This is a genomic window from Rhodococcus sp. C-2, assembly GCF_027854095.1.
In the GTDB taxonomy this organism is placed as follows: domain Bacteria; phylum Actinomycetota; class Actinomycetes; order Mycobacteriales; family Mycobacteriaceae; genus Rhodococcus_F; species Rhodococcus_F qingshengii.
On sequence record NZ_JAQGFI010000012.1, the window covers coordinates 113,540 to 169,361 of the forward strand.

57 protein-coding genes and 2 pseudogenes (1 of these 59 only partly in view) are annotated in these 55,822 nt (G+C 62.1%); 33 read left to right on the plus strand and 26 right to left on the minus strand.

The window, feature by feature from the left end; translation table 11 throughout:
* The 3 genes from PCS43_RS24530 to PCS43_RS24540 all read left to right on the plus strand — a co-directional run.
* Positions 1–330, plus strand: the final stretch of a protein-coding gene (locus PCS43_RS24530; protein WP_007731461.1) for a DUF389 domain-containing protein. Its footprint begins 633 nt before the window's first position; the window shows 330 of its 963 coding nt (coding positions 634–963); its start codon lies off the left edge, out of view; it ends in the stop codon at positions 328–330.
* Positions 331–873: 543 nt separating this feature from the next.
* Complete coding sequence (locus tag PCS43_RS24535; protein WP_209909776.1) at positions 874–1,722, plus strand: alpha/beta fold hydrolase; 849 nt, start codon at positions 874–876, stop codon at positions 1,720–1,722.
* A gap of 190 nt (positions 1,723–1,912) precedes the next feature.
* Complete coding sequence (locus tag PCS43_RS24540) at positions 1,913–2,116, plus strand: PspC domain-containing protein (RefSeq protein ID WP_003939828.1); 204 nt, start codon at positions 1,913–1,915, stop codon at positions 2,114–2,116.
* 9 nt (positions 2,117–2,125) lie between these two features.
* On the opposite strand, the gene PCS43_RS24545 is transcribed toward PCS43_RS24540, so the two are convergent.
* A complete protein-coding gene (locus tag PCS43_RS24545; RefSeq protein WP_080712681.1) occupies positions 2,126–2,785 on the minus strand; it encodes a TetR/AcrR family transcriptional regulator in 660 nt (219 codons plus the stop codon).
* Between the two features lie 99 nt (positions 2,786–2,884).
* On the opposite strand from PCS43_RS24545, the gene PCS43_RS24550 reads away from it, so the two are divergent.
* Positions 2,885–4,381: an MFS transporter gene (locus PCS43_RS24550; protein ID WP_003940566.1), complete on the plus strand. Its 1,497-nt coding sequence runs from the start codon at positions 2,885–2,887 to the stop codon at positions 4,379–4,381.
* Between the two features lie 49 nt (positions 4,382–4,430).
* Here the strand turns inward: PCS43_RS24550 and PCS43_RS24555 are convergent, their stop codons facing one another.
* Positions 4,431–5,138, minus strand: coding sequence for a TetR/AcrR family transcriptional regulator (locus PCS43_RS24555; protein WP_007731468.1), 708 nt, complete (start codon positions 5,136–5,138; stop codon positions 4,431–4,433).
* A 141-nt stretch (positions 5,139–5,279) separates the two neighbouring features.
* Between PCS43_RS24555 and PCS43_RS24560 the strand changes: the two genes are divergently transcribed.
* Both PCS43_RS24560 and PCS43_RS24565 read left to right on the plus strand, forming a co-directional pair.
* Positions 5,280–5,717 carry a GtrA family protein gene (locus PCS43_RS24560; RefSeq protein WP_020908979.1) on the plus strand — a complete coding sequence of 146 codons (438 nt, stop codon included), beginning with the start codon at positions 5,280–5,282 and terminating at the stop codon, positions 5,715–5,717.
* A 50-nt stretch (positions 5,718–5,767) separates the two neighbouring features.
* Positions 5,768–6,538, plus strand: coding sequence for an ABC transporter permease (locus PCS43_RS24565; protein ID WP_209909773.1), 771 nt, complete (start codon positions 5,768–5,770; stop codon positions 6,536–6,538).
* 523 nt (positions 6,539–7,061) lie between these two features.
* On the opposite strand, the gene PCS43_RS24570 is transcribed toward PCS43_RS24565, so the two are convergent.
* On the minus strand, positions 7,062–8,543 hold the full coding sequence (locus tag PCS43_RS24570; RefSeq protein ID WP_047271111.1) for a flavin-containing monooxygenase: 1,482 nt from the start codon (positions 8,541–8,543) through the stop codon (positions 7,062–7,064).
* A 76-nt stretch (positions 8,544–8,619) separates the two neighbouring features.
* Positions 8,620–9,078 (minus strand): DUF5990 family protein, encoded by a 459-nt coding sequence (locus PCS43_RS24575; protein ID WP_042452701.1) that lies wholly within the window; start codon positions 9,076–9,078, stop codon positions 8,620–8,622.
* A gap of 437 nt (positions 9,079–9,515) precedes the next feature.
* On the opposite strand from PCS43_RS24575, the pseudogene PCS43_RS33380 reads away from it, so the two are divergent.
* Positions 9,516–9,896, plus strand: a pseudogene (locus PCS43_RS33380) (lipase); the annotation flags it as partial.
* 409 nt (positions 9,897–10,305) lie between these two features.
* On the opposite strand, the gene PCS43_RS33385 reads toward PCS43_RS33380, so the two are convergent.
* The 4 genes from PCS43_RS33385 to PCS43_RS24600 all read right to left on the minus strand — a co-directional run bounded on the left by PCS43_RS33385 (position 10,306) and on the right by PCS43_RS24600 (position 12,967).
* Complete coding sequence (locus tag PCS43_RS33385) at positions 10,306–10,638, minus strand: CD225/dispanin family protein (protein ID WP_007731480.1); 333 nt, start codon at positions 10,636–10,638, stop codon at positions 10,306–10,308.
* 180 nt (positions 10,639–10,818) lie between these two features.
* On the minus strand, positions 10,819–11,385 hold the full coding sequence (gene msuE, locus PCS43_RS24590) for an FMN reductase (protein WP_007731485.1): 567 nt from the start codon (positions 11,383–11,385) through the stop codon (positions 10,819–10,821).
* Between the two features lie 8 nt (positions 11,386–11,393).
* Positions 11,394–12,452, minus strand: coding sequence for an LLM class flavin-dependent oxidoreductase (locus tag PCS43_RS24595; protein ID WP_007731487.1), 1,059 nt, complete (start codon positions 12,450–12,452; stop codon positions 11,394–11,396).
* Between the two features lie 11 nt (positions 12,453–12,463).
* Complete coding sequence (locus PCS43_RS24600; protein WP_007731489.1) at positions 12,464–12,967, minus strand: MarR family winged helix-turn-helix transcriptional regulator; 504 nt, start codon at positions 12,965–12,967, stop codon at positions 12,464–12,466.
* A gap of 158 nt (positions 12,968–13,125) precedes the next feature.
* Between PCS43_RS24600 and PCS43_RS24605 the strand changes: the two genes are divergently transcribed.
* Positions 13,126–14,427 (plus strand): HNH endonuclease signature motif containing protein, encoded by a 1,302-nt coding sequence (locus PCS43_RS24605; protein ID WP_125051934.1) that lies wholly within the window; start codon positions 13,126–13,128, stop codon positions 14,425–14,427.
* Between the two features lie 95 nt (positions 14,428–14,522).
* Here the strand turns inward: PCS43_RS24605 and PCS43_RS24610 are convergent, their stop codons facing one another.
* A complete protein-coding gene (locus tag PCS43_RS24610; protein WP_007733774.1) occupies positions 14,523–15,485 on the minus strand; it encodes a sensor domain-containing diguanylate cyclase in 963 nt (320 codons plus the stop codon).
* Positions 15,486–15,658: 173 nt separating this feature from the next.
* On the opposite strand from PCS43_RS24610, the gene PCS43_RS24615 reads away from it, so the two are divergent.
* The gene (locus tag PCS43_RS24615) at positions 15,659–16,927 is read left to right on the plus strand and encodes a vWA domain-containing protein (RefSeq protein ID WP_007733776.1); all 1,269 of its coding nucleotides are present in this window, start codon (positions 15,659–15,661) and stop codon (positions 16,925–16,927) included.
* Between the two features lies 1 nt (position 16,928).
* Here the strand turns inward: PCS43_RS24615 and PCS43_RS24620 are convergent, their stop codons facing one another.
* The 4 genes from PCS43_RS24620 to PCS43_RS24635 form a co-directional block, all read right to left on the minus strand.
* Positions 16,929–18,020 carry an alpha/beta fold hydrolase gene (locus PCS43_RS24620; protein WP_007733778.1) on the minus strand — a complete coding sequence of 364 codons (1,092 nt, stop codon included), beginning with the start codon at positions 18,018–18,020 and terminating at the stop codon, positions 16,929–16,931.
* Positions 18,021–18,190: 170 nt separating this feature from the next.
* Positions 18,191–18,817, minus strand: a complete 627-nt coding sequence (locus PCS43_RS24625) for a superoxide dismutase (RefSeq protein ID WP_003940303.1) — start codon at positions 18,815–18,817, stop codon at positions 18,191–18,193.
* Positions 18,810–19,382, minus strand: a complete 573-nt coding sequence (locus tag PCS43_RS24630; RefSeq protein WP_007733780.1) for a flavin reductase family protein — start codon at positions 19,380–19,382, stop codon at positions 18,810–18,812. Before PCS43_RS24630 ends, PCS43_RS24625 begins: the two co-directional genes overlap by 8 nt.
* 104 nt (positions 19,383–19,486) lie before the next feature.
* Positions 19,487–20,332 (minus strand): LLM class F420-dependent oxidoreductase, encoded by an 846-nt coding sequence (locus PCS43_RS24635; protein WP_007733781.1) that lies wholly within the window; start codon positions 20,330–20,332, stop codon positions 19,487–19,489.
* Between the two features lie 88 nt (positions 20,333–20,420).
* Here PCS43_RS24635 and PCS43_RS24640 point away from each other — a divergent pair, with 88 nt between their 5' ends.
* The 5 genes from PCS43_RS24640 to PCS43_RS24660 all read left to right on the plus strand — a co-directional run bounded on the left by PCS43_RS24640 (position 20,421) and on the right by PCS43_RS24660 (position 24,666).
* Complete coding sequence (locus PCS43_RS24640; protein WP_007733782.1) at positions 20,421–21,347, plus strand: class I SAM-dependent methyltransferase; 927 nt, start codon at positions 20,421–20,423, stop codon at positions 21,345–21,347.
* A 244-nt stretch (positions 21,348–21,591) separates the two neighbouring features.
* Positions 21,592–22,449, plus strand: coding sequence for an ABC transporter permease (locus PCS43_RS24645; protein ID WP_003939782.1), 858 nt, complete (start codon positions 21,592–21,594; stop codon positions 22,447–22,449).
* Positions 22,446–23,546 carry a taurine ABC transporter substrate-binding protein gene (locus PCS43_RS24650; RefSeq protein WP_007733783.1) on the plus strand — a complete coding sequence of 367 codons (1,101 nt, stop codon included), beginning with the start codon at positions 22,446–22,448 and terminating at the stop codon, positions 23,544–23,546. Before PCS43_RS24645 ends, PCS43_RS24650 begins: the two co-directional genes overlap by 4 nt.
* Positions 23,530–24,357, plus strand: coding sequence for an ABC transporter ATP-binding protein (locus PCS43_RS24655; RefSeq protein WP_007733784.1), 828 nt, complete (start codon positions 23,530–23,532; stop codon positions 24,355–24,357). Before PCS43_RS24650 ends, PCS43_RS24655 begins: the two co-directional genes overlap by 17 nt.
* 81 nt (positions 24,358–24,438) lie before the next feature.
* Positions 24,439–24,666 (plus strand): hypothetical protein, encoded by a 228-nt coding sequence (locus PCS43_RS24660; RefSeq protein WP_007733785.1) that lies wholly within the window; start codon positions 24,439–24,441, stop codon positions 24,664–24,666.
* A 40-nt stretch (positions 24,667–24,706) separates the two neighbouring features.
* Here the strand turns inward: PCS43_RS24660 and PCS43_RS24665 are convergent, their stop codons facing one another.
* From PCS43_RS24665 to PCS43_RS24690, 6 genes are all read right to left on the minus strand, one after another.
* Positions 24,707–24,895: a helix-turn-helix transcriptional regulator gene (locus PCS43_RS24665; protein WP_003940277.1), complete on the minus strand. Its 189-nt coding sequence runs from the start codon at positions 24,893–24,895 to the stop codon at positions 24,707–24,709.
* Entirely contained in the window at positions 24,895–25,314 is a 420-nt protein-coding gene (locus tag PCS43_RS24670; protein WP_007733786.1) for a hypothetical protein, read from the minus strand. Before PCS43_RS24670 ends, PCS43_RS24665 begins: the two co-directional genes overlap by 1 nt.
* 90 nt (positions 25,315–25,404) lie before the next feature.
* A complete protein-coding gene (locus PCS43_RS24675) occupies positions 25,405–25,923 on the minus strand; it encodes a GNAT family N-acetyltransferase (protein ID WP_039973368.1) in 519 nt (172 codons plus the stop codon).
* A gap of 19 nt (positions 25,924–25,942) precedes the next feature.
* Positions 25,943–26,821, minus strand: coding sequence for an SDR family oxidoreductase (locus PCS43_RS24680; RefSeq protein ID WP_007733788.1), 879 nt, complete (start codon positions 26,819–26,821; stop codon positions 25,943–25,945).
* Complete coding sequence (locus tag PCS43_RS24685) at positions 26,818–28,350, minus strand: flavin-containing monooxygenase (protein WP_007733790.1); 1,533 nt, start codon at positions 28,348–28,350, stop codon at positions 26,818–26,820. Before PCS43_RS24685 ends, PCS43_RS24680 begins: the two co-directional genes overlap by 4 nt.
* 13 nt (positions 28,351–28,363) lie before the next feature.
* Positions 28,364–29,368, minus strand: a complete 1,005-nt coding sequence (locus PCS43_RS24690; protein ID WP_209909770.1) for a patatin-like phospholipase family protein — start codon at positions 29,366–29,368, stop codon at positions 28,364–28,366.
* Positions 29,369–29,498: 130 nt separating this feature from the next.
* On the opposite strand from PCS43_RS24690, the gene PCS43_RS24695 reads away from it, so the two are divergent.
* A complete protein-coding gene (locus PCS43_RS24695) occupies positions 29,499–30,089 on the plus strand; it encodes a TetR/AcrR family transcriptional regulator (protein WP_030535226.1) in 591 nt (196 codons plus the stop codon).
* On the opposite strand, the gene PCS43_RS24700 is transcribed toward PCS43_RS24695, so the two are convergent.
* Complete coding sequence (locus PCS43_RS24700) at positions 30,025–31,149, minus strand: alpha/beta hydrolase (protein ID WP_228232235.1); 1,125 nt, start codon at positions 31,147–31,149, stop codon at positions 30,025–30,027. The two genes, PCS43_RS24695 and PCS43_RS24700, sit on opposite strands and share 65 nt — an antisense overlap.
* A 19-nt stretch (positions 31,150–31,168) precedes the next feature.
* Between PCS43_RS24700 and PCS43_RS24705 the strand changes: the two genes are divergently transcribed.
* The 3 genes from PCS43_RS24705 to PCS43_RS24715 are packed head-to-tail and all read left to right on the plus strand — an operon-like array spanning position 31,169 to position 33,191.
* Complete coding sequence (locus tag PCS43_RS24705) at positions 31,169–31,933, plus strand: MBL fold metallo-hydrolase (protein WP_054187713.1); 765 nt, start codon at positions 31,169–31,171, stop codon at positions 31,931–31,933.
* Positions 31,930–32,589, plus strand: coding sequence for an alpha/beta hydrolase family protein (locus PCS43_RS24710; protein WP_054187712.1), 660 nt, complete (start codon positions 31,930–31,932; stop codon positions 32,587–32,589). The genes PCS43_RS24705 and PCS43_RS24710 overlap by 4 nt, the downstream gene beginning before the upstream one ends.
* A gap of 50 nt (positions 32,590–32,639) precedes the next feature.
* Positions 32,640–33,191: an SRPBCC family protein gene (locus PCS43_RS24715; RefSeq protein WP_003940599.1), complete on the plus strand. Its 552-nt coding sequence runs from the start codon at positions 32,640–32,642 to the stop codon at positions 33,189–33,191.
* 4 nt (positions 33,192–33,195) lie between these two features.
* Here PCS43_RS24715 and PCS43_RS24720 read toward each other — a convergent pair whose 3' ends face one another.
* The gene (locus PCS43_RS24720; protein ID WP_054187711.1) at positions 33,196–34,266 is read right to left on the minus strand and encodes a LacI family DNA-binding transcriptional regulator; all 1,071 of its coding nucleotides are present in this window, start codon (positions 34,264–34,266) and stop codon (positions 33,196–33,198) included.
* Positions 34,267–34,425: 159 nt separating this feature from the next.
* On the opposite strand from PCS43_RS24720, the gene PCS43_RS24725 reads away from it, so the two are divergent.
* On the plus strand, positions 34,426–35,598 hold the full coding sequence (locus PCS43_RS24725; protein ID WP_003939770.1) for an acyl-CoA dehydrogenase family protein: 1,173 nt from the start codon (positions 34,426–34,428) through the stop codon (positions 35,596–35,598).
* Positions 35,595–36,743 carry a CaiB/BaiF CoA transferase family protein gene (locus PCS43_RS24730; RefSeq protein ID WP_003939934.1) on the plus strand — a complete coding sequence of 383 codons (1,149 nt, stop codon included), beginning with the start codon at positions 35,595–35,597 and terminating at the stop codon, positions 36,741–36,743. The genes PCS43_RS24725 and PCS43_RS24730 overlap by 4 nt, the downstream gene beginning before the upstream one ends.
* A gap of 54 nt (positions 36,744–36,797) precedes the next feature.
* On the opposite strand, the gene PCS43_RS24735 is transcribed toward PCS43_RS24730, so the two are convergent.
* Positions 36,798–37,799 (minus strand): NADP-dependent oxidoreductase, encoded by a 1,002-nt coding sequence (locus PCS43_RS24735; protein WP_003939765.1) that lies wholly within the window; start codon positions 37,797–37,799, stop codon positions 36,798–36,800.
* A 111-nt stretch (positions 37,800–37,910) separates the two neighbouring features.
* Between PCS43_RS24735 and PCS43_RS24740 the strand changes: the two genes are divergently transcribed.
* Positions 37,911–38,834: an alpha/beta fold hydrolase gene (locus PCS43_RS24740; RefSeq protein WP_054187710.1), complete on the plus strand. Its 924-nt coding sequence runs from the start codon at positions 37,911–37,913 to the stop codon at positions 38,832–38,834.
* The gene (locus PCS43_RS24745; RefSeq protein ID WP_003940510.1) at positions 38,831–39,262 is read left to right on the plus strand and encodes a nuclear transport factor 2 family protein; all 432 of its coding nucleotides are present in this window, start codon (positions 38,831–38,833) and stop codon (positions 39,260–39,262) included. Before PCS43_RS24740 ends, PCS43_RS24745 begins: the two co-directional genes overlap by 4 nt.
* Positions 39,263–39,280: 18 nt before the next feature.
* Here the strand turns inward: PCS43_RS24745 and PCS43_RS24750 are convergent, their stop codons facing one another.
* Positions 39,281–40,054 carry an SDR family oxidoreductase gene (locus PCS43_RS24750; protein ID WP_003940420.1) on the minus strand — a complete coding sequence of 258 codons (774 nt, stop codon included), beginning with the start codon at positions 40,052–40,054 and terminating at the stop codon, positions 39,281–39,283.
* Positions 40,055–40,263: 209 nt separating this feature from the next.
* Here PCS43_RS24750 and PCS43_RS24755 point away from each other — a divergent pair, with 209 nt between their 5' ends.
* Positions 40,264–41,190: a hypothetical protein gene (locus tag PCS43_RS24755; protein ID WP_054187709.1), complete on the plus strand. Its 927-nt coding sequence runs from the start codon at positions 40,264–40,266 to the stop codon at positions 41,188–41,190.
* On the opposite strand, the gene PCS43_RS24760 is transcribed toward PCS43_RS24755, so the two are convergent.
* On the minus strand, positions 41,178–41,789 hold the full coding sequence (locus tag PCS43_RS24760) for a phosphoribosylanthranilate isomerase (RefSeq protein WP_042451422.1): 612 nt from the start codon (positions 41,787–41,789) through the stop codon (positions 41,178–41,180). The two genes, PCS43_RS24755 and PCS43_RS24760, sit on opposite strands and share 13 nt — an antisense overlap.
* A gap of 69 nt (positions 41,790–41,858) precedes the next feature.
* Here PCS43_RS24760 and PCS43_RS24765 point away from each other — a divergent pair, with 69 nt between their 5' ends.
* The 3 genes and pseudogenes from PCS43_RS24765 (at position 41,859) to PCS43_RS24775 (ending at position 45,233) form a co-directional block, all read left to right on the plus strand.
* Positions 41,859–43,160 carry an alpha/beta hydrolase gene (locus PCS43_RS24765; protein ID WP_054187708.1) on the plus strand — a complete coding sequence of 434 codons (1,302 nt, stop codon included), beginning with the start codon at positions 41,859–41,861 and terminating at the stop codon, positions 43,158–43,160.
* A 91-nt stretch (positions 43,161–43,251) separates the two neighbouring features.
* Positions 43,252–44,481 (plus strand): acyl-CoA dehydrogenase family protein, encoded by a 1,230-nt coding sequence (locus tag PCS43_RS24770; RefSeq protein ID WP_054187741.1) that lies wholly within the window; start codon positions 43,252–43,254, stop codon positions 44,479–44,481.
* A 156-nt stretch (positions 44,482–44,637) separates the two neighbouring features.
* A pseudogene (locus PCS43_RS24775) lies at positions 44,638–45,233 on the plus strand (CatB-related O-acetyltransferase).
* A 12-nt stretch (positions 45,234–45,245) separates the two neighbouring features.
* Here PCS43_RS24775 and PCS43_RS24780 read toward each other — a convergent pair.
* On the minus strand, positions 45,246–45,851 hold the full coding sequence (locus PCS43_RS24780; RefSeq protein ID WP_073512756.1) for a hypothetical protein: 606 nt from the start codon (positions 45,849–45,851) through the stop codon (positions 45,246–45,248).
* 67 nt (positions 45,852–45,918) lie between these two features.
* On the opposite strand from PCS43_RS24780, the gene PCS43_RS24785 reads away from it, so the two are divergent.
* Together PCS43_RS24785 and PCS43_RS24790 are read left to right on the plus strand one after the other, a co-directional pair.
* A complete protein-coding gene (locus PCS43_RS24785; RefSeq protein WP_020970627.1) occupies positions 45,919–46,272 on the plus strand; it encodes a VOC family protein in 354 nt (117 codons plus the stop codon).
* A gap of 87 nt (positions 46,273–46,359) precedes the next feature.
* Entirely contained in the window at positions 46,360–47,652 is a 1,293-nt protein-coding gene (locus tag PCS43_RS24790) for a M18 family aminopeptidase (protein WP_073512791.1), read from the plus strand.
* Positions 47,653–47,677: 25 nt separating this feature from the next.
* Here the strand turns inward: PCS43_RS24790 and PCS43_RS24795 are convergent, their stop codons facing one another.
* Positions 47,678–48,655: a Dyp-type peroxidase gene (locus tag PCS43_RS24795; protein ID WP_054187706.1), complete on the minus strand. Its 978-nt coding sequence runs from the start codon at positions 48,653–48,655 to the stop codon at positions 47,678–47,680.
* Between the two features lie 250 nt (positions 48,656–48,905).
* Here PCS43_RS24795 and purL point away from each other — a divergent pair, with 250 nt between their 5' ends.
* The 5 genes from purL to purF all read left to right on the plus strand — a co-directional run bounded on the left by purL (position 48,906) and on the right by purF (position 55,772).
* A complete protein-coding gene (gene purL, locus PCS43_RS24800; protein WP_003940379.1) occupies positions 48,906–51,194 on the plus strand; it encodes a phosphoribosylformylglycinamidine synthase subunit PurL in 2,289 nt (762 codons plus the stop codon).
* Positions 51,195–51,197: 3 nt separating this feature from the next.
* Positions 51,198–52,982 (plus strand): alpha/beta hydrolase, encoded by a 1,785-nt coding sequence (locus tag PCS43_RS24805; protein WP_054187705.1) that lies wholly within the window; start codon positions 51,198–51,200, stop codon positions 52,980–52,982.
* Positions 52,979–53,635 (plus strand): CPBP family intramembrane glutamic endopeptidase, encoded by a 657-nt coding sequence (locus PCS43_RS24810; protein ID WP_042922288.1) that lies wholly within the window; start codon positions 52,979–52,981, stop codon positions 53,633–53,635. The genes PCS43_RS24805 and PCS43_RS24810 overlap by 4 nt, the downstream gene beginning before the upstream one ends.
* Positions 53,635–54,024, plus strand: a complete 390-nt coding sequence (locus tag PCS43_RS24815) for a sterol carrier family protein (RefSeq protein ID WP_007733822.1) — start codon at positions 53,635–53,637, stop codon at positions 54,022–54,024. Before PCS43_RS24810 ends, PCS43_RS24815 begins: the two co-directional genes overlap by 1 nt.
* 170 nt (positions 54,025–54,194) lie before the next feature.
* Positions 54,195–55,772 carry an amidophosphoribosyltransferase gene (purF, locus tag PCS43_RS24820; RefSeq protein ID WP_003940541.1) on the plus strand — a complete coding sequence of 526 codons (1,578 nt, stop codon included), beginning with the start codon at positions 54,195–54,197 and terminating at the stop codon, positions 55,770–55,772.
* The last annotated feature ends 50 nt before the right edge of the window (positions 55,773–55,822 follow it).

Sequence of the window (55,822 nt, forward strand, 5' to 3'; positions counted from 1 at the left end):
GACTTCATCTACGAGGTGGGGCCGTTCTCACTGGTGGTAGCACTGCTGGCGGGAGCGGCTGGCATGCTGGCAACGGTCACCTCTACCTCTACGGTCCTGGTGGGGGTGTTCATCTCGGTGACGACGGTGCCAGCTGCGGGATTGGCGGTCGTTGCGGTCTTCGCAGGTAAGTGGAATGTCGTGCTGAGTTCGCTGGCTCAGCTCGGTGTCAATCTGATCGGTATCGTGCTCGCTGGAGTAGTTGTGCTGCTGCTGTTCTCATTGCCCCGATCCGGTCGCCAATGGAAATCAGTCACGCGCCGGGACGCCAGGCCTGGCACATCGCCGTAGGCGCCTGACCCACTGCCGGAACTGGACTTTCGAGGCTTCAGGCTGACAGCTGTCTTGCGGATCGGTGGGAATGTCTGCGCCGACAAACGTCGCGACAAACAGATCCGGCATGCGAACTGTCGGATCTGGGTACCGCTGTCTGTACCGATCATGGCTTCCAGGCTGGTTGCAGCGACTGGAAAAGGGGATCAATCGAGCCGCAACCGATTGGCAGCGTGACTTCACTCAGACCCTTCGGACCTGCAGCGCCGACGGCTCTGCCGGAGGAAACGGCCTGCCGCAGTGCTTGACAAGACCTGTCGAGATTCTCCTTGGTAGCGACGAAACATCTACGCAACGTAGATGCAACGTAACCAAAACTAGTGTTCTGGATCACACAGTGTTCGTGTGGTCGAGAGGCCTTTGGTCACGAATCTGTGGGCAGAACGGGTCCTGGTTCGCTACCGGTGGTGGATGAGGACAAGGTTCCGCGGGTTGAGCACACAGCTCGCGGAACCGCCCCACCACACGCCCCGACGAGGGCACCGGCCGACAGGAGTTCAGGTGTCCGTAGTTGCGGAAGTCCCGGCGATCGATTTCGCGGAGACCGAATTCGATTGGGCGCAGCGATCGACGCTGATTCGTGAAGTCGACCCACTTGTTCCGGGGCCACCATCCTTGGCGATGTGTCTGAGCGAGCCGACGCGCGGACTGGTCGACATCGCTTCACTGCTTCTCGCGGCTCCTTGGTTGCTTCGATCGCCGCGTGGGGACGGGCATCCGGTCCTCGTTCTCCCCGGATTGCTGACTTCGGACGTTTCGACTCTCGCCTTGCGGACATACTTGAGCTTTCTCGGATACCGGGTTCACGGTTGGAATCTGGGTCTCAACACCGGTCCGACGGCGACGGTGGTCGACGGACTGCCTGCCGCATTGGCCGAGGTAGCAGATCGATACGAGCAGAAGGTGTCGGTGATCGGCTGGAGTCTGGGCGGTATCTACGCTCGAAAGCTGGCGAGGGACCTGCCGGATTCGGTGCGTCAGGTAGTGACACTCGGAAGTCCTTTCGGTCTCACCAGTCTGGAGCAGACGAGAGTCGGATCTGTCTACGCTCGTTTGTCCGGCAATCACGCGATACTGCCTCCGGTAGACGGCATCGAATCCGAACAGGGATCGCCTATTTCTGTTCCCGCCACGTCGGTCTACTCCAGGCACGACGGTATCGTTCCATGGCAAGCGTGCTGTGAAACCTCGGCAGGCCTGTCGGAAAGCATTGCGGTGCAAGGCAGTCACATGGGGTTGACCCACAACCCGTCGGCGTTGTGGACCGTTGCCGATCGTCTGGCACAGGACGTCGACAACTGGCAACCTTTTGCGGCTCCGAAACGGCTTCGACGCATGTTTCCCTGCTGAGGTGCGAGGCTGAGGTCCGAGGCCGGGGTGTGGGGGAGAACCCTGAGTCCGACGCGGGGACAGACTCGTACCTGAGGACATACCGCGTCGGAAAAGATGGGTCCATGGCCTGATGCGCACAGGTGGATCGGCAGCGGATAGTGGAGGTCGACGCGGATGAACCGCGAGTTCCGTTGAAAGGAAACAACACATGACCTCCCCGATGAATACCCGCAAGCTCACCCGCGCCCGCTCGGGAGCAATGTTCGGTGGGGTGTGCGCCGGAATCGCTCGGTACTTCGGTTGGAAGTCGTCGACTGTCCGCTTGCTGTTCGTACTCTCGTGCCTGCTGCCCGGCCCGCAGTTTCTGATCTACATCGTGATGTGGATTTTCATTCCTCGTGAGCAGATCTGACCGAACCGCTCAACGGCGGCGGTCTTTCAGGCATTGCTTGGCCTCGTGCAATTCCTCCGAACTCAGTGGAGGAAGGGGCAGTGCGTCACGGTGCAAGCCCTCCGTGCGTAGGCCGTCGAGCATTACCGAGAGGTATCGACGCCACACGGTCGGGTTGACGGGCTGAGCAAATTCGGTGACTGCGCCCACCATGAAGATGAGGCCGAACAGGTCCGTCGGTACGGCGTCGGTGCGCAGCATCCCGGCCTCCTGGGCCCGGTAGAAGATCCTCTCGACCGACGGTTCGATGATGGATCGTTGGCATGCGACTTGCTCGCATCCCTCGTCGGTTCCGTTCAGGACGTCTTTGAGTCCGCGGTTGACCGACATACGGCTGCAGGCGAATTCGGCAAAGGTGACAAGTCCGTCCCACGGATCCGGATTGGCAAGTGACGCGTCCGCGGCCGCTGCCATGTCGGCGAAGTTCTGCTGGAAGACTCCGTCGATCAATTCTTCCTTGCTGGCGAACCGCCGATAGACCGTTCCGACGCCGACCCCCGCGCGCCGGGCGACGTCGTCGAGTGTGACGTCGATCCCTTCTTCGGCGAACAATTCACGTGCGGCGTCGATGATCAACTGCCGATTACGTGCAGCATCGGCGCGAAGGGGGCGCTCCATTGCGGTACTCATGTCCCCACTCTACCCGCCAAGTGGAGACAGCCTCTCCGTTTTCGTGTAGCGTTTTTGCTAACCGGAGAAGCCATCTCCGCATAGGTTGGGCGAGGGACTATGTCAGACATTGCTGAACGGACTGAATTCGAGCAGTCCTCAGCGCCTTCAGGGGACAACCACGCAAAGCGGTGGCTGGTTCTCGCGGTTCTGGGAATTGCGCAGCTGATGGTGGTCTTGGATGCCACCATCGTCAACATCGCGCTGCCTGCTGCGCAGCGCTCACTGGAGTTCGGTGATTCGGACCGCCAGTGGATCATCACGGCATACGCATTGGCGTTCGGCAGTTTGCTGCTACTCGGCGGTCGATTGAGCGACTTGTTCGGGCGCAGGCGAACTTTCATCGTCGGCCTGATCGGCTTCGCAGTCGCTTCCGCCATCGGTGGCGCAGCCGTCAACTTCGAAATGCTTGTTGCCGCTCGTGCCGGCCAAGGCGTATTCGGTGCGCTCCTTGCCCCGGCAGCCCTGTCGCTGCTGTCCGTGACATTCACGGATCCAGGTGAGCGTGCCAAGGCGTTCGGTATCTTCGGTGCCGTTGCCGGCGGTGGTGGCGCCATCGGACTGCTGCTCGGCGGCGCACTCACCGAGTGGGTCGACTGGCGCTGGTGCCTCTTCGTGAATCTCTTCTTCGCGGCGATCGCTCTGGTCGGAGCAGTCCTGTTGCTCGCGCCGCACACCAGTGACTCGCGACCCAAGCTCGACATCCCCGGAACGATCCTGGTGTCGATCAGCTTGTTCAGCATCGTCTTCGGATTCTCGAAGGCCGAGTCGGACGGGTGGAGTGCAACTCCCACTATCTCGTGGCTCGTTGCCGGCGTCGTGTTCATGGCGGCGTTCATCTACTGGCAGACCAAGTCCGAGCACCCACTTCTTCCGCTGCGGGTGGTCCTCGACCGAATCCGGGCTGGCTCGTACCTGGCGATCTTCCTTTCCGGCGCAGGCATGTTCGCAGTCTTCCTGTTCCTGACGTACTACATGCAGCTGATCCTCGGGTACAGCCCGATCATGACCGGCCTCGCATTCATGCCGATGGTGTTCGGAATCGTGACAGCGGCAACGCTTTCGACAGCGGTTTTGCTGCCGCGCGTCGGTCCGCGAGTGCTGATCGTGAGCGGAATGGTCATCGCGGCGATCGGAATGACTCTGCTGGCCCAGATCTCGGTGGACAGCACCTATGCAGTCCACATTCTGCCGGGGCTCGTCGTCACCGGACTCGGCATGGGCAGCATTTTCGCCCCGTCGATGCAGGGAGCAACTTCAGGCGTGCATCACGAAGATGCCGGCGTCGCATCTGCCACGGTCAACACGATGCAGCAGGTGGGCGGCTCGATCGGAACTGCACTGCTCAGCACGATTGCCGCCTCGGCTTCCACCAACTACCTGGTGGGCCGCGAGATGAATCCGCTGACTCAGGCGCAGGCCGCCGTCGAGAGTTACACCACGACGTTCTATTGGGCCGCAGGCATATTCGCGGTCGGTGCGGTCTTGACCGGACTGGTTCTTCGGAGTGGACTGCTTCCGGATTCGCCGGAAGGTGAACCGGTAATCGCCCACTGACAGCAAATTTCGGGGTCGACGCCGCAATGGCGTCGACCCCGAAATCGACTCAGCAGTTCTTCCCGGGCGTTGCCTGAAACCGATGAAGGACGTGATCGAGTTGCTCGGAGGACAGCGCCGGCACGGGCAGTTCCCGATGGTCGGTGCGCGACGCGCAGAGTCCGTCGATCATGAACCCGAGTGCGCGGCGGTAAGCCTGAGGGGCCTCATCGCCACCGAACTTCTGGGCCATCTTGACGACCTGCATGAGAAGTGGAATGTCGTTGACTTCGAAGTCGCTGCGCAGGGTGCCCTGTTCCTTGGCGCGATTGACAAGTACCGCAGTGTGTCGAGCGATCCCGGCGCGCGCGCGAGCGAAGGTGTCGGACGTGAAGCGTCCGTCCATCAGGAGATCGCCGAATCCGCGGTTGTCTGCCATGCGCAGAGAGATCACGTCGAGAAAGTAGACAAGACCTTCCCAGGCGTCGGGCATCTCTCGGGCGGTGGCGGCGATCGTTTCGATCTCGGAACACCGCGTGTCGAACAGTGCCTGGATCAGTTCGTCCTTGCTGGCGAAGCGGCGATAGACGGTGCCGACGCCGACGCCGGCGTGCTTCGCGACGTCTGCCAGCGTGGCGTCGAGTCCTTGGGCAGCGAACACCTCGCGAGCGGAGTTGAGGATGCGCTCGAGGTTGGCCTTGGCGTCGGACCGAAGGCGCGGCTGTGAGCAGTCGGCCGAGGTCCCCGCATGAGAAGCGTCGGGGTGTGTTGTCGGCATCCTCACAGTCTACGGCACTAAGCGGAATGATCGATTCCGTTAGTGCTATATTACTAAGCGGAACGTGTGGTTCCGATTGTCCGTATGAGAGAAGCCGATATGAGCACGTCTGACATCTGGGTCGGGAGCAATCCGATCTCGATGGTGGGTACGCGGAGTGCAGGTTTCGCGGCAACGAGGCTTCGCGCTCTTGCCGGCGACGGCGCCTTTGCCCAGCTCGTTCGTTTTGCCCTCGTCGGCGGAGCCAGCAACATCTTGTACTTTGCCGCTTTTCTGGCGCTGCGCGGTGACGGAGCGCTGGTCGCCAACGCAGTTGGTGCAGTCTTGAGCACCATTCTGGCCAACGAACTGCATCGCCGGCTCACCTTCCATGCCGCGGATCGCGTCAACTGGTTCACCGCGCAGTGGGAAGGCGGTGGACTCGCACTGGTCGGGTTGATCGCCAGTTCTGCCGCCATCAGTGCGCTCGGCTTCCTTCTCCCGGGCGCCGACGGGCTTCTTCAAGCCGGGCTTGTGATCGCCGTGAGCGGAATTGTCGGTGGCCTGCGATTCGTCGCCCTTCGCGGTTGGGTGTTCTGAGCGGTTCTCGAATTCGGATCGGACTCGGCTCGTAGGGAACACTGAGACCCATGAGCCTTTCGATAGCCGACTCCGGCATCCGTCTGGCTGTGCTCTGCATCGTCATGGCACTTGTCGCCACGCTCGTCTACCGATTCACCTATCTCGGTAGCGTTCGGGTGGTCCCCGGTGCCCTCGCTCGTGGCGCTCTTCAGTTGGCTGCGATTTCGTTGATCCTTGCCGCCGCCTTGGCCCACATCTGGTCGGCGCTCCTCGTGCTCGTCGGCATGTTCGTTGCAGCGTCTTTCACCGCGGCACGACGCTCGAACGCGGGGACGTCCGGAGTTTGGCTGACCATCGCGTTGGCGTCGGGAATCGGTGTGGTTCTGCCACTGATGCTGCTGTCCGGAGTGGTTCCGCTGCAAGGCGTCGCTCTGGTGCCGATCGGCGGCATTGTTCTGGGTGGCGCGATGACTGCAACATCGATGGCAGCCAAACGCGGACTCGACGCCGTCGACGACCGGTACGGGGAAGTGGAAGCAGCACTGAGCCTTGGATTTTCCCAACGCGATGCGCGGTGGGAGGTAGCCCGCACCGCTGCCTCCGATGCTCTGCTGCCTGGAGTCGACCAGACGCGCACCGTCGGCCTCGTGACATTGCCCGGAGCCTTTGTCGGTGTGTTGCTCGCGACGGGATCGGCCGTTCAGGCCGGTGTTGTGCAAATTCTTGTATTGGCAGGGTTGTTGTTGGCACAAACCTGCTCGGTGGCCGTGGCGTTGGAACTCGTCGCCCGCGGTTTCGTCTTTCGAGGTCAAGCTGTCAGGCCTGCGCGAGTTCGTTGATCTTGTCGCTGCGAAGGACGCGGCCGGGAAGATCGGGGGTGTTTGCCGCGAGGGTGATCATTGCCCTGCCGATGTTTTCACTGGTGGTCACGCTGCTGGGCCACACCCTGCGTAAGAGTGGGTGGAGAGGCACCGAGATTTGATACGACCGTTTCGATTCGTGAATCGTCCATGTATTCGACCAGCACTCTGTTGCCGACCATCACAACGGAACGGACTGGAGATCATCCGGCCGGAATGGCCAACTGAACGCTTGACCTGCAATTATGAGTCCATTTTGATCCGACTCGCGACTAAAGTCCCTACAAACCGGCTGGACGGTTGGCTGAAAATAGTTTTATGGACGAAGGAGTTGATGAAATACACGTTCTCGGATCGGAGTCCGCCGGTCGAATGGTAGAGGCGTCGGCGATCATCGTTCTCGGTGCGCTCTGTGCAGTAGTCGCAGGTTCGGGTGTGTTCTTTGTCGTCGGATCGATTGGTGGCTTCGCCCGATTGCTCTACCTGGTTGTTCGTGGTCCGCTCAACTCTTGCTCGGTACCGGTGTCGAATGTCGAGCTGGCGCCTTCGAGAACGTCATGTGGTCGTTGATGCTCCCGAACGTCGAGTGAAGACGATCAAGGATGTAGTTCTGACGCATGTTCCACGGTGACTTCGATCCCTGCTTCGGGAACTGTTCCACAGCACGCATGACGTACCCCGACGCCAGGTCCAGGATCGGCCGCTGGTCCATCTCTTCGCTCGCGTGCGGCACGCACTTCGAATAGCCGCGCTTGTCCATCTCCGTCAGCAGTCGGCAGACGTACATCGACGTGAGATCTGCTCGCAGAGTCCACGAGGCGTTGGTGTAGCCGACGCACATCGCGAAGTTCGGTACGTCGCTGATCATCATGCCCTTGTAGACGTAACGATCACCGAGGGTGACGGGTTCGCCGTCCACTTCGATCGACATCCCGCCGCACGCTTCCATCTTCAATCCTGTTGCAGTGACGATGATGTCAGCTTCGAGTTCGCGACCTGACGCGAGACGAATTCCGGTCTCGGTGAAAGTGTCGATGCGATCGGTCTCGATCGAGGCCTTGCCGGATCGGAGGGCTTTGAACAAATCGCCGTCCGGTACGACGCACAAGCGTTGATCCCAGGGATCGTAGGTGGGTGTGAAGTGAGGATCGAGTGGGATCTCTTCCGGGAGTTGGCGACTGATCGCGAGGTTCAGCAACCGCTTTGCGCGCGCAGGACTGCGCCGGCACAGTTGGTAGAAACTCAGGTTCACTACGATGCTCTTCCATCGAGCGATGCTGTGCGCGAGTTGATTCGGCAATACTGCGCGGATGGTGTCCGATACCTTGTCGCTGGACGGCAGAGCCAGAATGTATGTCGGTGATCGCTGGAGCATGGTGACATGGCTCGCGTCGCGCGACATCGTGGGGACCAAAGTGACTGCGGTGGCGCCGCTTCCGATCACAACGATCTTCTTGTCGGAGTAATCGAGATCCTCGGGCCAGAACTGCGGGTGCACTACGTCGCCGCTGAATGATTCACGTCCAGGGAAGTCGGGGGTGTATCCGCCTTCGTAGCTGTAGTAACCACTGCACAGATAGAGGAAGTTGCAGGTCAGGGTTTCATCTTCGTCACCGGTCGTGACAGTGACCGTCCACGTCGAGTCAGCTGACGACCATGATGCGGCCGTCACCTTCCGGTTGTACCGAATCTTCTTGTCGATCCCGTTCTCTCGCGCGGTGTCGCGCACGTACCGGAGGATCGAATCACCGTCGGCGATTGCTTTGGCATCTGTCCACGGCCGAAACGGGTAGCCGAGCGTGAACATGTCGGAATCCGACCGGATGCCAGGGTATTTGAAGAGGTCCCAGGTTCCCCCACTGTTCGCGCGGGCCTCGAGGATTGCGTACGACTTGCCGGGAAGCTCGGTCTGGAGTCGATACGCAGCACCGATGCCGGACAAGCCGGCGCCGACGATCAGGACATCGAGGTGTTCGGTGCTCATCAGTTCGGACTCCGTATCGATCGTGTGGGGCCACCGGGCAGGCTAAGTGTTCGATCTCCACACTACTGAACGATGCTCAGTAAGGCGAGGATGACCATGTGATCGTCGGCGGTCGGATAGCCGCACACAGTGGTTTACCTGCGGCGTCGGTGAGGCCGAGGTCTCCGTGGAGCATGCCGGAAGCGTCGGCCTCCTCGGCGATGTGCTCGGGGATCGCGTCGAGCATCAGCTTTGCGCGCCGAAACATCTCGAACGTCTGGTCATCGGATACCGTCACCCAGGACAGGTAGATGAAGCGTCCGCGAGGTGGACCCTGGATGTATGGACCGAGTAAGTCCCAGGCACCGGACTTTCGCTCCAGACTCGCTGTCAGTTCCCATCGCACTGTCTCGGTATCTCCCGGTACGAGGTCGAGGATTTCGTGTGGCTTGCCTCGGCGCTGAACGCCGACGTGGATGTTGCTGCGCTCTTCGAAGGTTGCGGTTTCGGAACACTCACGTCCGGGCAGGCTGTGACCGGTGATGATGATCTGCATATCGACATCATGCTCTGCATAGGTCGGGAGGGGTTGGCGTGGTGAGTCGTTCGGGTAGAACCTCTGTTGCGGCCGTGGTGGCGAGCATTCTGTTGTCGGGTCTCGGGTGGGGGTCAGGTGTTGCAGTGGCGACGGCGGACGAACCGGAAGTCGCGGGCGCGCTGGAGTCCTATGGCGAACTCTCGGCCGCAGTGTTTCCGGTCGGCGCCGGTGAGACGCAGCGGGTCGTCTATCGAACTCTGCGTACCGCTGACAGATGGGGAGAGTCGTCAGGGTCCGTGTTTCTGCCGGAAGGCGCCCCACCGGCGGGCGGTTGGCCCGTCATCTCCTATGCCCACGGAACTTTGGGCAGTGCGGATCAGTGTGCACCCTCGTCGACCGGATTCGGTCCGGGCGAGATCGAACCGATCGAACGCTGGTTGGAGCAGGGGTACGCGGTGGTCGCTACCGACTACTCGGGAGTCGGTACCGACGGGGTGCTGGCCTATCTCGACGGACATGCCGCCGGGGCGAATGCCGTCGACATCGTGCGGGCCGCGCACGAGTTGTACGGCAATGTGCTGAGTCCGCGGTGGATGGTCGCGGGTTTGTCCGAAGGTGGTCATGCGGCGTACTTCGCGGGACACGATGCCACCACTCGTGCACCGGAATTGGATTTCCGTGGCTCGGTTGTCGTCGCAGGCCCCACACACATGGAAGGGCTGTTTCCGTTGGGCGGCCCGCTGTTTCCCGACATCGGTATCACCGGGCTGGTGGGATATGCGCTGTACGTCCTGGCTGGGATCGACGATCAACGACCCGAAGAGAACATTCGCGAGGTTCTCTCGCCGCAGGGGATCGAGTGGATGGAAAAGGCTCGGACACTGTGCGCCGGAGATCTCGGCCGACACATTCGAGCCGAACGAATCCAGTTGAGCTCGTTGTTTTCTCGGTCGGTATGGACGCCGCGCATGTACGACCTGTTCCGCGAGATGATGCAGGTGCCGGTCGACGGGCTACGACCGTCCACTGCGCGTGGTGCAGAGCGTGTCGGACACAACGGTTCCTGTCGCCCTTACCTGGGCGCAACTGGTCGACATGCGTTCGCGGGGAACGCAGTTCGAGTATCAAGAACTCGCCGGAATCAGCCACGGTCAAACGACGGTCGCTTCGATGGACCAGACCATGGAGTTCGTCGATCGATTGATGAGGTGATGTCCTGGTGGTGTGGTTGTCCAGGGTGGCTGTTCAGCGCATACGCCGCGGACCGTAATCGTGGCCACCGTTGGCGAACCACACGATTGCCGCAATCGCGTACAGGATGCAGACCAGGAGTAGTAGGCCGCCTGCGATCCACAGCGAGATCTGACCGAGCCGTTTCACTCGATCGGACGCATACCGCGACCCGGCCACATCGCCGTCAGCCCACAGCGGATACACGTTGAAGGCGTGCGTGAAAGCGGAGAAGGAAAGCGGCCAGAAGAACAGCAGCGAGACCACTGCCCAGCCCGCATTGACGGGTGGTCGAATCGGGTGCTGAGGAACGGATTGCTGGACAGTGGGTTGATCCGGGGTGGTCATGGGGGGCTCCTGACATGAGGTGGCCCTTTCGACGCTACTGCGATGGAGCTGAAGAATCACTGAAAAACGGTGTTCGGTGATGCGATGTGGATCAGCGGCGTAAGTGTGCTGGATCAGCCGCATTGCCAGTCGTGACCGCTGGTGGTGGTTCCGGGTCATTGTTGTGCAGACGAGGGGCGTTCACGTCAGCGCAACTCGATGCCGCTCCGCGAGCATCCTCGCTACCGGCAGGACGTCCTTTGCTGCCATCTCGATACGTTCGAATACCTCGGGGTTGAGGATAGTCGTTCCGTCGAAATCACCTGAGCTGAGATAGATCCCGACCGGAGCGGTCAGCGCTTGGAAGAAAGCGAACAGTGGCCGCAGGGCATGATCCAACACGAGAGCATGGCGGTCGCTGCCACCTGTAGCGGCAAGAATCACCGGAGTGTTGGCAAGCGCGTACTGGTCGACGAGATCGAAAAAATGCTTGAACATTCCCGTGTACGAACCGCGGAACACCGGTGACGCCGCGATGACGATATCGGCGGACTCGACTGCTGCCAGCGCTTCGGCGGTCACTGAGTCGACGTGATCGCGATCCAGAGCAGATGCAAGACCTGGAATCAGATCCACGATTTCGAAAACTCGTGTGTCGATCTGCTCGAAGTCTCCCAAGGTTTCGACGATCAGGTCGACGAGGGCGCGAGTCTTGGAGGGTTTTTGGAGGTTGCCGACAACGGCAACAATTTTGAGCGGTGTGCTCATCGAAACTCCTATTTTTGGGACGACTTCAGCGATTCGATTTCCTTACGCACAACGGGGGCTACTTCGGTGCCGAGGATCTCGATCGCCCGCAGCATGTCCTTCTGTGGCACGTTGCCGAACCCCATCTGGATCATGATGCGGTCATGATGGAACAGTTCGTACTGCGCCATCGTCTTGTCGATGATTTCCTGCGTGCCGCCGAGGAAGAACGCACCCGCGGTGGTTGCCTGCGCTTCATATGCCCTGCGCGGCATGGGAACTCCGTTTCCGCGCTGATGATGATTCTGCATCCACCCGGCCTGGAAGTACGGGTACGACGTGTCGAGTGCTGTTTGCTTCGAGGTATCGACAAATCCTGGCGAAGCAATCGAGACAGCCAGTTTCTTCGGATCGTGTCCGAACTCCGCTGCAGCCCTGCGGTATAGATCGACGAATGGTTCGAACTGTTGGTAACTTCCACCGATGATGGCCAGTGAGAGGGGCAGGCCCAGTTTCGCGGCACGGACGACAGAGGCCGGAGTACCTCCGACTGCGATCCACACCGGAATCTGACGGTCCGGGCGGGGCGTCACGTCACCGTCGATCAGTGGTGGGCGAAGTTGTCCTTCCCAGTTGATCGGGTTTTCGTCGCGCAGTTTCAGTAGTAGATCAAGCTTTTCGGCGAAGAGTTCGTTGTACTGGGACAAGTCGTACCCGAAGAGCGGAAATGACTCCGTGTACGAACCTCGGCCGGCAATGATCTCGGCACGGCCTTCGGAAAGCAGGTCGACTGTCGCGAACTGTTGGAACACACGTACGGGATCGTCGGAACTGAGTACGGTTACGGCGCTGGACAGCTTGATGTTGTCGGTAGCCTGAGCCATTGCCGCGAGCACAACGGCAGGGGCTGAGACTGCGAAGTCGGTGCGATGGTGCTCGCCGACGCCGAAGACATCGAGTCCAACCTGATCGGCAACGGTTGCCTGCTCCACCAAATGACGAAGGTGGACACCGGGATTCATCATCGCGCCGGTGGTGGGATCTGGGGTGAGTTCACCGAAATGGTAGACGCCCAATTCGAAAGCCATGTTGTTTCTCGCTATCTGTTCGTGGGGGTGATGGAGAGTTGTTCTACGTGCGCATCGCATGCGCCGCCTTGATTCGTGTGATGTGTGGCAAGTCGGGAGAAGAAGCGTTCGAGTACCGGAAGCTCCTCGGTTTCAATGAGATCGGAGAAGTATTCGGCGATCCCTCGCGTGTGTATGGCGGACGCTTTTCGAAGCGTCTTCTTGCCCGCAGGCGTCATCGATACCGTCACGACGCGTCGATCGTTGTCCGGTCTAACACGCTCCACTAATCCGGCCTCGACTAATCGATCGACGACGCGCGTCACGCCACTGGTGGTGACCAGGACCAGTTCGGCCAGATCGCCCATTCGGATCGTGTTTCCCGGAGCTTCGTGCAGTCGGAGCAGAACGTCGTACTGGCCAAGGGTGAGTCCGGTGGTGGTTCGAAGGTCCGCCTCCATCTTGCCGAGGATGACGCTGTGGGAGACGACGAGGTCGCGCCACACACGACCACGTACGTGTTCATCAGTTGTCATCGGTGACGCCCTCCATTTATTTGCGACCGCAAGTATTGCTTACTCAAATAATACGCGTGCGACGGTCGAACTATTCCCTGCTCTCATTTGCGCTGGTAGCAAGGGGTTGACTCGAACGCGTGTTCGAGTATTGTTTGGGGAGGGGATCGGGGGATTCAATGAGTGTCTTGTTGTCGGATGTGGTGTCTGGTTCTGCGGTGGGGTTGCGCGGACGCCTGTGGCGGTTGACTGCTGCTGAGTTGCGTGAGGCTGCTGTCGAGGCGAGTGTGGAGATTCTGCGCCTGGAAGCCGTTCGAGTGGCGGTGGTCGACGAACTCTCGTTGCGCCCGGATGATCAGGTGATTGCCAGTCGCGGGGTGGGGTCCTGGTTGGCGGGCAACACGATGTTGCAGGTTCGGGACGGGAAGAAGATCGCCGCGTTGGGTGCGGCTTTGCGGCCGTTTCCGGCGGTGGGAGCTCGGTTCGATTGCGGGGATTGCTCGTTCGATCATGCCGTGTTGATCGTGGCGTTCTGTGAATCGCCGCCGAAGGGGATGCCGGAGGAGGCATTACCGAAGTGCATCGATTTGTTGTTGGCGGCTGCATCCGGTGTCGAGGCCACGACCACGAAGGTGCGGAATGTAATCGCGACGTTGGAGCGAATTTTCGAATCCGATGAGATTCCGCCCGCCGAAGACGTCGACCGGAACGAGTTGCGGATCGCGTCGACGTTGAACGGTCGGGTGGTGGTGCGCGGTGATTTCGATGCCCTCACCGGTGAAATGTTGTTGTCGGCGTTGTCGAATCTGACGATGCCGACCCCGGCACCAGATGGGACGCCGGATTCTCGGTCGGCGGCGAAGCGGACTGCGGATGGGTTCACCGAACTGATTCGCCGCTATCTCGATTGCGCCAAGACCGGTACCGATGGTGGTCAGCGTCCGCATGTGAACGTGCACATCAATGCTCGGGATCTGGCTGAGCATCGGGACTGCGCCGCCACACCAACTGATGGTGGTGGAGTGGCTGTGTCTGATCTCGATGTCGGGCACATGCCCTGGCTCGGACCGCTGTCCGTTTCGCAGACAAGGCTTCTCGGGTGTGATTGTTTCCTCTCGACCGTGCTGCTCGACGATCACGGCACGCCCTTGGATGCGAAACCAGGAAAGAGGTTGGTCACCGCCGAACAACGGACTGCGTTGATTGCCCGCGACAGAGGCTGCGCGTTCCCGGGCTGCACATGCGTGCCCGCCTGGACCGATGCGCACCATATCCGGCACTGGGCGAACGGTGGCCCGACGGTGATGAACAACCTGGTCCTGCTGTGCCGTTCACACCACCGACTGATGCACCGGAAATCAGGGTTCGTCGGCAAATGGGAAATTCGGATAGGAGTCGACAATAAACCCTGGTTCATCCCGCCGCCCTCGATCGACCCCGGACAGCAACCCTGGCCGGCGAACACCACCTTCAAAACCTGAGAGGTCAAACCTCCTTGGCGACAACAGAACACGGACCGAGCACCGCATCGAAGGGATCCTCCGATGCGGTGCCAACCGGCCGTGGAGGAGTCGAATCAGTGCTTCGAGCGCTTGTGGCGGTACATCTCCGCATCGGCCGTATCCCAAGTCTCGGAAAGGCTTTGGGTCATGGAAAAGTCGGCTCGACCGATCGAACAACAGACGTCGGCATTCCGGAACGCCTTCTCCAAACACTCGAGCAGGTAGTCGACGGCGCGCGGCTGTGTATCGGGCAGAGCGATTCCGAACTCGTCTCCGCCCAACCGTGAAACCACCGCACCAGGGTGCGCGCACGCTGCCAAGATCTTGCCGGCCCTTTGAACGTATTCGTCGCCCGCGGCGTGGCCGAGTTCGTCGTTGATGGTCTTCATGCCGTCCAGATCGACGATGATGATAGCTCCCGGATCGGCGAATTGGCGGTACCGAGTTTGCTCGGCCTCGAGGATGCGATTCCACCCGCGCCGATTGAGAAGACCTGTCAACGGGTCGGTCTCGGCATCGAGTTGCGCAGTTTCGGCCAGTCGGACTGACTGCGCGCGCTGATAGTCGACATCGAGAATGGTTCCGAGAAGTCGGCACAGGAGATTGAGGAGGGCTAGGTTGTCCTCGAGTGCTGAGTCGCCCGCACTCGGGTCGGCGCCACACAGAGTGCCGAAGAGACTGCCGTCGTTGTGGAGGATTGGGATGCTGACGTATGCGCCAATGCCTTCCCACCTGCCATCACGGGACAGTGCGCGCACGAGCGCGCGATTCGATGAGACTGGCGGCGCATTTCCGAGTACCACCTCGCTGCACATGGTGTTTGGCCAAGCCCGGGTCTCGCCGAATTCGATGTGAAGTGGGTTGGGTGAGACGGTGAGAAAGATTTGATTGGACCCGTCGAACCGCGTGATCGACCACAGTGCCAGCGGAAGATATTCGTCGAGGTAGGACACGACCGAGCGACTTGCGTCGTCGAAATTCGTCAGAGGTGGCAAGAGTGGCAACATCGGGATGGTGCGCGTCTGGCCGTGCGGCATTTTGACCTCCTGATCGACCCTAGGATTCTGTCGATGTTCAGGCTCTTGGTCCCGCGTGCGACAAATCTTCCACGAACAGTCTGCCTCGATAATCCTCGCGATTGCTGAAAGTGTGCTGTGATTCTTCCGACCGCGGGGCCGTTGATTCTTTGGTGGCCAGCTAATCTTCCGGTATGGAGCTGGCGCGTGGAGCGAACACAGTCGTTGAGGGAACTTCGCTGAAGGTGGCGGTGAACGGTAGCGCCCCGGGCACGGTAGACCTGATGGTGTTCCAGCTCGACGAACGGAACAAAGTACGGGACGACGCAGATTTTGTCTTCTTCAATCAGCCGGTCTCACCCGAAGGCGCGGTGCGCTTGGAGTCCGGCGGCGTCATCGAAATCGACATTGCGAGGTTGCCCGCTGACATCCATCAGCTGAGTGTTGCCGTGGCACTTGATGCGGCGGCAAACGGAACCCTGTCTGCTGTCGGGGGCCTTGGTGTCGTGGTGGAGCAGGTTGGTTCCACCGCCATCGTGGCTCAGGCTTTGGGGTTGACGAGTGAGAGGGCAGCGGTTCTCGTCGAGATCTATCGCCGCGGCGCGGGCTGGAAGCTGCGAAACGTGTCAGCTGGCTGGGACAGCGGATTGGCGGACCTGGTAACAGCATTCGGCGTTTCGGTCGACGAGGAACCGCCGGCTCGACCCGCCGGCTCTGCTGAATCGACAGGCGGTATCCGGACCGTGCCCGACGAAGCCAAACTCTCCATGGTGAAGCGGGAGAAGCTGGACCTCCGAAAGCGCGAAGTGGCCAAGGTCCTGCTGACCAAGGGTGGCAACGGAATTCGGGCACGGGTGGTCCTGGTGATCGACAAAACCGGAAGTATGGCCAAGCAGTACCGCACCAGAGTGGTGCATCGTGTTGTCGAACGCATGATTCCCGTTGCGATCCAACTCGATGACGACGGCAAGCTGGAGCCGTACTTGTATGCAGTCAGCTTCGTCAAACTTCCCGAGATCTCTGTCCATGACGCGGAAGAGTGGTCGGATACCTACCTGCACTTGCGCGGCTCGCACGGCGGTTTCAACTACGACAAGATCGGCGCCGCAAATCGTGAAGTGCCGATCATGACTGAGATTCTTTCCGGCCTGACACGTGGTTCCGCGCCGACGCTCGTCCTGTTCTTCACCGACGGAGGCTTCAGCGAGCGCAAGGAAATCACGAAATTGATGCGCGAAGCGTCTGGGCTCCCGGCCTTTTGGCAGTTCGTCGGAATCGGCAAGGCCAACTACGGAGTGCTGGAGAAGCTCGACGACCTCGACGGCAGGGTGGTCGACAATGCCGGATTCTTCGCGCTGGACGACATCGACACCGTCGACGACGCCCAGTTGTACACCCGTTTGCTGAGTGAATTCCCGGATTGGCACAAGGCAGCTGTAGCCGCGGGCATCACAACGCCGTGATTTAGCTGGTCGAAACCAACTGCGGTGCATTCTCTTTCAAGAATTCGTCGATGTGCGCCCAGGTGGAGTCTCTCGCGGTGGGGCCGGCAACGAGCCCGAGGTGACTTCCCGGCGCCTTCTCGAACCGGACCGACGGCGCGCCGGTGAGGACCGACGTGATTGCTTCCACCGAAGCGATGGGTGCAATCACGTCAGTGGTGCCGCCGATCGCGAGAACGGGAACGCTCAGAGCTGACAGTTTGATCTCGCGTCCGGCAAGCGTGACGGCGTCGTTGTAGAGATTGTTGCCGAGCATGAGTTGTTCGCAGATCTGCTGAAAAGCCTTGCCAGGGTATCCAGGCATGGCTGCCATGAACTTGTCTATCGATTCCATGCGAGCCAGTGTCTCGGTGTTGTGGAGGTTGCGCATGATGAACCATGGCTTGAGAACTTCGCGCTGCAACGCCGTCACCTTGTAACTCGCCTGAACGAGTGGAGCAGGTAGTCCGCCGACAAGATTGGTCGCGGACGTGAGTGGGGTGTCGCCCGTGTATTTGCCGATCAGCCTCAAGGGGCTGATAGCGGGAATCTTCGTGTAATCGATTGGCGTTCCGATTGCCGTGATCGATGCGATCGGCAGGTCGGAGTGAGCGGAGCCCGTGAGCAGAGACATGGTCCCGCCGAGGCTCCACCCGATCAGCGAAACCGGTGCGCCGTCGTGTAGATCCGAGATCGTACGGATCGCTTCGGGGATGATGTCGTCGACCCAGGCCTCGAAACCCATCCCGCGGTCGGAGTACCGCATGGTCCCGTAGTCGAGGAGGTAGGGCGTGTTCGCCCCATCCAGTAGGTGCGCGGCGAGGCTTTGGCCCGCACGAAGGTCGTAACAGTCGGCTGAAACCGCGAGGGGCGGTACGAGGAGAACCGGATTACCTCTTGGCCTCCACAATGCGCCGAAGCGATACAGATCGCGGTGTGGACCTTCGCTGATCAGTACGGACGGGGTGCGTTCGGTCTTCTCGACACCGTCGCCGAACGAGAGTCCCCATGCATTGCGTGCTGCGGTGTCCAGCGTCGGACGCCACGTCGCGATCAAACCACTGATATCGAGCACTGGTTCCCCTCGGAGTCGAATCGGCGGACGGCCGAGTCAGCCGCGCTCGGTGTATGTTACCTGCCTTCACATACATCGATCTCGGGGGTGTAAAAACCCAGCTCGGCAACGGAGCCACCGTGCCGAGCTGGGCTGATCGGGGTGATATGGCAGTGATCGGGTGGGGACGATCAGGCGGGGACGATCAAGCCGGTCGAGGCTGTGGCCGTCGCGTATCGCTGTGCAACGTCTTCCCAGTTGATGACGTTCCAGTAGGCCTTCACGTAGTCGGCCTTGACGTTCTTGTACTGCAGGTAGAAAGCGTGCTCCCACATGTCGAGCATGAGCAACGGAACGATACCGATGCTGATGTTGCCTTGCTGGTCGGTGAGCTGCTCGATGACCAGGCGCTGCCCGACCGTGTCGTAGGCCAGTACCGCCCAGCCGGACCCCTGCAAAGTGGTTGCTACAGCGGAGAAGTGGTTGACGAATGCGTCGAAGGTGCCGAAGTGCTCGTCGATTGCGGCTGCCAACTCGCCCTCTGGCCGCTCACCGCCGTTGGGGGAGAGGTTCTTCCAGAAGATGGAGTGATTGGTGTGGCCGCCGAGGTGGAAGGCGAGGTTCTTGCTGAGCAGCGGCGCCTTCGCGGTGATCGTGCCGTCTTCGCGCGCAGCAGCCAACTGCTCGATTGCGCTGTTGGCGCCCGCCACGTACGTGGCGTGGTGCTTGCTGTGGTGCAGTTCCATGATCTCGCCGGAGATGTGCGGTTCGAGAGCGGCGTAGTCGTAATCCAGTTCGGGGAGAACGTATTCAGTCATGTGACATGCCTTCCTTTGAGGAAATGTTGTGAGTCGAGAGATTTCGATAGGTTCGATTGTGATAGACGAGCGGCGCTGACATGTGCTGCGGATCGATGACGTCGACGACGCGTGCAGTGACGATCACTGCGGCGCCACATGTAGTGGCATTCAAGGGAACCGCACGCAGGGCGTGGCCTGTCCCATGTAGGAACGGTTCACCCGTCGAGAGAAACGACCAGGGCATATCGTCTCCGAAGCGCACAGCGCCGCGGGTTGCGAACGTGGAAGCCAGTCGTTCGTTCGCCGAATTTGCCAGGTGAACAACAAAACTGCGGGCGGAAGCGATGACGCTCGCAGAGCCTCGCAACGACTGCAGTGAAAACGCCAGAACTGCAGGATCGGCGCTGATCGAGATCACCGACGATGACGTGATGCCGGCCGGGCCGTCATCGCCCGTTGCGGTGATGATCGAGACGCCGGCGGGATGGTTCCGGAACGCCTCGACGAAGGAGTTTCGGATGGACGGCTCCGCATCAACAGAGTCGCCCGAAACAGATTGGGTGCCAACCAGTTTTGTGGTCACTCCTCGCCCCTCTTCTGTCTCGGGTTTGCTGCCGTTGCACTGTCTTGTGCAATACCGACGTTAAAACCTCGAGTGCAGTTGAGGTCAAGATGCTGTGGCGGACCTCACCGTCCGAGCTTGGCTGCCAGGCGTTCCATGTATCCGACAACCTCTTCGGGGCTCTTGTCCGGAGTGCCGAACATTGCTTCGGTGACACCGATGTCTTCCCAGTGGGCGAGCTTCTCCGAATCGGGTTTGCCTGCCAGGACGGTTATTTCAGGCTCGCCGACTCTACCTGCTTCGGCCCAGATCTTTCGGAGCAGTTCCACGTTTCCGTCGATCTCCTGCTCGATGGGTGTGGTGATCCACCCGTCGGCAGACTTTGCGATCCACTTGAAAGTCTTCTCGTTGCCGCCGCCGCCCAAGAGGATGGGAGGACGGGGCTTCTGAACTGGTTTGGGCCACGCCCAGCTGGGTCCGTACTTCACGAATTGGCCGTCGTACGACGCTTCTTCCTTCGACCACAGTTCGCCCATGGCTTCGAGATACTCGCGGAGTGCGGTCCGGCGTTTGTTGGGCGGTACGCCGTGGTCGGCGAGTTCCTCTGCATTCCAGCCGAATCCGACGCCGAAGACCACGCGTCCGCCGGAAAGATGGTCCAGCGATGCGATGGTTTTCGCGAGAGTGATCGGATCGTGTTCGAGGGGGAGGGCCACGGAGGTGCCCAATCGGATGGTGTTCGTGACCGACGCGGCGGTGCCGAGGGCAACCCAGGGGTCGAGTGTGCGCATGTAACGGTCGTCGGGCAATTCGGCCGACTGGGTTCCGGGGTGATCGGAATCCCTCGAGACGGGGATGTGAGTGTGCTCCGGAACGTAAAAGGCGTCGAATCCATTCGCCTCCGCAGCCTTTGCTGCATCGGCAGGGCGGATGCCGCGATCACTGGTGAACAGGCTGAGTCCGTAGCGCACTGGTTCTCCTTCGATGGTCCGTCGAAAAACTGTAACCTGTTGCATCTTCGTTCGGATAGGTTTCCAGCCCAGTAAATCGATTGCCGACGTGACCGGGGACGTGGTGAACTCGGGCGGACTTGTTGTGGGTCGAGAAGTGGATGCAGTAGAGGTGGATGCAGTAGTGATGGATGCAGCGGAGATGAATCGGTTGTCGTGGAATGCGGCGACCGTCGCTCACAACAGTCACAAAGGAGACCAGGCACAGTTCTTTCGCAACGGCGGGTCGACCTTGTATCCGGAAGAACTGGCGCTGCTCGGCGAGATCGACGGCTCCTCGATTCTTCATCTGCAGTGCAATTCCGGTCAGGATTCGTTGAGTTTGGCCGCTCTCGGTGCCGCGGTGACCGGCGTCGACATCGCGGATTCCGCGATCGACTTCGCCCGAACCTTGTCCGCGGAATCCGGAATTGCCGCCGATTTCGAGCGTGCCGATGTATCTGCGTGGCTCCGCGCTGCTGCCGCTGGCCAGAGAAAGTTCGACCGAGTCTTTTCTTCGTACGGAACGGTGATCTGGTTACCCGATCTCGACGAGTGGGCCGAGGGGATTGCCGGTGTTCTCGCGCCGAACGGTCGATTCGTTCTGGTGGAGTTTCATCCGTTTGCCATGTGTTTCGACGAGAAGTGGTCGCTGACATACCCGTACGGAGGCGGGACTCCCGTGACCGAACCCCGTGGCGTGGGCGACTACGTGGCAGATTCGGCCGATCTCATCTTGCCAGGCGCTGAGGGAAACGGAGTCGAGAACTTCGAAAATCCTTTCCCCTCATGTGAATTCAACTGGTCCATTTCCGAGGTGCTAGGAGCTTTGCGGCGCGCCGGATTGACGCTCGAGTCCTTCGACGAGTACCCGTACGCCAACGGTTGGCAAGGATTCGAGGAGATGGCTGAACTCGGCGGCAAGCGTTGGGGAGTCCCGGCCGGACGACCCGAGATCCCGCTCATGTATTCGCTGTCGGTTCGCTTGGCCGACTGACGCCTATTTCCCCCGCATTTGCGGGTAATTGCAGACACAGGTAGTAATTACCCCCATGCCCTCGACGCCACTGACACGACGCATCGCCGTCGACCTGTGCCGTCTTGGTGCCAACTGCTGTTGCTGTTGATTCCTTCCGACTCTCCTGAGTGAGAATGGCGCCGCTCTGTGCGCCTTCGCCCCTGCATATGCGCCCGTTGCTGCATGTGTGCCGGAATTTTCCGTACGTCGAGGAAGAACAGCGATGTCGACTCCTGTCGAAGCAATAGAACCAACATCAGTCACGGAACCGAACCGTGAGCCGCGTCGGCCGTGGACTTCGAGTGCGACCACTGTCGGACTGCCGGTGCTTTCCGTGATCGCATTCTTGGCCCTGTGGCAGGTCGCTGCCGCGAGCGGCACCTGGAGTGAGACCTTCGTGCCGTTCCCGAGCACGGTCTGGCATGCCTTCGTCAACACGATGACCACGCACGACGGAGTGCGCGGCTACCAGGGTTACCTGCTCTGGGAGCACCTCTACATGACGCTGCGACGGGTGCTGGTCGGTGTGATCATCGGCGTCGGATTGGGCGTGATCCTCGGTTTGGCCATGGGATCGGTGACATGGCTGCGGAGCCTGCTCGAACCGTGGTTGACGTTCCTGCGCGCACTGCCGCCCCTGGCGTATTTCTTCCTGCTGGTGATCTGGCTGGGAATCGACGAGGCGCCGAAGATTACATTGCTGGCGCTCGCTGCTCTTCCGCCGGCAGCGGTGGCCACCACAGCTGCTGTGGTCGCGGCGCCGGTCGGACTGGTCGAAGCGGCGAGGGCCCTGGGAGCCTCACGGGCGCAAGTGATCCGGGACGTCGTCGTCCCGTCGGCCTTACCGGAAACTTTCACGGGCATTCGGTTGTCGGTAGGTATGGCGTACTCGTCGGTGGTCGCGGCCGAACTGTTCAACGGCATCCCCGGAATCGGCGGAATGGTCAAGGATGCAAGCAATTACAACAACACACCGGTCGTGCTGGTGGGGATCTTTGCCATCGGATTCTCCGGCCTGATCATCGACGGACTGCTGCGGGCTGCAGAGCGCCGCGCCGTTCCCTGGAGGGGAAAAGTATGACTGACAATCAGAAACACGCCAGCAGCAATCTGAAGCGCAGCAGTAATTCGACGCCCAATGAAGGAAGGGCTGCCCGGACGGCGTTCACGGTGCTGATCGGCGTCCTTGCCCTTGTTCTCGGTGCGTGCTCGGTGGATCATTCGGGCCAGGATTCGTCCAAGGAAACAATCCGTATCGCTTACCAGTCGTTCCCGAGCGGCGACTTGATAGTCAAGAACAATCGCTGGCTCGAAGACGCACTGCCCGAGTACAACGTGAAGTGGACGAAGTTCGATTCGGGAGCCGACATCAACACCGCCTTCATCGCCGGTGAAATCGATTTCGGCGCAATCGGTTCGAGCCCGGTTGCTCGTGGCCTCTCGGCACCGCTGAACATTCCGTACCAGGTCGCGTTTGTTCTCGACGTGGCCGGCGACAACGAAGCCCTGGTGGCGCGCAACGCAACCGGAATCAAGACCGTCGCAGATCTGCGTGGCAAGAAAGTGGCCACGGCATTCGCCTCGACCGCGCACTACAGTCTGCTGGCAGCGCTGAACCAGGCCGGACTCAGTGCCGACGACGTCCAATTGGTGGATCTCCAGCCGCAAGCATCCCTCGCAGCCTGGCAGCGCGGTGACATCGATGCCGTCTACACCTGGCTGCCCACGCTCGACGAACTCCGTAAGGACGGAACACAGTTGATCGCCAGCCGTGAGCTCGCGACAGCAGGAAAGCCGACACTCGATCTTGGTGTGGTGTCGACTGCGTTTGCCAAGAATCACCCCGAGATCGTCGACACCTGGCGCCAGGTTCAGGCCCGTGCGCTCACGACGATCGCCACTGATCCGAACGCGGCAGCGGAAGCTGTTGCCGCACAATTAGGCGCCTCGAAGGAAGACGCGGCAGCGCAGTTGAAACAGGGTGTGTTCCTCACTCCGGAGCAGATCTCTTCGCCGGAATGGTTGGGCACCGAGGGCGCTCCCGGGAATCTGGCAGTGAACCTGCAGAGTGCAGCGCAATTCCTGGCCGAGCAGAAGCAGATCGACAGTGTGCCTGATCTGGCGGTCTTTCAGAATGCTCTCTATGTGAAGGGGCTTCCCGATGTCCTTGACCAGTAGCGTGACCGCACAGCAGGCCTCGGGAGGATTCGCCCCCGACCGCCCGGGCGCGATCCGAATCGACACCGTCTCACACAGGTACGGCCACGGTCGAGAGTCCGTCACGGCACTCGGGCCCGTATCGATCGACGTCACACCTGGTGAGTTTCTGGTTCTCGTCGGAGCGTCGGGTTGCGGCAAGAGCACATTGCTGCGGCTGATCGCGGGTTTCGAAAGTCCTTCCAGTGGAACGGTTCAGGTCTCCGGATCCGACCCGATTCCCGGGTCGAGTGCGGGAGTGGTGTTTCAGCAGCCACGGCTCTTTCCGTGGAAATCGGTGGGCGGCAACATCGATCTGGCACTCAAATACGCCGGCGTTGCGAAGAGCGAACGCGGGCAAAGGCGTGACGAGCTTCTCGACCGCGTCGGTCTGGTCGGCACTGCGGACCGGCGTATCTGGGAAATCTCCGGCGGGCAGCAGCAGCGGGTGGCAATTGCTCGTGCCTTGGCGGCCGAAACGTCGTTGCTCCTGTTGGACGAACCCTTTGCCGCGCTGGACGCCCTCACTCGCGAGCGTCTGCAGGAGGATCTGCGCAGTGTCAGTGCCGAATCGGGGCGAACAAGTGTCTTCGTCACTCACAGTGCCGACGAGGCGGCCTTTCTCGGCTCCCGCGTCGTAGTTCTGACAAGCCGACCGGGCAAGGTCGCGCTCGACCTGAAAATCGATCTGCCACGAACCGGCGTCGATCCCGACGATCTCCGAGGCTCACCCGAATACGCGGCATTCCGAGCCGAAGTCGGCCATGCGGTCAAGGTTGCAGCTGCAGCGTAGGTACCCTGCGCGTCGACTACCAGGTGGCCGCGTCGATAATAGGAAGGAGAACGTGCAGGACACGACGAACAAGGAGTGGTCATGGCAACTGAGGTGGAGTCCGGTGACCTCGTGCAGGCAGCCGGCCATGCGGGTCCGTGGACGGTAGTCGAAGTTCGCCAGGGGATGGCGCTGCTCGAACACAGTGACGGGCACAGGTTGTCGCGTCGAACGACGACGTTGACCGTCGTCCGCAAGGGCTCGGGCAAGAAGGCAACGGCCGTCGAAGACGGGAACGACGAAAACGGATCGCCAACTCTGTTCGACTGAAACCGCAGCTCGACTGATCTTCCGTCAGTTCGAGACGGCGTCAGCTGGAGAAAATGTCGTCTACGCGTTTGTCGAAGTATTCGGCGATTCGGAACGCCAGTGACAGACGCGGGTCGAAGTGTCCCTTCTCGATCGAGATGACGGTCTGGCGTGTGATGCCGAGCGCGTCGGCGCACGCTTGCTGTGACAATCCGGCTGCCGTACGAAGTTCTTGAAGGTTGTTGCGCATCAGATCTCGTCAGATCTCGAATGTGGGGTGCGGTCCCTCGACACTGCCCAGTACCGGATTCCGAAGTCGGCCAGACCGAGGGCTGTAAACATTACGAGCGGCAGTTCGGGAGCGCCGAAGACATTGTGCGCGATCAGCGCGATCCCCATGGCAGTGATCAAGTCGGTGAACGCGCCGAAGCCGGCCTTGCGACTCCATTCTGTTTCGACGGTGTCCTCGGGGTAGGCGGGGGCCTTGTCGTTATCCGATGGAAAAAGGGCCCACGCCGACCCGATACAAGCCGGTGCCATGACGATTGCGAAGACGATGAAGGCCAACGTCTTCCGATCATCGGCGGTCAATGCTGCGAAAAAGCTGAAGGCTAGCGTTGCTGCGACGCCGATACCGATGATCAGGCTCCACCGTGCCGTGGTGCTCATGAAGCCTCCCAGGTGTAAGAGTTCTTTGACATGCCTGAGCGTAGGTCTACGTGCGCTGGATGTCAAAGAACTCTTACATCGCGCTGAGGGTCAAGCGACCCCGAAAGGCGCTGCGTATGAAAACTTCCCCGTCTGATCGGGGCGGTGCGTGGTGAGGGTCCTGATCTGAAAGTGCTCGCCCCACTCGGCTTCCGGAGACTCGATCCCGGCGTCCGTGCTGGTGACGAACCCGAACTGCGGGTAGTACTCGGTGCTGCCCAGGAGGGCGAGCAGTGGCACGTCCAGAGCGTCGGACGCACCGATCACCGCGTGCATCAACGCCGAACCGACGCCGCTGCGTTGGTTGTCCGGTGTGACTGCCAACGGGCCGAGGCCAACCGCCTCAACGGGACCGACCCATCCGCGTGTTCCGATCACGAAACCAACGATCTCATCACCGGCGACGGCGACAAGGGACAACTTCGGTAAGTAGTCGTTCGAGGCGAAGAGCTGACGTGTCAGTTCGATCTCGTAGGGAGACCCGCCGGGCGGCGCTTGGTCGGCAAACGCCGCCCCGAGCAGTGAATAGATTGCGTCACGGTCGGAAGAAGTTTCGCGGCGGATGTACATGGCCACGAAACTACCCGCTTCATCTCCGATCGTGCTCCTCGTTTTCGGCCTGACGTGCCACTCGCTTTTCGTAATCCGCACGCCCGTTCGGATCTACCGATGTCAGCGCGCGGCGATCGTCGATCACCCGGCGTCCGATGTTGATCATCCATTCGGGTACTACAGCGTCGATGAGGTCCCAGCCCGCAAGGTAACGCGGAACAGTAGTTTCGGCTCGCCGGTGCGCGACCGTGTCGACGACAGCTTTGGCCACGACCTCGGGTTCAACCGTCGGCATGCCCTTTCCGAGTGGCACACCGGAGGAGAGCCCGGTGCGCACCGCGCTGGGCAGGATGGCGCTGACGCTGACGCCGGAATCTGCGAATTCGACACGAGCAGAGGCGGAAAGGCCCACCGCACCGAACTTGCTTGCGTTGTACACGGCCATTCCTGGCACCGGTAGCTTGCCTGCCATGGATGCGATGTTGACGACGTGGCCGCGTCGCCGATCCACCATGCCGGGCAGCACGGTGCGCATCCCGTGAATCGGGCCCCAGACATTGACGTCGAGGGTTACTCGACTGGTGGCGTCGGACTCGTCGAGGAAGCTGCCGAGCGGCATCACGCCCGCATTGTTGACCAGAATGTCGATGTGACCGAATTCGCCGATCACTGTGGAGACGAACACATCCCAGGATTCGCGTGAGGTGACGTCCAGAGCGTACCCGCGGGCCCGTGCGCCGATGGATGCGGCGGTGTCGACGGCCGTCTCCTCGTCGAGGTCGCCGACGCAGACGAGTGCGCCGCGAGCTGCGAACAACTCCGCTGTGGCCCGGCCGATTCCGCGGCCACCTCCGGAGATGACGACGACTGCTCCGTCGAGATCGATCGGCGGGTAGGTGGTGCCGAAAAGGCTCATGTGGTGTACTCCGGTTCGGGGGTGGTGGTGGGCTCAGCGGCGGTGTCGTCTGACGCAGGGTTGTCGGACAGCGTGTGGTTGTATGCGTATGGATCGAAGGCCCGTAGCCGTCGACGCATGGCTCCTGACGACCACGGCCAGTTGAAGCTGTTGCGGCCGTTGACGTCGAAGAAATAGCTTTCGCAACCACCGGCGTTGTAGACCGTGGTACCCAATGCCTCCTGAACTTGAGAGTTGAAGGCTGCCTGTACTTCCGGGCGCACGTCGATGGTTTTCCAGCCGTGCCGACGAGCGTGGCCGATCGCCTGTGCCACATAGTTCAGTTGGGCTTCCAGAATCATGAAGGCCGACGTGTGTCCGGTGCCGAGGCTCGGGCCCAGCAGAATGAACGCGTTGGGGAATCCGCTGACGGCGGAACCGAAGTACGCCCGCGGGCTTCCCTGCCAATGATCGTCGAGTGATCGACCTTCTCCGTCGAATACCTTTGATGCAATGGGCATGTCGAGGATGTGGAAGCCCGTTCCGAAGATGATCGCGTCCACTTCCGATTCCACTCCGTCGGCTCCGATCACGGTGTTGCCGTGGATCTCTTCGACTGCGTTGGCATGGACGGTCACGTTGGGTCTGCCGAGGGCCGGGTAGTACGAGTTCGACATGAGTAGTCGCTTGCAACCGAGGGTGTAGTCGGGAGTCAGCGCCTTGCGTAGCTTCGGATCGCGCACCTGCAAGCGCAATTGGGCCGACCCGAGTTTCTGCACGATACGCAGGATCCACGGATTGCGGAACCCCAATCCAAGCGCTTCCATGATTCCGTATTCGATGCTGCGTAGAGCCTTGTGCGCTCCCGGTACGAATCGCATGACGGACCTTTCGATCCGCGGTACGTAGTGATCGGGTTTGGGAAGGACCCATTGAGCTGTGCGTTGGTAAAGGTGAAGGGCGGACACGTCGGAGACGATGCGCGGCACGAATTGGACTGCGGAAGCGCCGGTACCTACGACGGCGACGCGCTTTCCGGTCAAGTCGTAGTCGTGATTCCACTGCGAGGAATGAAACACCTCGCCCTCGAACGTTTCCAGCCCGGGGATCGCCGGCGTCAAGGGTTCGTTCCACGGGCCGGCGGCGGCTATCACGAAACGAGCAGTGAGTTCACCGCTGGAAGTTGTTATCTTCCAAAGTGATTGCGATGCGTCCCACTGTGCGGAGAGCATTTCGACCCCGAAGCGAACGTGCTTGTCGACCCCGTGGCGGACGGCCGTGTCCTCGATGTACTCGCGGATCTCCGGCTGCTCCGCGAACAGTCGGGTCCAATCCGGATTGGCGGCAAAGGAATACGAGTACAGGCCGGACGGAACGTCGCAGGCACAACCGGGATAGGTGTTGGCGCGCCAGGTGCCGCCGAGGGAGTCCGCTTTCTCGAGCAGGACAAAATTGTCGATCCCGAGGCGCTGCAGGTGAATTGCGGCACCGATCCCGGAGATCCCGCCACCGATGATCACGACCTCGAAGTGGTCAGTTCTGTTGTTCACTGAGTCTGCGCTTTCACTGGTGGGACGGGGTGGAGTGGAACGGGCGCGCATCGAGTTCGCGTTTCACGCTCGCACGTGTTGTACGTAGGGATGATTCGAAGGTGGCGAGCCGCCGTCGGCCGTCCATGAACTTGGCGCCCATGACGGCGAGATCGTCGTCGGTGGCGTCTATGCGCAAGACCCTGGTTCCCGCAGCGCGCACCAGTTCGATTTCCCGGTCGAGGCCCTTGGACATGGAGTTCCGCAGGGCGCCGCGTTCGATACGGGCGGCGCCGCGCGCCGGCTTCAGTGTTCGAGATGCCATGGGCGCCAGTACAACCAGCTCGTCGAGTTCGAGGGGGAGCAGGAGGTCTACCGATGCCGTGGACGCCGCGCCGCCGTCGATGTACCTGACGCCGTCGATGGTGACAGGTGGGAACCAGCCGGGAATCGCCCAAGACGCTCGAAGCGCTTCACCGACTGTCGCTTTCGGAGCCCCCTGTGCCCCGAACGCGACCCGTCGCCCGGTTCTGTAGTCCATGGATACCATGTACGCGCACGGATGTGGGAGCCACGAATCGCCAGGGGCAAGAGATTCGGCGAGCGTGGTGAGCCAGGACGGGTCGCCGCCACCACGCGGTGCGATACCGCTCATCCGGCTCAGAACGGGAAGATCTCGACGTGTCACCAGTCGTGGATTGCCGATCCCCAAACTCGGAAGTGGCGGGATTCTTCCGGGCGCCGATGCTGTGTGGGCGAGGAGTTCGGGACGTGCGGCGGGCTCTCCGAGTTGCATGGCTACCAACTCGTCGACGCCGACTCCGCTGCCGAGCATTGTCACGAACTCGGCTCCGGCGGACGTGCCGATGATGGCGGTGGCTTCGCGGGGATCCCAGTCGAGGGCGTCCCGAACCGAGGCGAGGGCAGCAACGGTCCAGGCGAAGCCGAGGGTGCCGCCGCATCCGATTGCCAATCCCCGTCTAGGCGCGCTGTGTCGTCCGGACCCGGGCGCGGTGGTGCCGGTCACTTCTGAAGTCATATTTCGGAGACTATCAGTATCTGAATAACGTGGGTACCCCAAATTTGGGTTTCGGGAGTGCGCCTGCGGTGCGCTTCCGGTATTCGGCTACCGTTGGAATCTCGATACTCAGAACCGCGAGGAGGTTCCGATGGCGCGATTGACCAGGCAGGAAGCGCAGGCGATGACCCGCGAGACCTTGTTGGCGACGGCCGTCGAACATTTCCTCGATCGCGGGTACGCCGCCGCGTCGCTCGATCAGATCGCTGAGGATGCCGGTTATTCCAAAGGTGCGGTGTACTCGAACTTCAAGAACAAGGACGAGTTGTGCGCCGAGGTGCTCGGCCGAATCAGGTTGACCAAGGTCGGCGAGATCACCTCACAGCTCGGAGCCAATTCGACGCTCGACGACGCGGTGGCCGAGTTCGCGCGATGGGCCGAGCGAACCATCGGGGACAAGAGATGGACGTTGCTCGAAGTCGAGTTCTCGGTGCGATCGCGGCACAGCGAAGAGATCCGCGAAAAGATCGCGACGGGTGCCGATCAGGTGCGCGGATTGATTGCCGGAGTGGTGCAACATCTTGCCGAGTCCAACGGCGTGACGCCGGCACTGGACCCGAACGCCGCGGCACTGCGCATACTCAGCGTCGGAATCGGTTTGGGGCTACAGCGTGCGATCAGCCCTGAGCTGCCGGTTGATCCGCTGGTGGATACGTTGCGGGAGATTTTGCTGGGTGGGTGAGTAGAACGCGGAGCATTCCGCCGATCTCGGCGACGGCGGTGCGCGAACCCACGCTCGGTCCCAGAACGTTGACGAAGCCGTGGATGAACCCGCGATAGCGTCGATCGGTCACGTGAACACCGTTGTCGCGCAATCGAGCTGCGTAGGCTTCGCCTTCGTCCCGGAGTGGATCGAATCCCGCCGTGATCACGATGGCCGGCGGCAGTCCGGTCGCGTCGGGGGCGCGTAGCGGCGACACCATCGGATCGAGTCGATCGGCATTGCTGCCGAGGAAGCTGGACTCGTAGAAGTTCATGTTGGCCTCGGTCAGGAAGAAACCTTCACCGAACGTCGTTCGCGAGGGGGCCTTCTCGTGAAAGTCGGTCGCGGGGTAGATCAACAGCTGCGCCGCCGGTGGGGTCTTGCCGTCGTCGCGGGCACGCAGCGCGACCGTTGCGGAAAGATGCCCGCCCGCGCTGTCGCCCCCGACAGCGATGCGCGTCGGGTCTGCGCAGAACTCGTCGGCGCGGTCGACGATATCGAGGTAGGCGGCGTAGGCATCGTGTACCGGTGTGGGGAAAGCGAATTCGGGTGAGAGCCGGTAGTCGACCGAGATGACCCGTGCGCCGGAGGTTTCGGCCAACAGGCGGCACGGGGCATCGTGGGATTCGATGCTGCCCTGTACCCACCCGCCGCCGTGGAAGTAGACGAGCAGAGCGCCGGTGTCGGCTGTCGGGACGTAGAGCCGGGCGCGAAGCGGGCCGTCGGCACCCGAAACGGAGATCTCCTCGGTGTGGACGGGCGTGGGCCTGCCGCCCATCATGATCGCGGTTCGGGTGAGATTGGCGCGAGCAGCGGCGAGTGACTGGGGATCGGTTGAATGCGAGGGGAGTGGCCGCGTCTTCGCGAGCGTGAGCAGAAGGTGTGCGTCGGCGTCGAGCGTGTTGCCCTCGATGACGACGGGTGGTCCGGTGATTCGACGTTTCACCGCGCTGGGCAGTGCGAATGCGGCTGCCACCAAGGATGCTTCGGCGCGATCTCGAATGCTGCGGCTGCTGGCCTGCTTCACGGATTCCGACACGTGGCGCAGACTACCAAGCATGACTACTGCGGCACTGTCGATCACGCAGATCGAGAACACACATCTGGTTCGGTGCGGTCACGCCAATTGGGTCCTGGTCGAAGAGGGGTCCGATCTGACCTTGATCGACGGCGGATATCCGGCCAACGGCACCGACGTCGAACGCTCGATCGAACAGATCGGTCACCAGCTCGGGGATGTTCGGGCAATTCTCGTCACTCACGCGCACATCGATCACATCGGTGGGATCGCGGACATCGTGACTCGGCTCGAGGTTCCGGTCCTGATGGATCCGTTGGAAGTGCCGCATGCGAAGAGGGAGTATCTGCAACAGTTGTCGCCGGCCGGAGTTCCGTTGCTGTTGTGGCGGCGAGGTGCTCCGAAATGGCTTCGCGACGTGATCGGAGTCGGCGCGTTGAAAGGTGCGGAACTGCTTCGGGCACAGTCCTTTGCGTCCGGTGGTGCGCTGGACGTTCCCGGTCGGATCGTGCCGATTCCCACTCATGGGCATACCGACGGCCACAGCGCTTACCTTGTTCCCGACGCAGGAGTGATCGCGTCGGGTGACGCTCTGGTGACCGGACATGGGACGTCGACCGTCGCCGGACCACAATTTCTGGTGTGCCCCTTCAATCATGACCGTGAAGCGACGGACCAGGCGTTGGACAATATCGCCGCTGTACCTGCCGGCGTGCTGTTTCCCGGACACGGTCCGGTTTACGAGGGCAGCATGACTGCCGCGGTCGAACAGGCCCGAGCGGGCCGGACAAGGATGCGTCCATGACTACTGTCGAAACGGTCGACGAAGGTGCGGTGCACGGTTTCCTTCATCGACCTGCATCTGTGTCCTTCGCGTCGCCCGTCGCCACGCTTGCACTGACTCACGGCGCGGGAAGTAACTGCGACACCGTGCTGTTGCGTGCTGTTGCCGACGGCTTTGCTGCGGCAGGAGTGCAAGTTCTGCGCTTCGATCTCGCGTTTCGGGTGCGTCGAGCTTCGGGGCCTCCGCATCCGTCGCGTGCTGCAGAGGATCGCGCGGGCATTGCCGAGGTGATTGCTGCTGTTCGCAAGGACTACTCGGTGCCCGGACCCGTTCTGCTCGGCGGACATTCGTACGGCGGTCGGCAGGCGTCGATGCTTGCGGTGGAGAACCCGGGACTTGCCGACGGCCTGGTCCTACTCTCCTATCCACTGCATCCACCGAAGAAGCCCGAGAAGCTCAGAACCGAACACCTGCCCGACCTGAACACACCGACCGTTGTCGTCCACGGATCGAAGGACGAGTTCGCGACAACGGAGGAGATGCGGGCAGCACTCGCCTTGATTCCCGCCGCGACGCGTCTGGTGGAGTTCGAAGGAGCTCGACACGACTTGTCCGTGGTGAAATTTCCGGTGGTGGAGGAGACAATCGCGGCCGCATCGGCGGTGTTTGCGTTCTGAACGCCGAGCGGGCGGTTGCCCGTGTCGGTGGTTCCTGGTGAGATCGAACCATGAGTGCCCAGCCGTATCAGCCCAGTGCCCTGTCCGACGTCACGGTGAGCGTCGACGGTGACGACACAGTCGTCAGCTTTCCTCGGGTGCTGCCGTATTCCGTCGAGAAGGTGTGGGAGGCGATCACCGACCCGGAGATGTTGGCGCAATGGACGCCGTACACCGCCGATCGGAATCTGAGCCGTACCGGTGATGCGGTGATCACCATGCTCACCGAGGACGGCGCCCCCGAAATGTCGCTGCCGGTCACCGTTCACGTCGTGGAGACCACTCGGCGGCTCGAACACGAGTGGGGCCCGGACGAATTGGTGTGGGACCTGACCCCGATCGAAGGCGGTACCCGCGTCGTGCTGACGCAGAGGTCGCGCGCCGAGGGGATGGCGTCGGCGCTCGCTGCGGGGTGGCATCTGTGCTTCGACGTACTCGATGCCCTTCTGGCAGGCGAGCCCTTCGGGCCGATCGTGGGTGAACGGGCGCGCGAGTACGGCTGGGACGCACTCAACTCCGGTTACGCGCGACAGTTGGGCATCGACGAATCTCAGGTCTGGTAGCTGCTCAGAGTTTGTGACTGGCAGGCTTTCTGGTGGAGGCTCGCGCGATCAGTTCGACGGGAAGTTTCACGGATTCGACGTTCTTGCCGGAGATCAGTGCGAGTAGGTGCTCGAGCCCGGTCGCACCGATCTTTCGAGCGGGGGACCTGACCGTCGTCAGGGGCACCGGGAGTTGGGAGACAACCGGAATGTCGTTGTAGCCGACCAACGCAAGATCGTCGGGAATGCTCAACCCGAGATCACGGGCCACACCGAGTACGCCGATCGCGATGGTGTCGCTCACCGTGAAAACGGCGTCAGGGCGCGTGTTCCCGCTGAGCAGTGTGGCCGCCGCATCGACACCCCCTTGAACTTCGAACTCGGACGCCACTATTCGGTTCGGCGGCAGTTCCAGACCGGCTTCGGTCAGGGCGTCGCGGAAACCCGCGACGCGTTCCCGCGACGTGCTGGCGTGATCCGGCCCCGCGATCACTCCGAGATCGCGATAGCCGCAGTCCAGTAGATGCCTCCCCGCGAGGTAGCCGCCGAGGCGGTCGTCGCCGCTGACAAAGGGAAGGCTTCGGTTGACGGATGACGTCGCTGAGTCGATGTGCCGGTTCAGCAGCAGGATCGGCAGTGAGCGCAGGGGGAGCGAGTCGACGAAATCGGTACCCGGCAGGTGGATGCTGCTCAGCATGAGACCGTCGACCTGTCGGCTCACCAGGAACTCGACCGCTTTGCGTTGCGCTTCCAGATCGTCGGGCGGGCTGGAGAGCAAGACGGAGTACCCGGCTGCGGTGGCGGCTTCCTCGATGCCTTGGAACATGGTGGCCACTACAACGTCTGTCAGTCTCGGCATCACGACGCCGATAGTGGTGGTCTTGCGGGTACGCAGGCTGGCCGCCCACAGGTTCGGTTGGTAACCGAGTTCCTCGGCAACCTGACGAACTCGGAGTGCGGAGTCGGACCAACCGTCGGCGGGCTCGGGCTGACGGAGGACCCGCGACGCCGTCGAGATGTGGACCCCGGCCTGGTCGGCGATTTCGCGCAGCGTCGGCGGACGGCCGTTGCTGCGGTTCGACGGATCGGGCGTCATCTGCGTCGTGGCTCCTGGTCTGCGTCGGTTCTGAGTTGGTTCGGTGTCGGTCGGCAGTTCGGGGATTGACGGGTGCGCAACCGGGCTCTACTCTAGGCGATGCAAACGATTGCGCAATCGTTCTCGCAAAGGATTGCGCCCGAGAACACTGGAGGCCCCGTGACCACGCCGCAGTCCCTGTCCGAGCTTTTTGCCATCGACACCCTGCTGGACGCCGAGGAGATCGCGATCCGCGACACGGTCCGCAAGATGGTCGACGATCGCATTCGCCCGCACGTAGGTGAATGGTTCGAAGCGGCAGCACTGCCGGCTCGTGAGCTGGCCAAGGAACTGGGCGCGCTCGGCGTACTGGGCATGCACCTCGAGGGCTACGGCTGTGCCGGGATGAGCGCCACGGCGTACGGGTTGGCCTGCCAGGAACTCGAAGCTGTCGATTCGGGCATTCGCAGCCTCGTCTCGGTCCAGGGCTCGCTCGCCATGTTCGCGATCCACCACAACGGAAGTGAAGAGCAGAAGGAAGAATGGCTCCCGCGAATGGCGGCGGGTGAAGCCATCGGCTGCTTCGGTCTCACGGAACCCGATTTCGGATCCAACCCCGGCGGTATGCGAACCAACGCCAAGCGCGACGGCGACGACTGGATCCTCAACGGCACCAAGATGTGGATCACCAACGGCTCCATCGCGGACGTCGCCGTGGTCTGGGCTCGAACCGACGACGGCGTGCGCGGATTTGTCGTTCCCACCGACACTCCGGGATTCTCCGCCCCCGAGATCAAGAACAAGATGTCGCTCCGGGCGTCGGTCACCTCGGAACTGGTGCTCGAGGACGTGCGTCTGCCTGCCTCGGCGATGCTGCCCAAGGCTCGCGGACTGTCCGGCCCGCTCGGCTGCCTCAACGAGGCACGCTTCGGCATCATCTTCGGGGCAATGGGTGCAGCACGTGACTGCCTCGAGACTGCGATCTCATATGCACGTGATCGCAAGGTCTTCGACAAGTCGCTCGCCGCGTATCAGATCACCCAGGCCAAGATCGCCGACATGGCAGTCGAATTGGGCAAGGGGCAGTTGCTCGCCATCCACCTCGGGCGCCTCAAGGACGCCGGGACGGTTCGCCCCGAGCAGGTCAGCACCGGCAAGCTCAACAATGTCCGCGAGGCCATCAAGATCGCCCGTGAATGCCGAACCATTCTGGGCGCCAACGGCATCACGCTCGAGTACCCCGTGATCCGGCACGCCAACAACCTCGAATCCGTTCTCACCTACGAGGGCACGTCCGAGGTTCACCAGCTCGTGATCGGCCGCGCTCTCACCGGTGAAGAAGCTTTCCGGTGACGGCAGACGCTGTCGGAGCGCTCGACGGGTTGGTGATCGCTGATTTCGGCCGCGTCCTCGCCGGTCCGTACGCCACGATGATTCTCGCCGACCTGGGTGCCGAGGTCGTCAAGATCGAGCGGCCGGGTGTCGGTGACGACACTCGCAGCTGGGGCCCACCGTGGGTGGGGGACGAGTCGAGCTACTTTCTGTCGGTGAACCGCAACAAGAAGTCGGTCACTCTGGACCTGCGCGAGCGCGAGGATCTCGAGAGTGCACGCGAGCTGGTTCGCAATGCGGACGTCGTGGTGCAGAACTTCCTGCCGGGAACGATGGACCGTCTGGGGCTGGGCTACGACGCTGTCCGAGAAATGAATCCGCGTGCGGTCTACTGCTCGATCAGCGGCTTCGGTGGCAACAACTCTCTGCCGGGATACGACCTGTTGATTCAGGCGGTCGGCGGATTGATGAGTATCACCGGACCCGATCCCAAGACTCCCACCAAGGTCGGTGTCGCGGTGGTCGACGTCATCACCGGCCTGCATGCCAGCGTGGGAATCCTTGCAGCGCTGCGCCATCGCGATCGCACAGGCGAAGGGCAGCACGTCGAGGTCAATCTGTTGTCCTCGTTGCTGTCCGCACTGGCCAACCAGTCGTCCGGCTACGTGGCCGCGGGCGTGGTGCCGCAGGCAATGGGCAACCGGCATCCGAGCATCGCACCATACGAGGTATTCGACACCGCGGACCGTCCGCTGGTCCTCGCGGTCGGCAATGATCGGCAATTCAGTTCGTTGACAGAGGTTCTCGGAGTTTCCGAACTTGCCGCTGATGCGCGTTTCGCGTCCAACAGCGACAGGGTTGCGCATCGAGAAGAACTGTTCGACGCCGTCACTGCTGCATTGGCCAAGGGCTCTGCGGACTCGTGGTTCGAGGCACTGACCGAGCGAGGTGTTCCGTGTGGGCCTCTCAACGACATCGCCGACGCGATAGCGCTGGCGGAACGGCTGAATCTCGATCCGGTGGTGTCCATCGACGACCCGCGTCGCGATGCACCGACTCGGCAGGTAGCCAATCCGATTCGGATGAGCGGCACGCCGGCAACCTATCGGTCGGCCCCGCCGCGGTTGGGGGAGGACAGCGTTCCCACTCCGTCCGGAGTCAGTTGACCCAAGCGAATCGGCCACCGGAATACCGGTGGCCGATCTGCGTGTGTGGCCGACTCAGCTGACCTTCAAGACCAGCTTTCCGGTGTTCGCTCCGGCGAAGAGAAGATTGAGGCTGTCGCCGAACGCGTCGATACCGCCGTCGACGACGTGCTCGCGAGCAGTCAATTCGCCACTCTTGATCCACTTTCCGATCTGCTCTTGTGCTTCTGCGTAGCGATCGAGGTAGTCGAAGACCACGAAGCCGGCCATCGTGGCGCGGTTGACGAGAAGTGACAGGTAGTGAGCAGGGCCTGGCTGAGGTTCGGTGGCGTTGTAGCCCGCGATGGCGCCGCAGATGACCACCCGAGCGCCGAGGCGCAGACGGGAGAGAGCGGCGTCGAGAATTTCTCCGCCGACGTTGTCGAAGTACACGTCGATACCGTCGGGAGCGTTGGACTTGAGCGCCTTGTATACGGATTCGTTCTTGTAGTCGATGGCGACATCGAAGCCGAGGTCCTCGGTGAGCCACGCGCACTTCTCCGGACCGCCGGCGATGCCGATGACCTTGCATCCGTGAAGCTTTGCGATCTGGCCGACCAGACTGCCGACCGCACCCGCGGCACCGGACACGACGACGGTGTCACCGTCTTTCAGCTTTCCGACGTCGAGTAATCCGAAATACGCAGTGACGCCGGGGAAACCGAGAGCGCCGAGCCAGGTCGGCAGGGGAGCGATCGATTCGTCGACCCGAGTGACGTCTGTACCGTCGGAAACGCCGTACTCGGAAGCGCCGAAGGATCCGGCCACGATGTCCCCGACCTGGTAATCGGGGTGCTGTGATTCGGTGATGCGTCCGACGCCGTGGGCGCGCATGACGGAACCGAGCTTGACCGGCGGAACGTACGACTTGACGTCGTTGAGCCAACCGCGCATCGCGGGGTCGAGGGAGAGGTATTCGACCTTGACGACAAACTCGCCCGGTCCGGCGGACGGGATCTCGGCATCGACGTATTCCCAGGTGGAAGCGTCGGGAAGTCCTGTCGGGCGGGCGGCGAGGCGTACTTGGCGGTTGGTCATCTCTCCCCTTCGGCGAAACGAATTGAACTTGAGGCCGGATTCAATATAGGTGATGGATCACGAACTGGGAAGAGTTGGATGAACCGATTGACGACTATGTATGTTCGATCGATGAGCAATGTGGTCGAAGACGCGCCTGGTTGGTTCACTCGGGCGTTGGCAGCGCCGGTCGAGACGGGGTCGGTGGAGGTCGAGGGTGCCTCGGTGCACTTTCGGGCTTGGGGGCCGGCGGGGCCGGGAATCGTGCTGATTCACGGCGGCGCAGCCCACAGTCGCTGGTGGGATCACATTGCGCCGCAGTTCGCCGAGGGGCGCCGCGTCGTCGCTCTCGACTTGACGGGCCACGGCGACAGTCACACTCGCGACGCCTACGCGATGTCCCAGTGGGCTCGCGAGGTGCTGGCGGCGGCCGAGGCAGGGGGAATCGACGGCAAGCCGATTCTGGTGGGGCACAGTATGGGTGGGATTGTTTCTTTCGTGGCCTCGCATCTGCATGGCGAACTGTTGGACGGGGTTGTCATCATCGATTCTCCGCTCAAGGCGCGTACGCCCGAAGAGGAGGCGGCTCGACGCCAGAATGCGTTCGGCCCCAAGAAGGTTTATCCCACCAGGGAAGACGCGATGGGCCGTTTCCGCTTCGTTCCGCCGCAGGATTCGGGTCTGCCTGCGGTGCGTGACCATGTGGCGGCCACGTCGATGGAGGAAGTCGAGGGCGGTTGGTCGTGGAAGTTCGATCCGAATTTCTTTCTCCGAGTAGGCGCCGAAGATGTTCTCGACAGCGAACCACGTTGCCGCGTAGCCTATTTCCGAGCTGAGAACGGCATCGTGTCCGATCGACTCATGGAGCACATGCGCGGATTGTTCGGACCGGAGGCCATCGTGGCGGAGATTCCCGAAGCCGGACATCACGTCATGATCGATCAGCCGTTGCAACTCGTGACCGGGGTGCGAACTGTGTTGAGTGCGTGGTCCGTCGCAGGTCAAGTGCCGGTAAATCAAGCGGCAGGTAACGTCGAGGGAAGGGTAGAAGCATGAGCACGGAATTGACGCTCGAACCGAAAGTCGAAGCTGCACTGAAGTTGTGGCACACCATGATCGAAACCGGCGATCTGTCGGCGCTACCGACGATCGTCGCGCCCGACGCGCAGTTCCGATCGCCCACGGGATTCAAGCCGTACCAGTCCGCGGATGCCGTTGTGCTCATTCTCAATACGGTGATCCAGGTGTTCGAGAACTTCGAGTACCACCGTCAGTTCGCCGGAGCCAACGGTCGGCAGGTCGTGCTCGAATTCAGTGCGAACATCGGCGACAAGAGTCTCAAGGGAATCGACATGGTCGAATTCGACGAGGACGGCAAGATCGTCGATTTCGAGGTCATGGTGCGTCCGGCCAGCGGGCTCGCGGCTTTGGCTGCCGAAATGGGTAAGAGGCTCGGGCAGACGCTACCGACCTACAAAGCCTGAACTGAGTCCGGCCAAGGCTCAGTTCGTACTGAATCCGCCGTTGGAGTGAAGGAGTTGTCCCGTAATCCAGCCTCCGGCGTCGGACATCAGAAACCGAACGAGGTTTGCAGTGTCGCCGGGAGTACCCAGCCGGCCGGCAGGAGTCTGGAGGGTTGTGGCCTGTCTGATCTCGGGTGTCATCCATCCTGTGTCGATAGGTCCTGGGTTGACGACGTTGGCTCGTATGCCGCGTGATCCAAGTTCGACTGCGGCGGCGATGACGATGCGGTCGAGAGCGCCCTTGCTGGCCCCGTACGGAAGATTGTGGGCCGCATGGTCGCTGGTGAGTGCGATGATCCGCCCGGCCACCTGACTGACGTCGCGCTGTTCCGGAAGCCGTTCAGCGAACGCTTTGATCAGCAGCCAGGAGGCGCGAGCGTTGACGGCGAAATGTCGTTCCCAGCTCTCGACGGTGGTGTCGAGGATCGAGCTGTCGACGCTTTCGCAATGTGAGAGCACCAGCCCACGGAGGTCGTTCCGCGCTGCGGCAGCGTCAACGAGCTGATCGGCCACGTCGGGCGAGGCCAGATCTCCGGGAACCAGGTCGACACGGCTTCCGAGTGCGCGACACTTCTCGGCAATGTCTTGCGGATCGTGCGCTCCGCGCCCGAACCCGACGCGTTCGTCGTAAGGCTCCCAGTAGCCGATAGCCAGATCCCAACCATCCTCGGCAAGGCCCAATGCGAGGCTCGCTCCGATCGACTTGCTCCGACCGACACCGGTGATCAATACGGTCCCGCGCTTGTCAGACACTGCTCGCCTCCAGAGATGTCCTGCAATTCAAATGGGGTGAGGTCACTTCAGATGGAAGCGTCACTGTAGCGGGCGAGCTGTCGCCTGTATCGAGCGAGCTGTCGCCGTGCCTCGACCTGACCTGTGTCTTGACACGGCGCTGGTCACAGCGTTTGACTGAGATGCAAGCTCGAGTTGATTCGCCGGACTGTGTCCCGGGAGGTTGACCTATGCGCGGCAACGGAATTGCAGGCAAGGCTTTCTCAGGCGAGGGCTGTAGACGTGGACAAGAATCTCACCGAGCAAGGTCTCATCGCGGGACCGTCTCGGTTCTGGCTTTGGTTGGGGTGTGCGTACTTTCGTTTGCCACCACTCAGATGGCCGGCGCGCAACCCGTTGCAGACACAGTCGATACCGGGTTCGTGATCCCTTTTGCCGGGGCACCGGTCTACGAGAGCGTCGCGCCCACGCAGATGACTACTCCGGATCAACTCAACCAGCCACTCGGTCAGCAGACTGCGGAAGAGATTGCCGCGCAGATCGGACTCGAACCAGCCGACGCTTTGACCGAGGAGCAGTATCGCGATCTCATCTCCGGCGGAGGGGTCGGCGGAAATCGCGAGGACGCCGCGGTGATCGACGAATGCGCTCGGATTCTCACCAATACGAACGGGCGGCCCCTCTATTCCGGCACGACGCCGTCGGTTCTGGCCAGTTACGGGTTGTACGTGAATCCAGACGGATTGCTGGCGAGTCCGGCCAACGCGGATGCGCCGACGCGACAGGTGAATACGCTGATCGCCCCTGGCGGTTTCGTGGGCACCTGGTTGCGCAACAACGGTGCGACGCACACTCTGATTGCGCTCTATCAGTCGGCATACACGGTGCAGGCAGTCTACGGATTTGCAGCGCAACAGATTTCGGGAGCAGCGCAGCTGGTGACCAACACCAAAGGCAATGTGAGTTCGGAAGTCGGCATGTCGATGGCGCCGCCGCTCTGGATAGTGAACTTCGCACTGCTCTACATCTTGAAGCCGTCACTGGCGGCGGCCATGCCTGCGAACTGGGCTCCCATTCCGCCGGCCGTTGCCGACGCCGTGAAGGCGAGTCCCACCGGTCAAGTCGCTTTCAGTGACTACGCGTCCTATTTCGAGTGATCGGTCTGCCGGACAGCGCTGACGAACTTCTCGATCAACGTGTGGTCCTTGACGCCGCGGGAGGATTCGACGCCGCTGGAGACGTCGACGCCCCAGGCGCCGGTGGCATCGAGTGCGTCGCGAACGTTGTCCGGGGACAGTCCGCCCGCCAGGATCCACTGGCCTTGCGGGCGCGATTGCTGTTGGGCCCAGTTCCACGGCACCCCTGATCCGGCGTCTGCGCCGTCGATCAGGAGTTCGTCCTCGCCGAGGTCGAGATTGTAACCGTCGCGGACGTTGCTGGAGACGACCGCGCGGATGACGGTGAGGCCGGCATCGTGCAGCCGCTGCACTTGCTCGGCGTCGACAAGATCGTGAACCTGTACGGTGCGAAGCCCGGTGATCTTCGCGATCTCGAGGATCTGTCCGATCGGGTTGCCGAGAAAGACTCCGATTGCACGGATGTGATCGGGAACTCGCGCGAGCAGAGCGACTGCGAGTGTGGGGTCGACTTTGCGGACGCTCTCGGCGAAGACGAAACCGATGGCGTCGACGCCCAGGCCCACCGTGAGGTCGACCGTGTCAACGTCGCGTAGGCCACAGACCTTGATGAATGTCACCTGATACAGAGTACTAGCGTCGTCGTCTAGCCTCGTGCGTGCGACATTTCTACGCGCGAGAGGCTTGACGTGGACTGGCTCTACCGAATCAGTTTGATCTCGGGACCGCTGCCGGTGATCCTGACTGTCCTTGGGGTCCTGGGTGGCGTGTGGCTGCTCGGTTCGAACGTGCGCTGGTACTACCGCAGAGCGGTGCCGATCGCGGGGCTGATTGCGCTGGTGATCATGATCGCCGTGTGGATCACCGTCGAAAAGGTGATCGTGCCGTTCCCCGATCCCATCGAGATGTCGATCTACGTGTGGATCGGAATCGGTATCTACGCGTTGCTACTTCTCGGGCCGCGAATCAAGGCGGGCGGAACCGTCGCGAAAGCGCTCCTGTCCGTGATCGCGACGGTTCTGGTCGTCATCACTGCCGCGACGCAGATCAATCTGGTTTTCGCCGCGTATCCGACTGTGGGAATTGCGTTCGGACACGACGATTTCGACCGCATCTCACTCAGTGAAGTTCCCGGTCCGACCGATCCTGTTGTCACCGGCGATCCCACCGACACTGTGTGGAAAGCGCCGGAGGGCATGCCGATTCGCGGACTGGTCACGACTTTGCCTGTCCCCGGGACGATTTCAGGATTCTCCGCGCGCGACGCGCAGGTATATCTGCCGCCGTCGTACTTCACCAATCCGCGTCCGCTTCTTCCCGTGCTCGTGCTCATGGCAGGTCAGCCTGGCAAGCCCGAGGACTGGCTCCAGGGCGGAAAGCTGACCGCGACAATGGATGCCTTTGCACGAGATCACGAGGGGTTGGCTCCAGTCGTCGTGATAGCCGATGGAACAGGGTCGCAGATGGCCAATCCGCTGTGCACCGACTCGTCACAGGGCAAGGTCGGCACGTATCTGGCAAAGGACTTGCCCGCTGCGGTGGCGAATGCGTTCCAGATCGACACGAATCCGCGAGCGTGGGCAATCGGCGGGCTCTCCTACGGTGGCACCTGCTCACTGCAGATGGCGACCAATTACCCCGAGGTGTACCCGACATTCCTCGATCTGTCCGGTCAATTGGAGCCTTCGCTCGGTGACCGACAGCGAACCGTCGACGAGATATTCGGCGGCGACGAAGCGGCGTTCGTGAAGGTGAATCCGATGGACCTGCTGGCGACTCGGAAGTTCCCGAACTCGGGCGGAGTGTTCGTCGTCGGAACAGATGACAATGAGTTCAAGCCCGGTCAGCAAAAGGTGTACGAAGCGGCCAAAGCGGCCGGAATGGACGCCAGGTATCTCGAGCTTCCCGGTGGTCACAGCTTTTCGGTGTGGTCGGCCGGCGTCGAGCAGGAGCTGACGTGGATCTCGCAGCGAATGGGACTGATCAGCTGAATCCTGTTCCGGTTTTGGAACGTGTTCTATATTCGGTGTGTGGCTGTCGTTCGGCAGTCTCTCGATCGTTCACCGACTGGAGTTCAGGCACATGTACGAGTGGTCCGACACCGACCTGATGTTCCGCGACGCCTTGCGGGGCTTTATCGACAAAGAGGTGCGACCTCACGTCGACGAGCTCGAAAGCGGTGCGCTGCCGCCGTTCGACATCATTCGCAAGCTGTACTCGACCTTCGGTCTGGCCGACATGGCACGCGAGGGCCTCGAGAAGTCGCTGGCACGCGAGCGCGGCGATGCGCCCTCCGGTGACGGTGAGAAGTCGAGCGCCTTCAGCGGCGCCGGCAGCATGGGCGTCGTGCTCAACAGCGAATTGGCCGGAGTCAGCCTCGGCCTGGTCGCATCGTTGGGTGTCAGCCTCGGATTGGCCGCCGGAACTATCCGCAGCCGCGGCACACTCGCGCAGAAGGAACGCTGGCTCCCCGGCCTGGTGACATTCGAGACCGTCGGCGCCTGGGCGATCACCGAACCGGACTCCGGCTCGGATGCCTTCGGCGGCATGAAGTCCTACGTACGCCGCGACGGCGACGACTACATTCTCAACGGCAACAAGACCTTCATCACCAACGGTCCGTACGCCGACGTGATGATCGTGTACGCAAAGCTCGACGAGGGCGATGCGTCGGTTGATCGTCGCGATCGCAAGGTGCTCGCCTTCATCCTCGACAAGGGCATGGAGGGTCTCACACAGAGCCCGCCGTTCAAGAAGATGGGCATGAACTCCTCACCCACAGGTGAGCTGTTCTTCGACAACGTCCGCATCACCAAGGACCGTCTGCTCGGCGAGACCGAGGACAGCGGAAAGTCGGACGGCAAATCCAGCGCCAAGGAGAGCTTTGCCGCCGAACGCATCGGTATCGCGTCCCTGTCTCTCGGCATCATCAACGAATGCCACCGTCTGAGTATCGAATACGCGAAGTCCCGCAAACTGTGGGGACGCGAGATCGGGCAGTTCCAGCTCATCCAGCTCAAGCTCGCCGAGATGGAGGTCGCTCGAATCAACGTGCAGAACATGGTCTTCAATGCGATCGAGCGCACCGCAGTCGGAGACAAAGTGAGCCTGGCGGAGGCGTCGGCGATGAAGCTGTACTCCTCGCGCGCAGCGACCGAGGTCGCGATGGAAGCCGTGCAGCTGTTCGGTGGAAACGGCTACATGGCCGAGTACCGAGTCGAGCAGTTGGCGCGTGATGCCAAGTCGCTCATGATCTATGCGGGCAGCAACGAAATTCAGGTCACCCATATCGCCAAGGGTCTCTTGGGCTGACACCGGTACGTTTTCGCTTGTCGGTCGATCGCAGCAGGAACCAGATAGTCTTGCTGCGGTCGGCGACACCGCGCCGACGGATCGGAGTAAGCAGTGAACGCGTTAGATCCCATTGCGTCAGATTTCACTGCGCCGGATCCCACCAATGTTCATCCGATGGCCGGGCAACCGCGAGTGGTGTTGCTGAGGCGTTGATCGACAACCCGTTGATCGAGGTAGGGGAGTACACCTACTACGACGATCCGGAGTTCGCCGAAGAGTTCGAGACTCGAAACGTGTTGCATCACTACGGTCCCGACAAACTGGTGATCGGAAAGTTCTGCGCCCTGGCCACCGGTGTCACCTTCATCATGAACGGCGCGAACCATCGTATGAACGGTGTCTCCACCTACCCGTTTCCGATCATGGGCGGTGATTGGGCCAGGCACATGGATTTGGTGCAGGATTTGCCGTCGCGCGGTGACACCGTCGTGGGGAACGACGTGTGGTTCGGCGGGAACGTGACAGTCATGCCCGGTGTCCGGATCGGTCACGGGTCGATCGTGTCCACTGGCGCCGTCGTAACGCGCGACGTCCCGGACTACGCAATTGTCGGCGGCAACCCGGCAACGGAGATCAAGCGCCGCTTCAGTGCCGAAGACATCGAGAAGTTGGTGCGAATTGCTTGGTGGGACTGGCCGATCGAGAAGATCACCCGCCACGTCCGGGTGATCTCGGACGGGAGTGTCGCGGAACTCGAAGCGGTCGAGTGATCTACCGATCTGCTAGTTCGATCGAGTGAGCGAGTAGTTCCGGACATAAAGCAGGGCGGCCGCGAGAAGGCCGACGGCAAGACCTGTTGCGGTGAAGGTGATCAGGTTCGGCTCGAGGTCGAAGTGGATGATGGCCGATTCGGGGTAGGGCTTCTGCGGGTCACGAGGTTCGGGAAGGACCACCGAATAGAAGGTGGGCGGCCAGATTTTTCCGACAACGGCGACCGCGAGTCCGTAGGCTGTGCCGAAAGCTGAAAGTGCAAGCGGAAGAGCAAATTTTTTACCGCGTGTGTCACGGGCCAGCCGCCATCCCGTCGCGTTCAGTATCGCCGAGACGGCAACGGCGACAGCGGTTCCGACTGTCAGAAACCACGCAGTTGCGGGGAACCAATGTGGCGCGTCAGAGTAGCTGTAGCCGTCGATCACCCACATGTATCCGGTCTTGCCGTCCTCCGCCGGCGGCGGTGGTGGGGGTTGGGTTCCGACATGTTCTGTTCGCGTGGATGGCGTGGCAAATCGCCAGGCGAGCACTCCGAGGACGCTCAGGAGTAATCCGGTCGCGATGAAAACTGCGAAGAGTGGTTCTGCAACACGGTCGCGCAGCGTTGTGAATCGCATTCGAGGATCGTCTCATCTCAGCCCGAGATCAAGACTTTTTGTCGGTGGCTTGCATTAGCTTGTGCGCATGACTCTCACACTCGGCATGATCACTTTCGACAGTCTCGATCCCGGTCCGCTCGCAACGTGGTGGGCGGCGCAGTTGGGCGGAAACATCGTCGAGGAGAACGACGGTTGGTTCTACATCGTCGCGGTCCCTGACAGCGCCACCAACTTCGCATTCCAGAAGGTCCCGGACCCCACCGCCGGTAAGAATCGCATCCATCTCGATTTGGGGAGTCCGGATCTCGACGCCGAGGTGGCGCGGCTCGTCGAGGCCGGGGCAACTGAGCACCACCGCGAGAACATGGACGGTTTCCGCTGGGTGACGCTCCTCGATCCTGATGGGAATCAGTTCTGCGTGTCGGGTCCTCACGCCTGAGCTGACAGGTTCTGAGCTCGCCCGATTCCGCCCACTGATTTCGTGCCCACTGATTTCGCGGACACCGATTCGGGCATGATGAGGGGCATGACTTCTCAGACTTCTCGGACCGGGGCCGACGCAGACGGCTTGTGCAGCTTCGTCGATTCGTCACCGTCGCCGTTCCATGTGTGCGCGACGGTGGCGACCGAGCTGACGGCCGGCGGGTTCGTCGAAGTCCACGAAACGCAGTCGTGGCCAGCCGAGCCCGGACGGTACTTCCTCGTGCGAGGCGGTTCGCTGATCGCCTGGAGCACCGAGGGCGTGGGAAACGCCGCTCCGTTCCGGATTGTCGGAGGTCATACCGACAGCCCCAACCTGCGGGTCAAACAGCATCCTGACCTCACTTCGGCCGGGTGGCAGATGGTGGGCCTCGAACCGTATGGCGGTGCGTGGCTGAACTCCTGGCTCGACCGCGATCTCGGAATCTCCGGACGATTGAGTGTCCGGGTGGGAAACACTGTGGAGCAGAAGCTGGTTCGCATCGACGACCCGATTCTTCGTGTTCCGCAGCTGGCTATCCACCTGTCCGAAGATCGCAAGGGTGTGACGCTGGATCCGCAGAGGCACGTCAACGGAATCTGGGGCGTGGGTTCGAAGCCCAAGTCGTTCATCGGCTTTGTCGCCGAGCGTGCGGGTGTAGCCGCGTCGTCGGTTCTCGGCTGGGAATTGATGACACACGACCTTGCGCCCAGCGCAGTCGTGGGGGTGGACAAGGAATTGGTCAGCGCCCCCAGGCTCGACAATCAGGGCACGTGTTATGCAGGGACACAAGCACTTTTGGCCGCGGCTGAGTCGCCCGGTCAGCAGGTCCCAGTGCTTGCTCTCTTCGATCATGAAGAGGTCGGCAGCATGTCCGATCGCGGAGCTTTCTCGGACCTGCTGAACACCGTGCTCGAGCGGATCGTGTTGGGACGCGGTGGTGGCCGCGAAGAATTCCTGCAGGCGATGGCCGGCTCGGTATGCGCGTCGGGCGACATGGCACACGCGACGCACCCCAATTACCCGGACCGCCACGAGCCCGCTCATCGGATCGAGATCAACGGTGGGCCGGTACTCAAGGTGAACCAGAACCTGCGCTACGCCACCGATGCGGCCGGTGCCGGCGAATTCGCGCTCGCGTGCGATCAGGCGGGAGTGCCGATGCAGCGCTACGTCCACCGCGCCGATTTGCCGTGCGGCTCCACCATCGGACCGATCACGGCATCACGCACCGGACTGTCCACCGTCGACGTCGGCGCGCCTCAGCTCGCGATGCACTCTGCCCGCGAGCTGATGGGCGCGGCAGATGTCCGCATGTATGCCGACGCGCTCGGTGCGTTCCTCACGCCGCGTAGTTAGAGGGTGGGTAGCTGGGAGCGGGCAGTCAAACGGCTGAGAGCCCAGCGGGTGCAGCCGGTAGATCCTCGAAGAAGTCGGCGCTCGGAGTGAAGAACATCGAGCCCGTCACGGCCGTCGAGAAATCGAGCAGACGGTCGTAATTGCCGCGAGGGTTGCCGAGAAACATGTTCTCGAGCATCCGTTCGGTGATCGCCGGCGTGCGGCAGTAGCCGATGAAAAAGGTGCCGATCTCGTCGTCGCCGAGGCTCCCGTACGGCATGTTGGCACGCAGGATCTCGAGAGCCTTGCCGTTCTCGTCCTTGATTGCGTTGAGGGCTACGTGCGAGTTTGCCGGCTTCACTTCGGACGTCATCTCGATGTCCTCGAGCTTGCTGCGTCCGATCACACGTTCCTGCTCGTCGACGGTGATTGCTTCCCAGTCCCGCATCTTGTGGACGTAGCGCTGGATATGGACGTAGCTTCCTCCGGTGAACGCAGGATCTTCGTCTCCGACAGTCACGGCGGCGACGGCGTCGCGGCCCACCGGATTTTCGGTGCCGTCGACGAAGCCGATGAGGTCTCGGTTCTCGAAGTACTGGAAGCCGTGAACCTCGTCGACCACCGTGGCTGCGCCGTGCAGTCGCTTCGTGATCTGCCGAGCCACCTCGAAACACGCATCCATGCTCATCGCGCGGATGTGGAAGAGCAGATCGCCGGGAGTCGACGGCGCCGAGTGAACGTCGCCCTGCAAAGCGGTGAACGGGTGCAGTAGCGCGGGGCGCGGACCGGCGAACAGTCGATCCCAAACCGACGAACCGATGCTTGTCACCACATCCAAACCTGATCCGGGGACGCGCAGCCCCACGGCGCGCTGCAGGCCGGCGACGTCGGCGAGTAGTTCTCGTGTGGTGTTCTCGCCACCCGGATTTACGGTCGCGACCAGGAAAATTGCAGCCGGAGTGAGGGGAGTGGTCACCGACTGGGACTGTGCCGTGAGGTCGGACTGACGAACATCCTGGGGCATGCGAGGCCTTTCGAGGGAGAGAGTGGGCCGGCCCTGACTTTAGGAAAACCGACCGGATCACCCAACCGGGGCGGGTGTGACGGGCGATACTTCGCAGGCCCGGAGGTGTTGCGGGTGCTGCCGTCTGCGGAAGTCGTCGGCCCACACCGATAGACTGTCCCCCGGCACGTTCTTTCGTTGGGCACATTCGTGGTGTCCCGCTCCGCGCCGGCTTGCCTCTTGACTCCCGTAGGGAAGGGACCACTCTCCAGTGTCTGCTCACCAGGTCGATACCGTCACGCACGCATCGGCTGATCCCGATGCCGCTCAGCCGTTCAAGGAGCTCGGTCTCAAGGACGACGAATACGCACGCATCAAGGAGATCCTGGGCCGCCGTCCCACGGACGCCGAACTGGCGATGTACTCGGTGATGTGGAGCGAGCACTGCTCGTACAAGTCCTCGAAGGTCCACCTCGGATACTTCGGCAAGACCACCACCGACGAGATGCGCGCCAACATGCTGGCCGGTATCGGTGAGAACGCCGGCGTCGTCGACATCGGTGACGGCTGGGCAGTCACGTTCAAGGTCGAGAGCCACAACCACCCGTCGTACGTCGAGCCTTACCAGGGTGCGGCGACCGGTGTCGGCGGCATCGTCCGCGACATCATGGCCATGGGTGCTCGTCCGATCGCCGTCATGGATCAGCTTCGGTTCGGTGCTGCTGACGCCCCCGATACCCGTCGCGTCGTCGACGGTGTCGTGCGTGGTGTCGGTGGATACGGAAACTCCCTCGGCCTGCCGAACATCGGCGGCGAGACGGTCTTCGACGAGTCCTATGCAGGTAACCCGCTGGTCAACGCCCTCGCTGCCGGCGTCATGCGCGTCGAGGATCTGCATCTGGCCTTCGCTTCGGGCGCGGGCAACAAGATCATTCTGTTCGGTGCTCGCACCGGTCTCGACGGAATCGGCGGCGTCTCGGTCCTCGCGTCGGCGACGTTCGACGACGAGGGTGGAGACACCGGCGGACGTAAGAAGCTGCCCGCGGTTCAGGTCGGCGACCCGTTCACCGAGAAGGTGCTCATCGAGTGCTGTCTCGACCTCTACAAGGCCGGCCTCGTCGTCGGCATCCAGGACCTCGGCGGCGCCGGGCTGTCCTGCGCCACCTCCGAGCTGGCTGCGGCCGGCGACGGCGGCATGCACATCAACCTCGAGAAGGTTCCGATGCGCGCCACCGGAATGACCCCGGCCGAGGTGCTCTCAAGCGAATCGCAGGAGCGCATGTGCGCCGTGGTCACGCCCGAGAACGTCGATGCGTTCATGGAGGTCTGCAAGAAGTGGGACGTCCTGGCCACCGACATCGGCGAGGTCACCGACGGTGAGCACCTCACCATCTCCTGGCACGGCGAGACCGTCGTCGACGTTCCCCCGCGCACCGTCGCGCACGAGGGTCCGGTTTACCACCGCCCCGTCGAGCGTCCGGCAACGCAGGATGCCTTGATCGCGAATACGACGGCCGGACTGAAGCGTCCCGAAACCGACGCCGAGCTCGAAGCGACCCTGCTGAAGATGATCGCCTCGCCTGCCCTGTGCAGCCGCAAGTGGATCACCGAGCAGTACGACCGCTACGTCCGCGGAAACACCGTCCTGGCCGAGAACGCCGACGGCGGTGTCATCCGCATCGACGAGAAGACCGGACGCGGGATCGCACTGTCCACCGACGCTTCGGGCCGCTACACCGCGCTCGACCCGTACACCGGTGCGCAGCTCGCGTTGGCCGAGGCTTTCCGCAACGTGGCAGTCACGGGCGCAACGCCCAAGGCCGTCTCCAACTGCCTGAACTTCGGTTCTCCCGAGGACCCGGGTGTCATGTGGCAGTTCCAGCAGGCCGTTCGCGGCCTTGCCGACGGCTGCGCCACCCTCGGCATCCCCGTCACCGGCGGCAACGTCAGCTTCTACAACCAGACCGGATCCACGGCAATCCTGCCGACGCCGGTGGTTGCCGTCCTCGGTGTGATCGACGACGTTCACCGCCGCATCCCGACGGGCCTCGGACTCGAGCCCGGCGAGACGCTGATCCTGCTCGGCGACACCCACGACGAGTTCGACGGCTCCATCTGGTCGCAGGTCGAGCACGGTCACCTCGGTGGCGTGCCGCCGAAGGTCGACCTCGCCCGTGAGCAACTGCTCGCCGACATTCTGCTCGCCTCCTCGCGTGACGGTCTCGTCACCGCAGCCCACGACCTCTCCGAGGGTGGACTGGCCCAGGCTGTCGTCGAAGCCGCGCTGGCCGGCGAAACCGGTTGCCGCATCCTGATTCCCGAGGGCGCAGATCCGTTCGTGACCTTGTTCTCGGAATCGTCGGGACGCGTCCTCGTTGCAGTTCCTCGCACCGAGGAGACTCGCTTCACCGGTATGTGCACCGCCCGCGGCTTGCCGTGGACGCGTATCGGGGTCGTCGACGAGGGCAGCGACTCCGTCGAGGTCCAGGGACACTTCTCCGTCACGATGGCCAAGCTCCGTGAGGCCTTCGAGGGAACGCTGCCCGCACTGTTCGGGTGATAGATGGTCGATTCCGGAGAACTGACTTCTTCTGACAGCCAGCCGCAGGAACACCACCTGCGGCTGGCTGTTCCCGCACCCCTCGAGAAGCTCGACAACCGCTTCACCGAGTGGGCGTGGGGGCTCCTCAAACTCGACTTCACCGGCATCGCGTTTGCCGCGTTCTTCTTCTGCTGGTCGTTGACCCCTTCGCTGTTGCCGCGCGATTGGCTTTTCCAAGGTCTGATCGGCGGAATCAACTCGGCCATCGGCTACGGCGTCGGTACTGCGATCGGTTGGGCTGTCGAGCGATACCTGCTCAGCGGTCGACGGTGGTGGCCACTGCCCGAGCCGGTGCCTTCCGCGATCAAGGTCTTCGTTCCGGTCGCGTCCATCGTCGCGGCGATCATCATGCTGGTCTACGCGGCCGGGTGGCAACGTGAAATCGCGGCACTGACCGATGCCGAAGGCACGACCACTTCCGGCTACATCCGAACCCTCGGACTGAGCCTGCTCGTCGGTGGCCTGCTCATCTCGATCTGGCGGGTCCTCCACGATCTGGTGAAACTGATTGCCCGACAGCTGATGCGGCGGTTCCACTGGTCACGGTCGGTGGCAAATGGCGTCGGTGTCCTGGTTGTCACCGTCCTGTTCTTCATGCTGGTCGACGGCGTCCTGGTCCGCGGAATCTACGCCGCGACCAACTCGATCTTCAGTCTGCAGAACTCGACCACCCGCGACGGCGTCGTCGAACCGCAGGATCCGATGAAATCGGGTAGCCCCGAATCAGCCGCTCCCTGGGACACATTGGGGTTCGAGGGACGAAACTTCGTCTCGCGCGGACTCGACGCGCAGGAACTCGAAGCGGCAACCGGTAAGCCTGCGATGGATCCGATTCGCGTATATGCCGGACTTGAAAGCGCCGAAGGTCCCGAAGAGCGTATGGATCTGGTCATCAAGGAGCTGGAGCGAACCGGCGCCTTCCAACGCAAGGTCCTCGTGGTCATTCCGACGACGGGTACGGGGTGGGTCAATCCCACTGCGGCACAGGCAATCGAACTTGTGCATGACGGCGACACTGCTCTTGTCGCCAGCCAGTACTCGTACCTGCCGAGTTGGATCTCGTTCCTCGCCGACCAGGAGAAGGCGCAAGCTGCCGGACGCCTGTTGATCGAGCGGGTACACGAAAGATGGCTCCAGGAACCGGAAGCCACCAGGCCGAAGTTCATGGTCTACGGCGAGAGCCTCGGCGTCATGGCCGGCGCCGGAGCCTTCGACACACTGCAGGCGGCACGCGATACCGCCGACGGAATTCTGTGGGTGGGCCCGCCGAACGCGACACAGTTGTGGCGTTCGATCGAGAAGAGGCGCGATCCAGGCACTCCCGAAGTAGCTCCTGTCTACGCGGACGGCTTGGCCGGTGTGCGGTTCGCGGATCGCTCCGAAGACATTCCGACCGACGGGATGACGTGGCCGCAGCCGCGGGTTCTGTTTGTCCAGCACCCTTCCGATCCAGTGGTGTGGTGGTCACCCGACCTCATGTTCAATCGGCCCGAGTGGCTCAAGGAAGTGCCCGGTTTCGACCGCTCGCCGTCGATGAAATGGTTCCCGGTCGTGACGTTCTGGCAGGTGTCTGCAGACCTCGGTAACGCCGCGGGAGTTCCGGACGGCCATGGTCACAATTACGGAACCTCCGTTCTGGACGCCTGGATCAGCGTCGTCCAGCCCGAGGGATGGACGGCCGCAGAAACCGAGCGAGTGCGGTCGGCATTGGTTGTCGCCGTGAAATCAGAGGGCCCCGAGAAGTGAGGGGAGTCGCCTCGATCGCGCTCTCCGCTACCGCGATCACCTGGAGCAACGTCGTGCTTCCGGCATTCGGTCTTTCGCCCCGAGCCCGCGCCGTGGTCAACACTGCGGCCGGTCTGTCGGCCATCGGAGTCCTACTCGCACGTGGTTACACCCGCGAGGAACTCGGCTTGGCGCACACCGGCATTCGTGGTGGTGCTCAGTTCGGCGGAGCCGCGGCGGGGGCGGTCCTCACCGGCTACAGCGTCGCTTTGGCCGTTCCGTCCTTGCGCGCGACTCTCGCTGCCGACGAGCGAGCAGACGGCCGCGAAGACTTCCTCGAATGGATCATCCTGCACATCCCGTTCGGGACGGTGCTCTCCGAGGAACTGTTGTTCCGCAGCGCGATGTCCGCGGTCTGGAACCGCGAATTGAACAGGCCGACCGCGCAGGCCGTTCACGCACTGACCTTCGGGCTGTGGCACGTCGCCCCCGCCCGCGGCGCCGGCGACAACGTTCCCGCAGCAGTGGCGTTCACCGGCGCTTCGGCATTGCTGTTCGAGTGGCTGCACCGCCGTGGCGGCAGCGTACTTGCCCCCGCCCTGCTGCACCTGGCCACGAATGCCGGTGGCGCACTTGCCGTTCGTATCGCTACTCGCAGACAGGGAGTGAACTGATGCCGCCCCGCCGCGCCGTCGACCCCGCCGAATTTCGTGCCGCCGTCCTGGCCGTCGGCCCGTGGCTTCGAGATCCGGAACTGCCGAAGCCTTCGCGCAGTGAACTCGGTGCGGCAGTGAAGATGAGTGCGCGCACTCTCGAACAGATCGCCCCCGGATCGAGCGTCGAGGTGCGGGTCCCACCGTTTGTTGCGGTGCAATGCATCGAAGGTCCGCGTCACACGCGCGGAACCCCGCCCAACGTCGTCGAGACGGACGCTCGGACGTGGTTGCAGATGGTCACCGGATTGCTCGAGTTCTCCGAGGCCTCAGGTGACGGAAGAGTCGACGCCTCAGGTAGCCGCGCTCCCGAAATTGCGCACTGGCTCCCACTGCTGCGGTTGACCTAGCAACAGAGGGGTTGGCGCAGCAACAGAGTGGTTGACGCAGTAACAGTGAGAGACCATCCGGTTCGCTTCGGCGTGATCTGAGAGCCAAGGCAGCCCTCAGGGGAAGTGAGTCCCAAAATGGCCGTAGACTGTGGATGCCCCCCAACCCCTGCCCACAAAGGGAGCGCCCGGTGACTCGTGCCGATCTGTCGGTCAACAGTCCAAATCTCCTCGCTTCGAACCCGTCCGACGAGGACGAGAACGAGCCCCGCGAAGAATGCGGTGTATTCGGCGTCTGGGCGCCGGGAGAGGATGTGGCGAAGCTCACTTATTACGGCCTGTACGCACTTCAGCACCGTGGTCAAGAAGCTGCCGGCATTGCGGTAGCCGACGGCTCCCAGGTGTTGGTGTTCAAGGATCTCGGCCTGGTCAGCCAGGTATTCGACGAGCAGACCCTCGCAGCGATGCCAGGTCACGTCGCCGTCGGACATTGCCGTTACTCCACCACCGGTTCCACGACGTGGGAGAACGCGCAGCCCATCTTCCGTACCACCACTGCCGGAACCGGCATCGCGCTCGGCCACAACGGCAACCTGGTCAACACCGCTGAACTCGCGAGCCGCACCCGTGCAGCCGGCCTGGTCAACGACAAGCGCCCCAACGCAGCGACTTCCGACTCCGACCTCATCGGTGGTCTCCTGGCACACGCTGCCGGCGACAGCACCATCGAACAGGCCGCAATGGAATTGCTTCCCACGTTGGAGGGCGCGTTCTGCCTCACCTTCATGGACGAGCACACGCTGTACGCAGCGCGCGATCCGCACGGCATCCGCCCGCTCTGCCTCGGTCGACTCGACCGCGGTTGGGTAGTCGCCAGCGAGACGGCAGCCCTCGACATCGTCGGTGCGTCGTTCGTTCGCGACATCGAACCCGGTGAGCTGCTTGCGATCGACGCCGACGGCGTTCGCTCCTCACGTTTCGCGAATCCGACGCCCAAGGGATGTGTCTTCGAGTACGTCTACCTTGCCCGTCCCGACAGCGTCATCGGTGGCCGTTCGGTCCACTCGACCCGCGTCGAGATCGGCCGTCTGCTCGCCAGCGAGCATCCCGCCGAAGGTGACTTGGTCATCCCCGTTCCCGAGTCCGGCACCCCCGCAGCCGTCGGATACGCACAGGGCTCAGGCATCCCCTACGGCCAGGGTCTGATGAAGAACGCCTACGTGGGCCGTACCTTCATCCAGCCGTCGCAGACGATCCGTCAGCTCGGTATCAGGCTCAAGCTCAACCCGCTCAAGGAAGTCATCCGCGGCAAGCGCCTTGTGGTGGTGGACGATTCGATCGTCCGCGGTAACACTCAGCGTGCGCTCATCCGGATGCTCCGCGAAGCCGGCGCCCTTGAAATTCACGTCCGTATCGCCTCGCCGCCGGTCAAGTGGCCCTGCTTCTACGGCATCGACTTCGCCTCACCGGCCGAATTGATTGCCAACGGCGCGGGCGGACAGGATGCGACGTTCGAGGAGATGCTCGACGGTGTGCGTCGTTCCATCGGAGCGGACACCCTCGGATACATCTCCACCGAGGGCATGATCGCCGCCACCGAGCAGCCGGCCAGCCGTCTGTGCGCCGCGTGCTTCGACGGGACCTACCCGATCGCGCTTCCCAAGGAAACGTCGATCGGCAAGAACGTCCTCGAGGGGATGCTCGAGAGCACCGCAGGTTCGACGGCCACTCGCGACAACGACAATGCGAGCGCGCTCAGCCGCCCCTGAACATCAGAATCGTTGAAATTCGACAGCCGAGAATCTGCCGTCCACAGCAT

Bases quoted from the DNA above. Each gene is read 5' to 3' on its own strand.
- PCS43_RS24705 (WP_054187713.1), top strand. From the start codon at position 31,169: ATGACTACTGCGGCACTGTCGATCACGCAGATCGAGAACACACATCTG.
- PCS43_RS24790 (WP_073512791.1), top strand. From the start codon at position 46,360: ATGACTTCTCAGACTTCTCGGACCGGGGCCGACGCAGACGGCTTGTGC.
- PCS43_RS24690 (WP_209909770.1), bottom strand. From the start codon at position 29,368: ATGACTTCAGAAGTGACCGGCACCACCGCGCCCGGGTCCGGACGACAC.
- PCS43_RS24555 (WP_007731468.1), bottom strand. From the start codon at position 5,138: ATGCCGACAACACACCCCGACGCTTCTCATGCGGGGACCTCGGCCGAC.
- PCS43_RS24625 (WP_003940303.1), bottom strand. From the start codon at position 18,817: ATGACTGAATACGTTCTCCCCGAACTGGATTACGACTACGCCGCTCTC.
- PCS43_RS33385 (WP_007731480.1), bottom strand. From the start codon at position 10,638: ATGACCACCCCGGATCAACCCACTGTCCAGCAATCCGTTCCTCAGCAC.
- PCS43_RS24610 (WP_007733774.1), bottom strand. From the start codon at position 15,485: ATGCCGCACGGCCAGACGCGCACCATCCCGATGTTGCCACTCTTGCCA.
- PCS43_RS24550 (WP_003940566.1), top strand. From the start codon at position 2,885: ATGTCAGACATTGCTGAACGGACTGAATTCGAGCAGTCCTCAGCGCCT.
- PCS43_RS24735 (WP_003939765.1), bottom strand. From the start codon at position 37,799: ATGACCAACCGCCAAGTACGCCTCGCCGCCCGCCCGACAGGACTTCCC.
- PCS43_RS24575 (WP_042452701.1), bottom strand. From the start codon at position 9,078: ATGCAGATCATCATCACCGGTCACAGCCTGCCCGGACGTGAGTGTTCC.
- PCS43_RS24600 (WP_007731489.1), bottom strand. From the start codon at position 12,967: ATGACAACTGATGAACACGTACGTGGTCGTGTGTGGCGCGACCTCGTC.
- PCS43_RS24780 (WP_073512756.1), bottom strand. From the start codon at position 45,851: ATGCGATTCACAACGCTGCGCGACCGTGTTGCAGAACCACTCTTCGCA.
- PCS43_RS24650 (WP_007733783.1), top strand. From the start codon at position 22,446: ATGACTGACAATCAGAAACACGCCAGCAGCAATCTGAAGCGCAGCAGT.
- PCS43_RS24680 (WP_007733788.1), bottom strand. From the start codon at position 26,821: ATGAGCCTTTTCGGCACCACCTACCCGCCGATCGATCTCGACGGAGCA.
- PCS43_RS24565 (WP_209909773.1), top strand. From the start codon at position 5,768: ATGAGCCTTTCGATAGCCGACTCCGGCATCCGTCTGGCTGTGCTCTGC.
- PCS43_RS24660 (WP_007733785.1), top strand. From the start codon at position 24,439: ATGGCAACTGAGGTGGAGTCCGGTGACCTCGTGCAGGCAGCCGGCCAT.
- PCS43_RS24755 (WP_054187709.1), top strand. From the start codon at position 40,264: ATGCGCGGCAACGGAATTGCAGGCAAGGCTTTCTCAGGCGAGGGCTGT.
- PCS43_RS24595 (WP_007731487.1), bottom strand. From the start codon at position 12,452: ATGGCTTTCGAATTGGGCGTCTACCATTTCGGTGAACTCACCCCAGAT.
- PCS43_RS24540 (WP_003939828.1), top strand. From the start codon at position 1,913: ATGACCTCCCCGATGAATACCCGCAAGCTCACCCGCGCCCGCTCGGGA.
- PCS43_RS24605 (WP_125051934.1), top strand. From the start codon at position 13,126: ATGAGTGTCTTGTTGTCGGATGTGGTGTCTGGTTCTGCGGTGGGGTTG.
- PCS43_RS24740 (WP_054187710.1), top strand. From the start codon at position 37,911: ATGAGCAATGTGGTCGAAGACGCGCCTGGTTGGTTCACTCGGGCGTTG.
- PCS43_RS24785 (WP_020970627.1), top strand. From the start codon at position 45,919: ATGACTCTCACACTCGGCATGATCACTTTCGACAGTCTCGATCCCGGT.
- PCS43_RS24545 (WP_080712681.1), bottom strand. From the start codon at position 2,785: ATGAGTACCGCAATGGAGCGCCCCCTTCGCGCCGATGCTGCACGTAAT.
- PCS43_RS24815 (WP_007733822.1), top strand. From the start codon at position 53,635: ATGCCGCCCCGCCGCGCCGTCGACCCCGCCGAATTTCGTGCCGCCGTC.
- PCS43_RS24655 (WP_007733784.1), top strand. From the start codon at position 23,530: ATGTCCTTGACCAGTAGCGTGACCGCACAGCAGGCCTCGGGAGGATTC.
- msuE (WP_007731485.1), bottom strand. From the start codon at position 11,385: ATGAGCACACCGCTCAAAATTGTTGCCGTTGTCGGCAACCTCCAAAAA.
- PCS43_RS24745 (WP_003940510.1), top strand. From the start codon at position 38,831: ATGAGCACGGAATTGACGCTCGAACCGAAAGTCGAAGCTGCACTGAAG.
- PCS43_RS24805 (WP_054187705.1), top strand. From the start codon at position 51,198: ATGGTCGATTCCGGAGAACTGACTTCTTCTGACAGCCAGCCGCAGGAA.
- PCS43_RS24665 (WP_003940277.1), bottom strand. From the start codon at position 24,895: ATGCGCAACAACCTTCAAGAACTTCGTACGGCAGCCGGATTGTCACAG.
- PCS43_RS24695 (WP_030535226.1), top strand. From the start codon at position 29,499: ATGGCGCGATTGACCAGGCAGGAAGCGCAGGCGATGACCCGCGAGACC.
- PCS43_RS24795 (WP_054187706.1), bottom strand. From the start codon at position 48,655: ATGCCCCAGGATGTTCGTCAGTCCGACCTCACGGCACAGTCCCAGTCG.
- PCS43_RS24675 (WP_039973368.1), bottom strand. From the start codon at position 25,923: ATGTACATCCGCCGCGAAACTTCTTCCGACCGTGACGCAATCTATTCA.
- PCS43_RS24570 (WP_047271111.1), bottom strand. From the start codon at position 8,543: ATGAGCACCGAACACCTCGATGTCCTGATCGTCGGCGCCGGCTTGTCC.
- PCS43_RS24710 (WP_054187712.1), top strand. From the start codon at position 31,930: ATGACTACTGTCGAAACGGTCGACGAAGGTGCGGTGCACGGTTTCCTT.
- PCS43_RS24770 (WP_054187741.1), top strand. From the start codon at position 43,252: ATGTACGAGTGGTCCGACACCGACCTGATGTTCCGCGACGCCTTGCGG.
- PCS43_RS24560 (WP_020908979.1), top strand. From the start codon at position 5,280: ATGGTGGGTACGCGGAGTGCAGGTTTCGCGGCAACGAGGCTTCGCGCT.
- PCS43_RS24615 (WP_007733776.1), top strand. From the start codon at position 15,659: ATGGAGCTGGCGCGTGGAGCGAACACAGTCGTTGAGGGAACTTCGCTG.
- PCS43_RS24715 (WP_003940599.1), top strand. From the start codon at position 32,640: ATGAGTGCCCAGCCGTATCAGCCCAGTGCCCTGTCCGACGTCACGGTG.
- PCS43_RS24645 (WP_003939782.1), top strand. From the start codon at position 21,592: ATGTCGACTCCTGTCGAAGCAATAGAACCAACATCAGTCACGGAACCG.
- PCS43_RS24670 (WP_007733786.1), bottom strand. From the start codon at position 25,314: ATGAGCACCACGGCACGGTGGAGCCTGATCATCGGTATCGGCGTCGCA.
- PCS43_RS24720 (WP_054187711.1), bottom strand. From the start codon at position 34,266: ATGACGCCCGATCCGTCGAACCGCAGCAACGGCCGTCCGCCGACGCTG.